This window comes from Xanthomonas sp. A1809 (assembly GCF_017746015.1).
In the GTDB taxonomy this organism is placed as follows: domain Bacteria; phylum Pseudomonadota; class Gammaproteobacteria; order Xanthomonadales; family Xanthomonadaceae; genus Xanthomonas; species Xanthomonas euvesicatoria.
In genome coordinates, this window is the sequence record NZ_JAGHWZ010000007.1 from 171887 (window position 1) to 228547 (window position 56661).

Here is a 56661-nt window from a genome sequence, read left to right on the forward strand (position 1 = left end):
CCCGAAGCGCTGGTGCCGGACATGATCGACGAGTTCCCGGCCTTGTTCGTGGCCGCGGCTGCCGCAAGCGGGCAGACCGTGGTGACCGGCGCCGCCGAACTGCGGGTCAAGGAGTCCGATCGCCTGGCGGCGATGGCCACCGGCCTGCGCACGCTTGGCGTGCAGGTCGACGAAACACCGGATGGCGCCACCATCCACGGGGGCAGCATCGGCAGCGGCGTGATCGAAAGTCATGGCGACCATCGCATTGCCATGGCGTTCGCCATCGCCGGCCAGCTGTCCACCGGTCAGGTGCAGGTGAACGATGTGGCGAATGTGGCGACTTCTTTCCCGGGCTTCGACACGCTGGCGCAGGGCGCCGGATTCGGGCTGGAAACCGCCGGGCGTCGGTGACGCGTTTTCCGTTGCAGGATGGCCCAGATCTCGCCGGGTCCGGAAAGACCATGTCTGTTTGCGAGTCAGGAGCGTGACGACGCGCCGCGACATCGCGAGCGTTGCCGTCCGTCAAGCGCCGCAGCGCTGAGCAAGTTCTCAACGCTGCGCGGTGAACTCCACCGGCACCTGCACGCTGCTCACCACCGCATGGCCGTCGCGCTTGGCGGGCTCGAAGCGCCACCGGCGCAAGCTTTCCATCGCCGCTGCATCCAGCCGAGGGTCATCACTTCCGCTCCGGTCGACGATGGTGACATCGCTCACCCGGCCCTGCACATCCAGCTGCAAACGTGCGGTGCGGCTGCCCTGGATGCCGGCACGCGCCACGGCGGCCGGGTAGCTCGGCATGGCATTGCCCGGCAGCGGCTTGGCTTCCACGCTGCTGACCGCTGGGCGAGCAGGCTGGTGCGCCACCATCGTCATCGCACGCGGGCCATCGGTCGTCGGCAGGATCTGCCGACTCGCTGCCGGCAGCGGCCGCGTATCGGTCGCCAGTGACTCGTCGCTGTGGCGTGCCCACCACCAGCTGGGTACCACGATGAGCAGCGCCACCAGCGTTGCCCACATCCAGGGCGAAGCGCCGTCGCTCGCTGCATTCTGCTGCCGCTCCATCGAGCGCCTGCCGTGCTGCGGCAGCGACGACGGGTGAGCGGATGAAGGATTTGAAGTGACGGACATGGCCGACCTCCTGGCGCATCTGAGGATGACGAGACCAGTCTGGTTGGCGCTACCTGAGGGGCAGCTAAGGCGGACGGCGAATGAAGCGCTCGAGCTTGCTGAAAGTTCAGCTTAGTCAAGCTGACATTGCGGCCCGGTTAAAACTGCATGCTGTTTGTGGCTGCGTGGCGTCAGCCAAGGCCTGCCCCGTCGCGCCCCCACATCGGCAAGGCAGTGACAAGCAACACGCGCGAAGGGTTAGCTGTACTTACTGCGCAGGCTTGAACTCGAACGGGATGTCCATGCTGCCGGCCACCGGCTGGCCATTGCGCTGCGCCGGGTGGAAGCGCCAGTGCCGCACGGCTTCCATGGCCGCACGGTCCAGGTCGCGCGAGCCGCTGCGCTGCACCAGGGTCACGCCACCGGGATTGCCGGCGGCATCCACGTCGACCCGCACCACCACATCGCCAGCATCGCCGCGACGCAGCGCAGCCGACGGGTAGCGAGGCGGCGGCATCTGGCCCTGGATCGGTACCGGGCGATCGCCGCCAGCGACCGGTGCGTTGACCGGCGCGGCGCTGCCAGCGGCACCTGGCGCGCCGGGTGCCGCATTTTCCGGCAGCGGCGTCGGCGCGGGCGGGGCGGGTGGCGCGGTGTCCACCAGGGTGGGGGTTTCGGCCGGCGGCTTGGCCTGCGGCATGTCGCTTGCGCCGTCCTGGGCGGGCAATGGCGCCGGCAGCGGCGCAATGGTGTCGTCGGTCTGCGCGCCTGCGGTCGGCTGCGCCGGCGAGGCTTTATAGAAGTCGTCCTTGCGGCCGGTGGCCCAGACCAGCAGGAACAACAGCAGGCCGGCAGCGAAGGCGATGCCGGCGATTTTCAGCGTGTGGCGGGGCAGACGCAGAACGATATGGCGATCGGACGCAGGACGGGGCGCGGACATAGGGCTCACCTGAAGAATCGTCGCAATTCTGGCATAGCCGTAGTGAATCGATCGCAGCAGGTGCCGGAACAGGCGATAATCTCGCGCTATTCCACTGACGCACCTATTCCGATGCTAGATCCGGCCCTGCTTCGCCAACACCCCGCCGACCTTGCCGAGCGCCTGCGCAGCACGCGCAGCTTCGCCCTGGACACTGCGGAACTGGAGTCGCTGGAGAGCGAGCGCAAGCGTATCCAGGTGCGCACGCAGGAACTGCAGAGTCAGCGCAATTCCAAATCCAAGGCGATCGGGCAGGCCAAGGCCAAGGGCGAAGATGTGGCCGCGCTGATGGCCGAAGTGGCCGGGTTCGGCGATGAACTCAAGGCGTCCGAAGAGGCGCTGGATGCGATTCGCGCCAAGCTCGAGGGTATCGCGCTTGGCCTGCCCAACCTGCCGGCCGAGGATGTGCCGCTTGGCAAGGACGAAAGCGAGAACGTGGAGCAATCGCGCTGGGGCACGCCGCGTCAATTCGATTTCGCCGTCAAGGACCATGTGGAACTGGGTGCGCCGCACGGTTGGCTGGATGGCGAGACGGCAGCCAAATTGTCGGGCGCGCGGTTCACCGTGCTGCGTGGCCCGGTCGCGCGTCTGCACCGTGCCTTGGCGCAATTCATGCTGGACCTGCATGTGGGCGAGCACGGTTACGAAGAAACCAACGTGCCGCTGCTGGTCAATGCCGATTCGATGCGTGGCACCGGTCAGCTGCCGAAATTCGAAGACGATTTGTTCCAGACCGAAGTGGGCGAGTCGCGCCGTTACCTGATCCCCACCTCCGAAGTGCCGCTGACCAATATCGTGCGCGATGAGATCATCGACGCCGAGCGTCTGCCACTGCGCATGACCGCGCATTCGATGTGTTTCCGCGCCGAAGCCGGCAGTGGTGGCCGCGATACGCGCGGCATGATCCGCCAGCACCAATTCGAAAAGGTGGAGCTGGTGACCGCCTGCGCGCCGGAAGACAGTGATGCCGAGCATCAGCGCATGACGCGCTGCGCCGAAGTGGTGCTGGAACAACTCGGCCTGCCGTATCGCAAGGTGCTGCTGTGCACCGGCGACATGGGGTTTTCCGCGATCAAGACCTACGATCTTGAGGTATGGCTGCCTTCGCAGAACACCTATCGCGAAATTTCGTCCTGTTCCAATTGCGGCGATTTCCAGGCGCGGCGCATGCAGGCGCGCTGGCGCAACCCGGTCAGCGGCAAGCCGGAGTTGCTGCACACGCTCAACGGCTCCGGCACTGCCGTGGGCCGCGCGATGATTGCGGTGATGGAGAACTACCAGAACGCCGATGGCTCGATCGATGTGCCGCAGGTGCTGCGTCCGTACATGGGCGGGCTCGAGCGGATCGGCTGAGTGCGGGTAAACAGGAGGACGGCGCTCACAACCAGGCGGCGCGGGCGGCGTTCGGCGCGCATATCGCTTCGGGCGCTGCGGTTGCCCGGTTAGATCGACACTTGTCAGACGCGTGCTCGCTACGCTTGGCAGCTTCCACACATGCGAGTGTCGAATGGAGTCTGCGATGTCTGGCGCACATGGTGCGAGGGCGTTTGAGCGCGAGCTTCTTTGCTATTGGAAATCGACACAAAAAAACGGGACCAGCGGTGGTCCCGTTTTTCGCTATGGCAACTCGCAGTCATGACGACCTTTCAACGCGTCAACCCGTCACGCCGCAGGCTTACGCGCTCACAGCAGCCTCTTCTTCCTCACCCAGCCCGGCCAGCGCCGAGGCCAGCGCATCGGCGCGATGCTGCGGCGAATACGCCACACCCTCTGCGCGCACGAAGCTGATGTCGTCGATGCCCAGGAAGCCCAACACCTGGCGCAGATACGGCTCCTGAAAATCGTTCGTCGGATCGGCATACAAGCCACCACGCGCGCTGGCGATGATGACGCGCTTGCCGCCGGCCAGGCCTTCCGGACCATTGGCGGTGTACTGGAAGGTGCGCCCGGCAACTGCAATGCGATCGATCCAGGCCTTGAGCGTGGAGGGGATGGCGAAGTTGTACATCGGTGCGCCAATCACGATGACATCGGCCTGCAGGAACTGCTGCATCACCGCTTCGGCGGCCGCGGCCTCTGCCGGGTCGGTCTGCGCCAGCGTCTGCGCGGTCAGATGCGGAATCGGGTCGCGGTCGAGGTCGCGATACGACACGTCCACCTCGGGATGGCGCCGGCGCTGCTGCTCCACGACGGCGGCGCTGAGCACGCGCGTGACGGAATTGGCGCCTAGCGCGCTGGAATCGAGGTGCAGCAGTTTCATGACGATGACCTGTGGCAAGCGGCAGCGCCGCGGAGGTGTGCAGCGTAGGTCGTTGCTCTGTTGGAATAAAGGTGGTTAAATATCACGTATCGTTCTATCCATGGATACCTGCGCCATGCACGACCTGAATGACCTGTATTACTTTGCGATGGTGGTGGATCACGGCGGCTTTGCCGCTGCCGAGCGTGCGCTTGGCATCCCCAAATCGCGCCTGAGCCGGCGCATCAGCCAGCTCGAGACCGACCTGGGTGTGCGCCTGTTGCAGCGCTCCACGCGCCGCTTCGCGGTGACCGACGTCGGCACCAGCGTGCACCGGCACGCGCAAACCATGCTTGCCGAGGCCCAGGCCGCGCGCGAGGTGGTGGATCGTCTCAGCGCCGAGCCGCGCGGTCTTGTACGTGTGAGCGTTCCTGTTTCGCTTGCGCAGATCCAGTTGCCCAAGTTGTTGCCGGAATTTTTGGCCAAGTATCCCAAGGTGCGGCTGCAGCTCAATATCAGCAATCGCCGCGTCGATGTCATCAACGAGGGCTACGACATTGCGCTGCGCGTGCGCTCGCGCCTGGACGACGACGGCAGCCTGGTGATGCGCAGCTTCGGCCAGGTGCAGGAACTGCTGGTTGCCAGCCCCAAATACCTGGATCGCGCCGGTCGCCCCAAGGACCCCAGCGAGCTGGCCAACCACACCACCATGAGCACGAGCGAAGACGAAGCGCATCAGCGCTGGGAGCTGCACGGCCCGAACGGCGAAATGCGCCGCGTCGATCTGCAGCCACGCCTGGCCGGCTTCGACTTCCCGCTGCTGCAGTCGATGGCGCGCGACGGCTTCGGCATCACCATGCTGCCGGAAACCGTGTGCGCCGAAGCGGTGCGCAGCGGCGAGCTGGAAGTGGTGCTGCCGCACTGGTCGCTGCCGCAGGGCATCTGCCATGCCGTGTTCGCCTCGCGTCGCGGCCTGCTGCCGGCGGTGCGGGTGTTCATCGACTTCCTGGCCGAACACCTGCCGCAGGAAATCGAACGCTCGCGCCTGGATTGCGGCGGCAATTGCGCCGAGTTGGCTGAAAAGCTCAAGCGTGCCGCCGGCACGGCGCCGCGCCTGGTGGTGGCCGAAGCGGGCTAAGCGTCCGTGACAAAGCTGGCCAAGGCTGGGTTGGCGGCCGAGGCTGGCCGGCACGTACGTTGGCAGTCCGCTAGCTGCTGCGCAGCCAGTGCGCTGCAGTGTTAGGCAGGTTGCCTGTGTACTCGGGCGTCTTCGCCGACCACGCGGGGTAGCGGCCGAGTACCATCAAGGGAGCGGCGCGCTGCGCCAGCTGACGGCGTTGGTGTCATTGAGCAAAACGCGCCTGGGCATGCGAGAATGCGCGCCCGGGAGCGATCCTGGGAGAACGGCCGCACAGATGTTCGTGCGGCCACAGACAGGGCCACCCGCGCAAGGCGAGTCGCCCGCGTGACATCCGGCGCCTTCGGCGGTCACGTGCAGCAGCATCGGAGAGATGGCCGAGCGGTTTAAGGCACCGGTCTTGAAAACCGGCGAAGGGTCAAACCTTCCGTGGGTTCGAATCCCACTCTCTCCGCCACACGTCGCTGCAAATCGCTCCGCGCCGTGACGCTTCCCCAACGCACACCGCCCGTCTCATCTTCTGTCCCGCACTCAGCGCGATGGTCCCCTGACGATCAATGTGTCATCGGGCTGATCGCTCAGCGACGCGGTCGACCGTGTCGTGCAGATGGTCGCGCTGCCGGCACACCGCTGCCACCGCATTCAGGACGATCTGGAGCGATCAGCCATCACCTTGCTACGGGAATTGCACGCGCTTAAAAAGCCGATGAGCCAGATCCGCGTGCGGGCAGAGGTCGCGTGCCCATCACTTGCTGTGGGCGCTGGCAGTGCTAGTGCTGTATTGCCACTCCGCCTAACTGCTGCTGCGATGCATGACACTTCTCCCCTGATCAACACCGACGCGCCTGGGCTGCAGGCCGCTGGCGATACGGCCGGGATGCTCTGGACAATCGGTCATTCCACCAGGACCTGGGAGGCGTTCGTCGCGTTGTTGAGCGCGCATCGGATTAAGGCAGTGGTGGATGTGCGGCGCTTTCCGGGCTCGCGTCGCTACCCTTGGTTTGCCAGCGACACGATGGCGCATGCACTGGACGCGGCGTCGGTGCGCTATCTGTGGCTGCCCGAGCTGGGTGGACGGCGCAAGGCGCAACCCGGGTCGCCCAATGGCGCGTGGCGCAACGCGGCGTTTCAGGGCTATGCCGACCATATGACCAGCGCCGACTTCGGCGCCGGGCTGGAGCAGGCGACCGCCATGGCACGTGAGCGGCGTACGGCGCTGATGTGCGCCGAAGCACTCTGGTGGCAATGCCATCGCCGCTTGATCGCGGATCTGTTGCTGCACCGGCGGTGGCAGGTGCTGCACATACTTGGCGAGACCGCGGTGCAGCCGCATCAGTTGAATGCCGATGCGCGCCCGGTTGGGCGCGATCTGATCTATCCGCCGCGACAGGTTGGTCTGTTTTCTGCCGAGTAGGCGCTTGCGGTAGGTCGAGCCCCAGACGATCGCCGCGACCGTCGCTTGTGCGTCGAACGCTATCGCGCGGACTCACAGCACCGTTGCGTTGACCTTGAAGACCTCCACTGCGCGGGTGAGTTGCGCGGAGTGCTGTTCCAACGCATGCGCGGCGGTGCTGGCGGCTTCGACCAGGCGCACATTGTGTTGGGTGGTCTCGTCCATCTGCGCGATGGTGTGATTGACCTGTTCGATACCGCCGGCTTGTTCCTGCGAGGCGGCGGAGATATGGGCCATGATGTCGGTGACGTGCTGGACGCTGGTGACGATTTCGCCCATGGTGGTGCCGGCGGTGTGCACGAGGGTGGAGCCGTCGGCGACGCGTTGTACGGAATCGTCGATGAGCCGCTTGATTTCTTTTGCCGCATCCGAGGAACGGTGCGAGAGCGTGCGCACTTCCGATGCAACAACAGCGAAGCCGCGGCCCTGTTCGCCGGCGCGTGCGGCCTCCACCGCGGCATTGAGGGCCAGGATATTGGTCTGGAAGGCGATGCCGTCGATGACCGAGATGATGTCGGCGATGCGTCTGGACGAGGCTTCGATGCCGGACATTTGTTCGATCACCTGGCCGACCACGTCGCGGCCTTCCGAGGCGATGGCGGCGGCGCCGCGTGCGAGCTGGTTGGCGCGGGTGGCATGTTCGGCATTCTGCTTGACGGTGGAGGTCAGCTCTTCCATCGAGGCAGCGGTTTCTTCGAGGCTGGCGGCCTGTTGTTCGCTGCGCTGCGCCAGCTGCTGATTGCCGCTGGCGATATCTTCTGCGACGAAGCTGATGCTGTTGGAGGTTGTCTGGATGCGGGTGACGATGTCGGTGAGGCGGTGCACGGTGCTGTTGGCATCGTCACGCATGGAGGCGAACACGCCGTGGAAGTTGCCGGACATGCGCACGGTGAGGTCGCCATCGGCGATCGCGCGCAGCAGCCCGGAGAAGCTGGCCAGGTTGGTATCGGAGGTGGCCATCATGGTGTTGAGGTTTTCCACCATCAGGCGAAAATCGTGCTCGAACGTTTCTGCCTTGCCGCGGAGTGCAAAGTCGCCTGCGCAGGCGGCCTGGGTCAGTTCCTGGATCTGCGCGTTGATGGCCTGCAGGTTGCGCTTGACCTGCTGCATGGTGGCGGTGATGGCGGATTTTTCGCCCGGGTACTGCTCGATGTCCTGGGTGAGATCGCCAATGGCGTAGCTGCCCATGACCTGGGTCATGCGCAACTGGGTCTGCACGTGGGCGTGTACGAGTGCGTTGGTGTCCTGCACCATGTCGCCATATTCGCCGGGAAAACCCTGTGGGTCGGTGCGGTAGCTGATTTCGCCGGCGTCGTGGCGCGCAGCCATGCTGCGTTGCGCCCAGATCACCTCCTGCAGGCGTCGCTGCATCTGCTGCATGGCGCGCAGCAGTTGCCCGGATTCGTCGTTGCCGGTCGCTGCGTCCTGGCTGCGCAGATCGCCGTCGTTGATGCGCTGGGCCAGGCGCAGCGACTGGCGCAGCGGCAGCACCACACTGCGCGTGAGCAGGAACGCGATGGTGGCGCCCAACAGCAGGGCGACGACGGTGGACATCACCATCAGCATCGCAAAGCCGCGCGCGGTGGCAACGGCCTGCCTGGCGGCTTGGCGGTTCTTGGCTTCCTGCAGGTCGATGAAGGCGTTGATGCTGGCCAGCCAGGCAATGAAGGCCGGGCGCGCTTGCTGCAGCAGGTGCTGTTCTGCCTGCGCCTTGTCGGCCGCATCGCGGAACGCGCGCACTTGCGCGATCAGCGGCAGGGTGCGCTGCTCGACGGATTTGATCTGCCGGAGAATGTCTTTCTCTTTTGCATCGGTCGAGCTGGCGATCATGTCGTCGAGCGGTTGCGCAGCGCGTGCGTAATCGGCAGCGAGCTTGTCGATCGATTGTTCGGCGGCGTGGCGCTCTGCGGGGTCGTCCATGAGTACGACGTCGCGCAGAGCGATCGCGCGGTCGTGGACGCTGCCACGGAAATTGATCGCGTAGCGTTGCTTGACGCTGTTGACCTCATTGATGGCGGTGAGTTGCTGGTCGATGCTGCGAACGCGTTGGATGCCCACCACGGTCAAGATCACCATCAAGACGATGATCGCGAGAAAGCCCAGGGCCAGGCGCTGTCCAATGCGCAGATTCGGGAAGAAATGCATAGGGGTTCGATCGGTGTTCCGACTGGCGGAAGAGCGGGGGGAGTCCCGGCAACGGCAGGGAGACGAATACGCACGCGACAGCGCAAGAGCCAGCGCAACGGCTGCCGCTCAAGTGGTGTCTCGACGTGTTCGTTAGCGACCTCTAGCAGTGGAACTGAAGACGTTGCGTCTGCCGGTTCAGGTGCTGGTGGGGCTGCTCAATGCGCCGAGACACTCGTCGTTCCTGCCTGCAACGCTGCCGCCGGCGGCTTACCGGCGCCTGCAACGGCGCTTAGGGATAACGCGAGAGATCCGGCGCCTTGATCGCCGGCGTCATCCACTTTGCAGCGAGGTTCTGCACGCTTGGCTGGCTGGCGAGTTTGAGTGCGCCATGCAGCAGGTGGATGCCGAGCCGGCTATGCGGGTTCATCAGGCGTGGGCCGATCTTCGGCACGCCCTGGGCCTGCTCGACCATCGGGCGCATGGCGGTGGCGTAGGCAGCGAAGGCCGCGTCCAGCGTGGCGGCCTGGGCGATTTCGTTGGCCAGCACATACGCGCCGGTCACTGCCAGGGTGGCGCCGATCCCGGCCAGTGGCGTCGCGCACCAGGCCGCATCGCCGGTAAGCACGGTGCGACCGCTATGCCAACGCTGCATGCGCACCTGGCGCAGGGCATCGAAGTAGAAGTCGTCGGTGCCATGCATGCCATCGAGCACGCGCGCCGCCTGCCACCCGGCGTCGGCAAAGCGCTCGTGCAGGTAGGTCTTCTGGGCGTCGATGTCCCAGTCTTGTTCGCCTTCGGGCGGTTTCTGCAGCGAGAGCATGGCGCGCGTGGTGCCGTGCCGGTCGGGTCGCAACGAGATGCTGCGCCCGCCGGTGGTGTGGTACCAGCGCCACAGCGGGTCGTCGTCGGCGCTGCGCGGGATGGTGAAGTAGGCGATGGTCAGATCCATCCAGCGCGGATCGTTTTCCCCCGGGAAGACCTGTTCGCGCGTCGAAGAGCCCACGCCTTCGGCGACGATCACCGCGTCGAAGCGTTCGCTGCAACCGCTTTCGAAGGTGACGGTTGCGGCATCGCTGCCGGCAGCGTCTTCGATGCTGGCGATGCGGTCGCCGAAGCGGTACGTCACATGGCCGCGCGCGGCATCGTAGAGCAGGCGGGCCAGATCGCCGCGCAAGATCTCCAGTTCGGCGGTCGGGCCATCGCCATCGATGTCTTCGGTCTTGAAGGTGGCGACGGCCTGGCCGTGCGCGTCGATCCAGGCGGTGCCTTCTTCGCCGGTTCCCTGGGCCAGCGCGGCCTGTTCCAGGCCCATGCGTTGCAGCACCTCACGGCCGACACCACGTACGTCGATGTTCTGGCCGCCATCGCGAAACCGGGTGGCGCGCTCCACCACGGTCACATCGAAGCCGCGATGGGCGAGTGTCCAGGCGGCAGTGTTGCCGGCGATGCTGGCGCCGGTGATGAGGATACGACGCGGCATTGCTGTCATCCTGGCAGGAAATATCAGGTGTGATATTACACGTCCTGGCCGTGACGCTCCATGTTCGCGATCAGCCGGTGCATCAATGCGACGGTCTGCTGCACCTCGTCGGCGGAAAAGCCTTCCAGCGCCACCGCGTTCATACCCAGCAGCGCACGCCCACCAAGTTCGGCAATCTTGCGCCCGCGGGCGGTGAGCGCCACCAGCGCGGCACGGCGATCCTGCGGGGTCGGGGTGCGCTTGATGAGCTTCAGTCCCTCCAGCTTGTCCAGCAGTGCCACCATGGCCGGCTGCTTCACGGCCGATGCGATGACCAGGTCACGCTGCAGCATCGGGCCTTTCCAGGACAGCAGCATGATCGGGCCAATCAGCGCCAGCGACACGCCGTGCGGCCGCAGTTCGGCGTCCACCAGGCGGTTGAAGACCCGCGCTGCATGGTTGGCCAGATACCCCGGCGCGATAGCAGCCTGCGGATGGATGAGTTCATTCTGATCAAGCATCTGTAAGACCGTGCGTTGCCCTGTGGCTATCGGGCAATGGTACGTCTCCTGCAGTGCGGCATGGCGCTCGTTGCCGCGTGGCACCGCGTGCACGCCCGGTGGCTTGGCTGCCGGGGCGATATCGCGATGCTGCGCGGCCCGAAGACGGCACGGCCCCATGTGCGCGGGCCGACGGCTGTACCGGCTGTGGCGCAGGCTGCGCGCTGCCGCAAACGCAGGAGCGCAAGCTGCCTGGTTCAGCCATCGCCTGCGGGCGTGGCTGGACGCCACCAGCCATAGGCCAGATGATGGGCGCGAGCGCGCGGCTCGGTCTTGCCGACGCGTCGTGCGCCTGCGGCGACCTGGTCTTTTCAACGGTTGGACATGATGTACGGATGGATGATGGAGATGCTCGCAGCAGGCGACCTCGCGGTCGTGCGCGGTGCGTGCTGGAGCGGCGACCTGCGTGTGGACGCAATGCAGGTACGCCCTCTATGAATGCGGGATTTCCGCACGGCAACAGCGTCATGGCGCAGGCGGTACGCAGCCACGACTGGGCGGCGAGCCCGCTGGGACCAACCGCTCAGTGGCCATCGCCGTTGCGCAATGCGGTCGATCTGATGCTGGGTTCGCCCGAAAGCATGTATGTGGTGTGGGGCGATGCGCTGACCTTTTTCTACAACGACGCCTACACGCCGATCCTGGGGCCGCGCCAGGCGCAGGCGCTGGGCGCGCCGCTGCGCGTGTTGTGGGCCGATGCCTGGGAGGCGGTGCGCGAGCCGATTGAAGCGGCGTTCGCAGGGCAGGCATCGCGCTTTGAGGAAGTGCCGATCGGCATGAACCGCTACGGCGTGCCGGAGCAGACCTGGTGGACGTTCTCGTTCTCTCCGATCTATCTGGACGATGGCCGGGTGGGCGGCGCGTTCTGCGTCACCAATGAAGTCACCGCGCGCAAGTTGGCGCAGGCGCGGCTGGCCGACGAACACGAGCGCCTGATCCGCTTGTTCGAGCAGGCGCCGATGTTCATGGCGTTCCTGAGCGGGCCGCAGCACCGGGTGGAGTTCGCCAACCCGTGTTATTCGCGCCTGATCGGCCACCGCGATGTGATCGGGCGGCCGTTGGCCGAGGCGCTGCCGGATGCGGTGGAACAGGGACATGTGCGTCGCCTGGACGAGGTGTACCGGTCCGGGCGCGCGTTTTCGGCCAATGCGCTGCCGTACAACGTGCAGGCGGTGCCCGGTGGTCCCGCCGAGCGACGCTTGCTGGATCTGGTCTATCAGCCGATCGCAGGCGCCGATGGCACCATCTCCGGCATCTTCGTGCAGGGCCTCGATATCACCGACCGCATCAGCCTGGAGCGCGCGGTGCGCGAGGCCGAAGTGCGCAACCGTCAAATCCTGGACAGCGTGATGGACTACGCCATCATCGCCACCGATATGCACGGGCGGGTGACGTCGTGGAACGAGGGTGCGCGGCGCATTCTGGGCTGGAGCGAGGTCGAGATGCTCGGGCAAACGCTGCAGCGCACCTTTACGCCGGAAGACGTCGAGCAGCGGCAGATGCTGATCGAGGCCGCTGCCGCGCTGGAAAGCGGCAGCGGCATGGACGAGCGCTGGCACGTGCGCAAATCCGGCGAGCGGTTCTGGGCCAATGGCTCGCTGATGGTGTTGCGCGAAGAAACCGGCGAGGCGATCGGGTTCGTCAAGGTGTTGCGCGACCGCACCGCCGAGCGGCTGGCCAGCGAAGCGCTGCAAAAGAGCGAGCGGCGCCTGGACGCACTGGTACGCGCGTCATCGCAATCGATTTTTTCCGCCAGTGCCCACTGGCGCGAATGGCGCCAATTGGTCGGCGACGGTGTGCTGAGCGATGCGGTGTCGGCCACGCCCGACTGGCAGGCGATGGTGCACCCGGACGACCGCGCGCGATTGGCGCAAGCGCTTGCGCAGGCGACTGCCACCAAGTCTGGTGTGGATGTGGAATACCGGGTGCTCGGCACGGATGGGCAGGTGGGCTGGACCTTGATGCGCGCGATTCCGTTGCTGGATGAGCGCGAACAGATCGCCGAATGGTTCGGCACCTCTGCCGACATCACCGACAAACGCGTGGCCGAAGAGCAGCTGCGGCAACTGACCGAGACGCTGGAAGAGCGCGTGCGCGAACGCAGCGCGGCGTTGTTGCTTGCCGAAGAGAAGCTGCGTCAGAGCCAGAAGATGGAAGCGGTGGGGCAGCTGACCGGCGGGCTGGCGCACGACTTCAACAATCTGCTCACCGCCATCAGTGTCGGCCTGGAGTTGCTGCAGACGCGCATCGAACAGGGCAAGTACGACCGGCTGGAGCGCTATGTGGAAATGGCGCAATCCAGCGCGGCGCGCGCCACTGCCTTGACCCAGCGGTTGCTGGCGTTTTCGCGCCGGCAGACGCTGGCGCCCACCGCGCTGGATGTGGAGGAGCTGGTGCGTGGCATGCACGACATCATTGCGCGCACGCTGGGGCCGTCGATCGCGCTGCAGCTGCGTCCGGCAGACCAAGCGTGGCAGGTGCTGGTGGACGCGCCGCAGCTGGAAAACGCGCTGCTCAATCTCTGCATCAACGCGCGCGATGCCATGCCCGATGGTGGGCAGCTCACCATCAGCCTGCACAACCGCGCGCTGGATGCCGCTGCCGCCCAGCAGCTGGAGCTGCCGCCTGGCGATTACGTGTGCCTGAGTGTGCAGGACACCGGTACCGGCATGACGGCCGAGGTCATGGCCAAGGTGTTCGAACCGTTTTTCACCACCAAGCCCATCGGCCAGGGCACCGGGTTGGGCCTGTCGATGATCTATGGGTTCACTCGACAGTCCGGCGGGCATGTGCGCATCGATTCGGAAGTGGGCGTGGGCACCACCATGGCCTTGTACCTGCCGCGCTTCACCGGCGTGCTGGCGCAAGACGACGTGGCACCTGCTGATGCGCCGCTGCAGCGCAATGCTGCGCACAGTCGCACCGTGTTGCTTGTGGAGGACGAAACCGCGATTCGTGTCTTGATCTCCGAAGTACTCACCGAAGCCGGCTACCGCGTGATCGAAACCGCCGAGGGCAGTGCGGCGGTGGAGCGCTTGCGCTCGCAAGAGCACATCGATGTGCTGGTGACCGACGTCGGCCTGACCGGCGGCCTCAATGGGCGACAGGTTGCCGACGCCGGGCGGCAATCGCGTCCTGCACTGCCGGTGCTGTTCGTCACCGGCTATGCGGCCAGCGCCGCGGTGGGCGCGGGCCAGCTCGACGATGGCATGGAAGTGTTGACCAAACCATTCCAGGCCATCGAGCTGGAGCGGCGGGTGGCGCAGTTGCTGGAGCGTCGCGCGCGCTAATCAGGTGCCGGTGCTGCTGCGAGCCGCTCGTTGCACCGGCATCGATCGCCTGAGACATGCGTATCGCAGCGAACGTGGCGCAAAGACGCAGCGGGCGCACGCGGTTGGGCCTGCCTAGAGCGCCGTCTGTACGATGCCCAGCAGATCGCGCAAGGAAAATGGCTTGGTCAAAAGACGCATGCCGGTATCCAGAAAGTCGGCACGTTTGGCGATTTCGCCTGCGTAGCCAGTCATGAAGATGATGGGCATTGCGGGGTAGAGCATGCGCGCCTGATCGGCAAGGTCGCGCCCGTTCATGCCGGGCAGGCAGATGTCCGACAGCAGCAGATCGAACGGGCATGCCCTGGTCAGTTGCGTCAGCGCGTGTTCGGCGTCTGCAGACGCCACCACGTGGTAGCCCTCGTCGCCAAGAATGTCTGCAGCCATCTCGCGGATTGCATCGTCGTCTTCGACCAACAGGATGCGTGCGTTGGGTAATGCGTGAGCCACTGCGGTCCTCGAGCGATCGCAATGCTGCGATGCTTCGAGATCCACGTTAGGCGCGCCTGCGTGACGGCGGCGTGCGATGCTGCAACACAATGCTTCACCGCTGTTGCCAACGCCATGCGCCACCCAGTCGGATGATCGAAAAACAGCGCAATTCTGCTGATTTGCGATACCTGCAGCAGCGATGCCGTGAATCGCGTCAAGCAAAGCAAGCTGATCAGTTCAGTCGCGCCCACCGGCCAATAACGCGCACGTGTTAAATTCAGCTCTATGAAGAACGTGACGCCGATGATCGCAAACCGCATCACCACTGGCAGCACCGGGCTCGACACTATCTTACGAGGTGGGCTGCCCGCCAACCGTTTGTACCTGCTTGAAGGCCAGCCTGGTGCGGGCAAAACGACGCTTGCACTGCAGTTCCTGCTGGATGCTGCGGCCAAGGGCGAGAGTTGCCTGTATGTGACCTTGTCGGAAACCATCGACGAGCTCACTGAAGTGGCTGCTTCGCACCATTGGTCGTTGGAGTCCCTGCATATCTTTGAGCTGGCATCAGCAGAGGCCTTCCTGGGCGAAGGGCGGCAGCAATCCATCCTGCATCCGTGGGAGATGGAGCTCGATGGCACCATCAAGCTCATCCAGGCCGAAGTGGACCGGGTGAAGCCGACGCGGGTGGTGTTCGATTCGTTGTCCGAGTTGCGCCTGCTCGCGCAGGATTCGCTGCGCTATCGGCGCCAGGTGCTGGCGCTCAAGCAGTATTTCGCGCCGCGCAACATCACGGTGTTTCTGGTGGACGATCTCACCGGCGAAAACGGCGAGCGGGATGCGCATTTGCACAGCCTGTGCCACGGGGTGATTTCGCTCGAGCGCACGACGCTGGAGTTCGGTGCGGCGCGGCGCCGCATGCAGGTGCGGAAATTGCGTGGCGTGGATTTCATCGCCGGCTATCACGACCTGGCCATCGTCACCGGCGGCATGCGTATCTATCCACGTTTGATCGCCTCCGACCACCACCGGCCATTTATCGGCGAACCGGTACCAAGCGGCGTGGAGCGTATCGATGCATTGCTGCACGGCGGCCCGTTGCGCGGGACCAGCACGCTGCTGACCGGGCCAGCCGGCTCGGGCAAGACCAATCTGGCCCTGCAGTTCGTGGTTGCCGCGTGCGAGCGCGGCGAGCATTGCTGCGTGCTGGAGTTCGACGAGCGCACCGGCACCTTGTTGAAGCGTGCCGAAGGCCTGAGCATGGATCTGCGCAAATATATGGACGCGGGTCTGCTGGAGCTGCATCAGATGGATCCGGCCGAAGTCACGCCGGGCGAATTCGCCTGGACGGTGCGTGGCAGCGTGGAGGAGCGCGCGTGCCGCATTCTGGTGATCGACAGCCTCAACGGGTATCTGGCGTCGATGCCGCAGGAAAAGCAGCTGATGTTGCAGATGCACGAGCTGTTGTCGTATCTCAACCAGAGCGGGGTGACCACGTTCCTGATCAACCCGCAGCAGGGGCTGGTCGGCAGCATGGCGACCAGTAGCACCCTCAATGTCTCCTACATGGCCGACACCGTCGTCTTGCTGCGCTTTTTCGAGGCGAAAGGACGCATCCGCAAGGCGTTGTCGGTGATCAAGAATCGCAGTGGCGCGCACGAAGATGCGATTCGCGAATTGCGCATCGGCAGCAGCGGTCTTCAACTGAGCGAGCCGCTGGAGAAATTCCACGGCGTGTTGACCGGTACGCCGCAGTTTGTCGGAGACGACGGCCCGTTGCTGGATCGTCCCCTTGAATATCTGTGACGCGGACGGCTCCATCGTCCATATCATCGCGCCGTTCGGCCGCGACGCGCAGAGCATTGCCAGCATCGTTGGCGAACGCGGGCTGACATGCCGGGTCCATGCCACGCTGGGCGCGCTGGCAGGCGACCTGCACGATGGCTCCGGCGTGGTGGTACTGACCGAAGAAGCCATCCGTGGCGACCTGCATGCGCTGTCGCACATCCTGCAAGGCCAGCAGGCCTGGTCGGACATTCCGTTCGTGTTGTTGCGTACGCCACGTGGCGCACACAACCGCCGGCAGGTGCGGCTGCCGGCCGACATGACCAACGTCATCGAGTTGGAGCGGCCGCTGAGCTCAGCTTCGTTGCTGAGCGCCATCTCCACCGCGTTGCGCGCACGGCAGAAGCAGTTCGTCATCCGCGACCAGCTGGCGCAGTTGGCCAAAAGCCGCGCTGCGCTGGCGCAGAGCGAGGCCGAACTGCGACGGGTCACCGATGCGCTGCCGGTGCTGATCGCCTTCATCGACAAGAACCTGATCTACCGCTTTGCCAATCGTTCGTACGAAGACTGGATTGGTGTGCCGCCTGCCGATGTGATCGGGAGGCCGCTGGTGGATGTGGTGGGGCCTGCGGTGGTCGAACAGCGCCGCGCCTGGATCGAGGCCGCATTGGCCGGGCAGACATTGACCATCGAGACCAGTTGGCCGCATGCCGATGGCCGGCGCCGCGATGCGGAAATCCGCTACATGCCGCGCTTTGATGCAGATGGCAAGGTGGATGGATTCCATGTGTTCGCCACCGATGTGACCACGCGTGCGCTGGCGCTGGAATCGATCCAGCAACAGGCCAACCTGCTGGAAGCCAAGGTGGCCGAACGGACCGCCGAGTTGCAGCAGCAGATGCTGGCGCGCGAATCCAGCGAAGCGGCACTGCGCCAGGCGCAGAAAATGGAAGCAGTGGGCCAGCTCACCGGCGGCATCGCACACGATTTTAACAACATGCTCACCGGCATCCTGTCTGCGCTGGATCTGGCGCGGCTGCGCATCGACCAGGGGCGTACCGAAGGGCTGGGTCGCTTTCTGGATGTGGCCTCTGCCTCGGCATTGCGTGCAGCTGCGCTCACCCAGCGCCTGCTGGCATTCTCGCGGCGTCAGTCGCTACAGGCGCGGGATCTGCAGTTGAACGATCTGGTGGTGTCGCTGCAGGAGTTGCTGGCGCGCACGTTGGGCGAATCGGTGCGCCTGGAGATCGATCTCAGTGCGGAACTGCCGCAGGCGTACGTTGACGAGAATCAGCTGGAAAGCGCACTGATCAACCTGGCCATCAACGCGCGCGATGCCATGCCCGACGGTGGGCAGCTGCGTATCGCAACCCGGCAGCTGCAGGTGGAAGATCAGCCGCTGGAACTCGGGCGTGGCATCGCCTTGGCGCCGGGGAATTACGTGGTGGTGTCGGTTGCAGACACCGGAACCGGCATGCCCGCTGACGTGCTTGAACGCGTGTTCGAGCCGTTCTACACCACCAAGCCGATCGGCCAGGGCACCGGCCTGGGCATGTCGATGATCTACGGCTTCATGCAGCAGTCCAACGGGCAGGTGTGGGTGGAGTCGCAGCCGGGCGCGGGCACCACCGTCAGCCTGTATCTGCCCGCCGGGGTTGCGGCGCAAACCGCGGTGCCGCAGACGCAGAGCGATGCGGTGCTGGCAGGGCAGGGCCAGCATGTGCTGGTGGTGGAAGACGACGAGCAGGTGCGGCTGCTGGTCACCGAACTGCTCAGCGAGCTGGGTTACCAGGCCGACGTGGTGGCCGACGCGGACGCGGCACTGCCGATTCTTGCCTCGCCACGGCGGATCGACCTGCTGGTCACCGATGTCGGCTTGCCGGGCCTCAACGGACGCCAGTTGGCCGAGATCGCGCGGCAGTCGCGGCGCGATCTGCCGGTGATCTTCATGACCGGCTACGCAGAAACGGCACGCGACCGTGGCGAATTTCTCGGCGAAGGCATGAGCATGATCGCCAAGCCATTTACGCTGGGCGAGTTCAGTGGAAAGCTGCACGATGTGCTGGGGCCTTCGGCCTGAGTGCAGCTAACGCGATGTAGCGAGCCGGTCGAACGTGGATGATGCAGGGGAGCGGCGTGTACGCGTGCTCGCTTTCGCTCTTGCGTGGCGATCTGTCTGCCTCGCGATTGCCCGGCCTTTTCGGTAGATGCGCTCCAGCTGGCACGCTGGCGCGAGAGGCTGCAATGCGATGACGTGCGTTCTGCCGCAACTGCACGGCACGATGCGTCGCACTTGAGTGCACGATGCGATGACGCGGAGTGTTTGCGCCAGGTGCCGCGTCTCGCGCGTGAACCGGCTGCTTGGCATTGCGTACGCGCTGTGCAATTGCGCTGCAGCCATCGCAATCAAGCCGCATCACGCAGGCTGCGTTGCTCAGCGCGTCCCACGCGCGGATTGCCGCGCGCTGGCCATCGATTCGGCCACCGCGATCTTGTCTGCCACCGCCTTCTGCATCGGCGATCCGGTTTCCAGCAAACTGTGCAGATGCCGCCAGTGCGCAGTGGCGGCGGCGAAGTCCTGCTGCTGAAAATCGCTGATGCCTAGCAACCAGAGCCCACGCTGGTTGTCCGGCTCGCGTGCGATCACCTGCTGCAGGCGTGTGCGCGATGCGGCGTCGATGGCAAAATCGGCGTGCGTGGCCATATCCGCCGCCACCCAGCCCACAATGGCGGCGCTGATGTCGGGAGCGATCTTGAGTACTTGTGCATACGCTTCGCGCGCCTCGGCGGGTCGGTCGTTCTGCTCGAATGTCTTGGCCTGCTGCATGAAGCGATCCAGCGCCTGCGCCTGCGCATCGGCAGGGGTGCTTGCCGCTTGCGCCTGCCCTGCATCCGCAGATGGTGGTAGCGAGGCGACTTGCGCTGGTTGCGCTGCATACACATGCGTGACGATCGCCTCCGGCGCGCCCACCAGCCGGTACAACCCGGCCGTGGCCAGCGGCAGGCCCAGTCCCAGCAGAATTGCCAAGCGGTAACGCGCACGACCGCTGCCGGTGGGGCGGCGCAGCAGCGGTACCAGCAACAGCAGCAAGGCCAGCCCCACCAGCACGGCGCTTGCGATATAAAAACCCGCCATCACCATTGGTCCTCCACTTGCGGCGCCACCGGCGTGCCGGCGCGCGCACGGGTGCGCACGGTGTGGATGACCACGCCGGCACCTGCAAGCAACATCAGCGCCGGCCCGAACCACAGCAGCCAAGTGCCGCGTGTGACCGGCGGGTCGTACAGCACGAAATCCGAATAGCGATCGACCATGTATTGCTTGATCTGCGCATCGCTCTTGCCGGCCTGCAGTTGCGCGAACACCTGATGCCGCAAATCGCGCGCCAGGCTTGCGTTGGAATCGGCCAGGTTTTCGTTCTGACATACCAGGCAGCGCAGTTGCGCGGTCAAGTGCTGGTAGCGCGCTTCTTCGCTGCGGTCCTTGAACGGCAGCGGATCCACGGCCTGCGCTGCCAACGAGGGCGCCAGCAGCATGCCAAGCAGCAACACCAGCAACAAACGCACACGGCGGCCTTGCGCGCGCCAATGCCAGCGCCAATGCCACCGTCGTGTGTGACGCGCCGCCATCACGGCGTACCCTTGGGCAGCGCGGCGATGGCCGGAAGCAACTCGTCGTCGATGGCATCCGGGGTCAGCACGCCGATGTGCTTGTAGCGGATCACGCCCTGCGCATCGATCAGGAACGTCTCCGGTGCGCCGTAGACACCGAAGTCGATGGCGGTCTGGCCGGCTTCATCGGCGATCACCACTGCATACGGGTTGCCGAGTCGCGCGAGCCAGGCGATGGCGTCGGCGGGCACGTCCTTGTAGTTGTAGCCGATCAGCGGCACGCCAAGCCGGCTGGCCTGGGCCATCAACACCGGGTGTTCGTGCACGCATTCGGCGCACCAGCTGCCGAACACATTCAACACGTAGGGTTTGCCCAGCAACTGGTCACGACCGACGCGTTGCGCCGGGTGGTCCAGCCGCGGCAACGAGAACGCCGGTGCCGGTTTGCCGATCAACGGCGACGGTACGTCGCGCGGATTGTGCTGCATGGTCCGCAGGATGCCGACGCCGAACAGCGCCGCCAGCAATACGAAGCCCAGCAAGGGCAGCAGACGATTCACGGGTGCGATTCCTGTGCGATGACGAGCGCTGGTTGCGCCGGAGAAGCGGCCAAGGGGTGTGCAGTCACCGGTGCACGAAAGCGGCGTGCGCAGGCGCTGACGAAGCCGCCGAGCATCATCAGCAGGCCACCGGCCCAGATCCAGCGAATGAAGGGCTTGTAGTACAGGCGCAGCGTCCAGTCGTTTTCGATGTGCTCATCGTCCAAGGGCTCGCCCAGCGCCACATACAGGTCGCGGGTGATGCCGGGATCGATGGCCGATTCGGTCTGGATCCGCTCGCTGCTGTACAGGCGTTTTTGCGGATGCAGTTGCGCGACCACCTGGCCGTTGCGGCTGACCTGCACGCTGCCTTGTTCGGCCTTCCAGTTCGGCCCATCCACCAACTGCACGCCATCGAAGCGGAAGCTGTAGCCGGCGATCTGCGCGCTCTGGCCGGGCGACAGCCGTACATCGCGTTCCACCGACAGGCTTTCGGAGACCAGCACGCCGGCAACGAACACCGCCACGCCCGCATGCGCGATCAGCATGCCGGCCATTTCCGCCGGGAAGCGCCGCCCGCGCGGCATGTCGCGCCAGCGTTTGACCACGTACAACGCGGTGCCCGCAGCCACCCATGCGGCCACACCCATGCCGGCGATCGCCTTGGCCTGGCCATCGGCAAACACACTGCCGACCAGGGCGCAGGCGATCGCGGCGATGCCTGCGCGTGTGCCGAGTGCTTTCAACGGTGCGGCTTCGGCCTTGCCCCAGCGCAGGTAGGGGCCGAACGGCAGCAACAGCACCACCGGCAACATCAACAACGGAAACAGCAGGCCGAAGTAGGGCGGCCCGACCGAGACCTTGCCCAGCGCAAACGCGTCGGCGATCAGCGGGAACAAGGTGCCCAGCAACACCATGGCCGCGGCCACGGTGAGCAGTAGGTTGCCGATGAGAATGCCGGTTTCGCGCGAGGCGGCGGCAAAGGGTTTGCCGCTGGCGATCTTGGGCGCGCGCAGTGCATACAACAGCAACGAGCCGCCGACGACGGCAACCAGAAAAATGAGGATGTACAGGCCACGGCGCGGATCGGCCGCAAACGCGTGCACCGAGGTCAGCACGCCCGAGCGCACCAGGAAGGTGCCCAGCAACGAGAGCGAAAACGCCAGGATCGACAGCAGGATGGTCCACGCGCGCAGGCTGCCGCGTTTTTCGGTGACCGCCTGGGAGTGGATCAACGCAGTGCCGACCAGCCAGGGCATGAAACTGGCGTTTTCCACCGGGTCCCAGAACCACCAGCCGCCCCAGCCCAGTTCCGCATAGGCCCACCAGCTGCCGGCGACGATGCCGGCGGTGAGGCAGGCCCAGGCCACATTGGTCCACGGCCGTGCCCAGCGCACCCAGGCCTGTTCCAGTTCGCCGCCGAGCAATGCCGCCACTGCGAATGCGAAGGCCACCGAAAACCCGACATAGCCGGTGTACAGCACCGGCGGGTGGAAGGTCATGCCGGGGTCCTGCAACACCGGATTGAGTTCGTTGCCATCCAGCGGAATCGGCGACAGCCGCCCGAACGGATTGGAGGTCAGCAGGATGAAGGCCAGAAAACCCACCGAAATCAGCCCCAAGATCGCCAGCACGCGGGCGGCGAAATGTTGCGGCAGGTGCCGGCTGAAGGCGGCCAGCAGCACCGTCCAGGTGGCGAGGATGGCGATCCACAACAGCAACGAGCCTTCGTGCGCGCCCCACACCGCCGCAACGCGGTAGTACCAGGGCAGGGCAATGTTGGCGTTGGCGGCGACGTAGCCCACCGAAAAATCCAGCGACAACAACGACCAGGCGAGCAGGCCGAACGCCATCCACACGAACACCGCCTGGCCCACCGCCGCAGGCCGCGCGACACCCATCAACGCGGTGTTGCCGCGCCACGCACCGATCAAGGGCAGTACGCCCTGGGCGAGCGATAACAGCAGTGCCAGGATCAGTGCGATCTGGCCAAGTTCAGGCGTCATGGGCGGATCGCAAGGCGAAACGGAAGGGAAGTCATGAGGTGCGTGGCAGCGACCGGAAGCGCATCAACGCGGCGCGGTCAGCGGCGTGGCGGTGGCGGGGAGTGGTTTTCCGGCATGGCCTTCGGCCATGGCGTCCTTCAGCTCTTTCGGCATGTAGGTCTCGTCGTGCTTGGCCAGCACTTCGTTGGCGACGAAGCGCCCGCCCTGCATGCGCCCGTTGGCGATGACCGACTGGTTGTCGCGAAACAGATCCGGAAGAATGCCGGTGTACTCCACCTGGGTGGCCGCGTTTTTATCGATGACGGTGAAGCTGACTTTCAGCGAATCACCGGCACGCTGGATCGAACCGGCCTTGACCATGCCACCGAGCCGGAATTGCTGGTAGCCGGCGGCTTCCCCCGCGCTGACCTGGCTTGGGGTGAACAGGTAGCTCATGTTCCGCTGCAAAGCGAACACGATGAGCGTGACGGCCAACGCGGCGGCGGTGAGTACACAGATCACCCACCACAGACGTTGTCTACGCGTGGCGTTCATGGCGCGTCGCGCTCCAGTGCCGGTGCCGGTTGATCGCGTGCACGACGCGGCACCTGCCGCTGCAACTGGCCGCGCAGTTCACGCGGCAAGCGGCGGCGACGCAGCCAGGGCGCTGCAAGATCGGCCAGCAGCACCAGCACGAATACTGCATAAGCGGTCCACACGTATTGGCCGTAGCCGCCCATCGCCAGGAAAGCGCTCATGCGCTGCGCTCCGTCAACACGATGCGGCGGACCCAGTCCTTGCCGCTTTCAAGCGCCAGCAAATCCACCCGCACGCGGCCGAACAGGCTCGCAACGTAATAGCACTTGGTTGCCAGCATCATGGTCAGCAGCGGCCACAGCATGTCTGCGCTCATCTTGGAGGGGCCGAGCAGGCGCACAGTGGAACCCTGGTGCAGCGTGTTCCACCACACCACCGAGTAATGCACGATGGGCAGATTCACCAGCCCCACCAGTGCGAGCAAGCCGGCGGCGCGCATTGCCTGGCGGCGGTCTTCCACGGCGTAATAGAGGCCCAGCACGCCCAGGTACAAAAACAGCAGCAGCAACTCGGAGGTGAGCCGCGCATCCCAGGTCCACCAGGTGCCCCACATCGGCTTGCCCCACAGCGCGCCGGTGCACAGGGTGATGAAGGTGAAGGCTGCGCCGATCGGTGCCGAGGCCATGGCGACCACTTCGGCCAGCTTGATGCGCCACACCAGCGCAATGAACGCCGAAACGCCCATTGCCGCGTAGATGAAAAGACTCATCCAGGCGCTGGGCACATGGATGAAGATGATGCGGTAGGCATCGTGTTGCTGGTAATCCGGCGGTGCCAGTACCAGGCCGCCGTAGACTGCGACCGCGCCGAGCAGCGCGGCCAGCCCCAGCGCCCACGGGCGCACGCTGCCGGCGACACGATAGAACGTCGGTGGCGAGCTGAGTTGATGCAGCCACAAGGGAATCCACTTGGCCATGCCGGTGCCGTCAGTTGGAGTGTTTGGCGTGAGGCGCCAGCGCCTGCACTGCGGCGCCGGCGTTGACCTGCAACTGCCCGTCGGAAACCTTGCTGGTGCGCTGCATGAGTTCGCGCAACGCCCTGGCATCCATCGACGGTTGCAGCGACAACAACAGCGCGGCCATGCCGCTGACATGTGCGGTGGCCATCGACGAGCCGGAGGTGAAGTCGTAGCGGCCGTTCGGTTGCGTGGTCAGGATGTCCTTGCCGGGCGCGCTGAGCACGCCCGGCATGGCCGGCGTTGCGCTGCTGCTGCGCACGACCAGCACGCCGGGTACGTCATTGGGAAAGCCATCCATGCGCCCGTTTGGTGGCATTGCCGCCACCACGATGCGGCCCTGTTGCACCAGCTGCTGCAGCATCTTGCTCAGCAGCGGATCGGCGGGGCCACCCAGGCTCAGGTTGATCACGCGCGCTGAGCTGTTGTCGATCGCCGCCAGCGCCTTGGCCAGGGTGAAGGTATTGCACCGTGCGGTGGCGCCGACCGTGGGCGCGTACCAGCACGCCTTGTAGATACTCAGCATGGCCTTGGGTGCCATGCCGACGATGCCCTGGTGATTGTTGCTGCCGGCGGCAATGATGCCGGCCACTTCGGTACCGTGCGGATCAGTGCTGGTCTTCACCGGTGTGTCGTCGACCAGATCGTGCACGTCGCGGATGCGCGCCTTCAGATCGGGGTGGTTGGTGTCCACGCCGGTATCGACGACCGCGATCACCACGCCGCGGCCCTCGGTCACGGTCTGTGCGCTGGCGGCATCGGTGTCGATGAAGCCGCGTTGCATGTCCACGTACGGGTCGTTGTAGCTGGACAGCGCGGTCGTCTTTTCCGACGCATCGGTGGAGAACACCGAAAAATCCTGCACCGGCTGCACCAGCTCCACGCCTTCGTCGTCGGCCAGCGCACTGACAAGTTCATCGCGCGAGACGCCCGGCGGCGGCTGCAGCACAGCGCAATACAGGCCCAGCGAGGTGATCGGCCAGGCCGAGACTTCGCGCAATTTGTAGCGCTGCTTGATGCTGTCCATGCGCGCGGCAGCCTTCTGGCCGGCACCGTAATAGCTGGATGCGTAGCCGATCAGGCTGGAGCCGGCGCGGGCTGGCGGCGCGGCGAGCGGGTTGGCCACCGCCAGCAGGATGTCGCGGCTGCCATCGGGCGTTTGCGCATCGGCCAGTGGCGGGGCGGTGCCGGCAACATCGGTCGCCGGCTCCTGGAGGGCTGCGGCCGCGTGCGCGTGGGAGGTCGCGCCCAGGCCGGTGAACGCGGCGATCAGGCCAATGGCGAGCAGGCGATTCATGGGGCCGAGACGATCTCCGCCAGCCGGATGCCCGGGGTGGCGCGTAGTTGCTGCACGGTCTGCTGCGGTTGGACCGGGGGCTGCGGTGCGGCAGGCACCACGGTGTAGGCGCCCATGTCGTTGGGGCCGCCGACCACCTGCAACTGCTGCGCATGCAGCAGCCGGTCCCAGTCGGCCACGGTCATCTTTGCGTCCGGCACCACGCGGATGGCGCCCTGCGGCACCGGCAGGGCCACCACGCTGCTGAGCGTGCGGTAGTCGTGCGATGGCGCGGGCGAGGCCAGCTTGACGCCCATCACGCCCAGCCCGATGGCCTGGACCAGCGCCGCGGCGGCCAGGGCGCGTACCGTCCAACTGCCGGAGCGGCGTGCGGCCGGCACGCGCGCAGGTGCGCTGTGCTGCTCCGGTGCATCCAGGCGGCCGAGCAGGCGTTGCAGACCGGCGTTCGGGTCCAGTTGCACTGTCGACGGCAGCGCCAGGGCCTGGCGCAGGCGGTTCTGCTGGGCGAATTCGGCGCTACATGAGGCGCACTTGGCCACGTGCGCGATCAGCCAGGTGTTTTCTTCCTCGGTGGCACTGTTCAGCAGCACCGCCGGCATCAATTCCCAGGCGTGCGAGCATTCCTTGCCAGGCGCGATGAAAAACGTCTTCATTGCATGGTCTCCGTGTAAGGGGCGCCGCCGGCCAGGCCGGGCAGCACATTGCGTAATTTGACCCGGGCGTGGAACAGCCGGGCTTTGATGGTGCCAACCGGGCACTGCATGATGTCGGCCACTTCCTCGAGCTTGTGGCCGACGCCGTAGACCAGTTCGACCACCAGGCGCTGGTCCGGCGACAACCGCTCCATGCCCTTGTCCAGCCAGTCGCGCAGTTCGCGGTCGTCGTTGTCGTCGGCGCTGGGGGCGTGGTCTTCCACCAGGGCGGTGTCGTCGATGGCTTCGCCGTCATGCTGGCGCAGGCATTTGAGTCCGCAGCGGTAGGCGATGCCCATGATCCAGGTGGAGACCTGCGAGTCGCCGCGGAAGTCGCCGGCCTTTTGCCAGGCGATCCAGAAGCAATCGTTGATGGCCTCTTCGATGATGTCCGGGCGGCGGGTCAGCCGCGACAGGAAGCGGCACAGCCGTCCGTGATAGCTGTGGTACATGCTGGCCAGCGCGTCGCGATCGCCCCCGGCCATGCGGCGCAACAGCATGCGGTCGGTGGCATCGCCCAGGGTGTCGGTGTCATTCATCGGTGCAGGCATGGCGGGTAACCCACGTCAGTGCGCGCAGGCAGGCAAAAGGTTGCGTGTTGATCAGAAGGTTCTGGCGACCGTGCCCAGCCACGGCATGTCGCCGGGGCCGCCCTGCATGCGCGGGGTATTGCCGCTGGTCAGGATACGCTCGGCTTTCAGTGTCCATCCGGCGCGGTTCCACTTCAGGCCCACCTGGCCGTACTGATAGCGGCCCGAGCGCGCTGCACCGTAGGCCATGGCCGGAAAGCGCGACGAACCGGCACCGAGCGACAGGCTGACATCGTTGCGCAGCGGGACGTTGGCGGTGATGTCGAACGCCACGTTCCACGGCGACCGGTCGGCCCGTGGGAAATTGAAGGTGGACAGCGAAAACGTCAGCAGGTCGCGGTAGGACCAGGCCAGGCTGGCTTCCTGGCGGTCGAAGGTGCGCGTGGCGCGGTCGGTCGGGTAGCCGTAGTAGAGCAGGCTGGCCTGCATCTGCCAGCGATCGTCCAGCATCCAGGCGCGCCCGACCTGGGCGGTGACCGCGACCGGATCACTCCAGGCGGGGGACTGCAGCGCCACCGAGGTGGAAACCGACCAGCCGGGGGCGGGCAGCCAGTAGCCTGCGGCCTGCACGGTGACCTTGTTGGGCGCGATCGAGATACCACGGTCGATCAGGCTGGAGGTCAGCGCCACTGCACCGCCGAAGTCCTTGGCCAGGGCGCTGCCGCAGGAGCCGGCTGCCAGAGCCAGCAGCAGCCACTGCACCAGCGTGCGGTGACTGCGTGGTGGGCGACGCCCCCGCGGTTGGCCTGGTTGCTGGGCGGATAAGGCCGGTTGCGCCTCGCACCGTGGGTGGCGTGCGGCACTGTCCAACAGTGCGCCCACGCAGAAGATCGCGCGGGCGCAGTGGCGTCGCGGTCGGGAGGGGAGCGGCTTGGAAGCTGGAGCGGTCGGCAATGGCGTGGGCGGGTGTCAAACAGGGACGCGATGGTGCCCCAGGGCGGCGAACGAGACCACCGCGGCGGCGGCGATTGCGTCCGTATACGCGAAGGCACCGCGTCGGGCAACGCGAATCCATCCGGGCCGGCCGGTCGCGGCCGCCTGCAACGCCTGGCTGTGCAGGCTGCCGACGGACAAGCTGCCACGGCTGGGCGATTGGCGCGCCATGCGTCCGCCCCCTCGGGCGACGACGCGCCATGCCGCAGTGGCCGCGCCTACTTCAGGGTGTTGAGGTAGGCGATCAGTGCGTCGAGCTCCTTCGGGTCGTCCAGGCCGTCGTACTTCATCTTGGTGCCCGGCAGCGCCTTGGACGAGGATTGCGACAGATAGGTCTTGAGCTGGGCCGGAGTCCAGGTCCACTTGCTGTTCTTGAGCGCATCGGAATAACCGCCGAAGTCTGCGACGGTACCGGCAGGGCGGCCTGCCACGCCGAACAGCGACGGACCTTTCTTGTTCTTGCCCGGTTTGACGCTGTGGCATTCACCGCATTCGGTGAGGAAGACGCCGGCGCCGTCGGCAGCGTAGGCCGAGGGCATGGTCAGTGCGCCCGCCAGCATCAGGCCGGCCAACGGGGCGCACAACACGGAGAGTTTGCGTGGTGGGTTCATGTGGATCCGTACAGGTGCGGGAGGGATCAGAAGGCCAGATTGACCGACAGGGTGAAGCTGTCGAGATCGCGCGGATTGGTGATCGGCGGGCCACGGAAGACGTTGGAGGTGCTGCCGTTGAACTTGTCGAAACGGAACCAGCCGGCGGACACGCGCAGGTTGGCCATCGAGGTGTAGGTGCCGTCCTTGCCGAACGGGGTCCAGTACAGCAGGATCAGATTGCTGGTGGTGTCCGGGATACCCACCGGCGAATAGCGCGCCGCATCGAACGAGCCGCTGTTGATCATGTGCGCGGCCAGCACGCCGTAGGTCTGCTTGAAGGCGTAGTTCATGCTGAGGGTCTGATCGCGCACGCTGCCCCGGTCCAGCGCCGGCATGGTCGGGTCGGTCGACATCAGCGGGCTGCCGTATTTGCGACGCTCGTAGATGTTGACGTAGGCCAGCGACAGCACGTGCTCGCGGGTGCCGAGGAACTGGTAGGTCAGGTCGTAGCCCAAATCGGTGAGGTCGTCGCTGGGCCCGGTGCGCAGCGGCTGGCGGCGGGTCGTGAGCGCGGTCAGGCCCACCGAGAAGAACTGGCGCTTCATGTCCTTCATGTAGGCAAGACGCGCATAGCTGGTGTCGCTGAGCTTGCCCGGGTCGCCGTTGACCGGCCAGCCGAGGCGGTCCTGCGCAGACGGCGACAGCGCGCTGTAGCTACCCACTTCGCCGTACCAATTGCGGTCATACAGGCCGTAGACGCTGGCGCCGATGACGCGGTTGGACAGCGCCGAGGAGCTGAGCATGGTGGAGGCGCCGCCATTGGAGGCAGGGGTAAGCGTGGAGGCGTTCGGCAACACATGCACCGGGTCGGAAATGCCCGGGTTGTTGTTGACGCTGACACCGATCATGGTGTCCTTGCCCGCCATCTGGAACGGCTTGCTGACAAAGCGCAGATCGACATCGTCCAGGCGCGTATCGAAGGTCGCATTGCCGCTGTTGTTGGAGCGGATCTTCGAGTAGCCGCCGATGTTGTCGTTGAGGCGGCCGCCCAGATACAGATCGGCTTCGCGCAGGCGCGAGGTGCTGTCGCCGCGGCTGGGGTTGTTGCGCGACCAGGTGAGCTGGCCGGACACCGGGATCTTGGTGCCCTCGCCATCGGTATCGGTAAAACCGCCGAGCTTGAAGCGCATGCCGTAGGGTGTGAGCGAGGGACCATAGGAGCCGACATGGCAATCGGCGCAGGACGAGCCGGTCTGGCGCGCGAACGAGGGAATCGCCTGCGCCTGCGTACTGGCCAGTAGCAACAAAGGGCCGGACACGCACAACAAGGACGTCAGGGAGGCGGTACGCGCGGCAGTGCGACGCGGAGCGGGCTGGGGCATGGGCATGGAAAGTCCTTGTTCGACGGTGCGGGAGGCAGCGGTGCGGGAACGGGCGAGGAAACGAATGACAGACGGCGGGGTGCGGCGGCTCATGCGCGCTTGCCCGGCAACACGCGGCGCAACAGGCCGTCGCGCAATACCAGGTGATGCCAGAGCGCGGCGCCGATATGCAGCAGCACCAGCGCCAGCAGCGCCCAGGCTGCGTTCAAGTGCCAGGTGCCCAGGGTGTCGCCGAGGTCGCCGTCCGGCGCGACCAACGCGGGCAAGGGGATGCCGAAGAAATACACCTGCTTGCCGTAGGCGCTGCTCAGCGACCAGCCCAGCAATGGCAGCGCGAGCATCAGGCCGTACATCGCCACATGCGTGGCACCGGCGGCCAGGCGCATCGGCAGGGATGCGGGTGGACCGGGCGGCAATCTGCGCAACCGCAGGCGCAACCCGATGCGCAACGCAAACAGCACCAGGACCAGCAAGCCAAAGTGGCGGTGGCCTTCCAGCAGCCACTGACGCAGTGCGCGGCCATCCAGCTCGGCACGCAGCAGGATCAGCGTGGCCGCCATGGCCAGGCACAGCACGGTGAGCCAGTGCAGCACGCGCATCGCCTTGGGCAAGGGCAGCACGCGCGCAGCTGTGGGCGCCTGTTCTGGCAGGGGCGCGGTGTCTGTGCCGTTGACGGGAGCGCTGGCGGGCGCAGGGGGGAAGGAACGCATCTGATCTGTCTTCCGGTGGTGGTCGTTGGTTCCGGCTGCGCGCTGCGCTGCCAGGCCTGGCTCCCCACGCCGGCCGAACGGCGGCCAGGTGAACGTGCACCGATGGGTGCGGCGATGTCGGAAAAAGGTTGCGTCGCCGTGGCACCTGGTTTGCACGTGCTGCACACCGAAGCGCTGCGATGCGGTCGGCTGCGCTTGCGCGCACAGCGCTTCGCATGGCCCCGAGCGCGCGCAACCTTTCGCGCAACCCGACGCACTCAGGCATGTCGCACTACGTGCAGTCAGCGGTTACGCCTCTCCGATCATGGCTATCGAACGCATCCAGTTGCATACCCACGGTGACGATCGCGGGCTGCTCATTTCATTGGAGCAGCAGCGCAATGTTCCGTTCGAGATCCGCCGTGTGTATTACCTGTTCGGCACGCGCCACGACGTGCACCGCGGCCAGCATGCGCACCGCCAGCTCAATCAATTCGCCGTGGCCTTGCACGGCTCGGTGACGATTCTGCTCGACGAAGGCAACGGCAATGGTCCTAGCGAAGTGGTGCTGGACGACCCGTCGCAAGGCCTGCTGCTCGGCCGCATGGTGTGGCGCGACCTGTACCGCTTCAGTGCCGACTGCGTGCTGATGGTGCTGGCCGACCAGTTTTACGACCCTGGCGATTACATCCTGGATTACGACCAGTTCGTGAGCGAAGTGCGCACTGGCGCCGCGCTGCAAGCCTGCAGGCTGGAAGCATGAGCGTACCGAGGCAACTGGTGATTGTCGGCGCAGGCGAGTTCGCGCAGATCGCGTGCGAGTACTTCCAGCACGACAGCCACTACACGGTGGTCGCCTTCAGTGTGGAACGCGATTTTCTGCTGCAGCCCACCGTGGCCGGCTTGCCGGTGGTGGCGTACGAAGAACTGGAACAACGCTATCCGCCGCAAGACTATGCGGTGTTCGTGGCGATTCCGGCAACGCAACTCAATCGCCTGCGCACCCGTTTGTTCCAGGATGTGGTGCTGCGCGGCTATCGCTGCGCGACGTACGTGAGCTCACGCGCGTTCGTCTGGCAGAACGCGCAGATCGGCGCCAACTGCTTCATCTTCGAGGGCAACGTCGTCCAGCCGTTCACCCGCATCGGCGACAACTGCGTGTTGTGGAGCGGCAACCATATCGGCCACCGCACGGTGGTGCAGGATCATGTGTTCATCGCTTCGCATGCGGTGATTTCCGGCTATTGCGAGATCGGGCAGGGCAGTTTCATCGGGGTCAACGCCACGCTCAGCGACAAGGTGCGGATCGCCGCGGACAACGTCATCGGTGCCGGCGCGCTGGTGACGCGACATACCGAAGCCGAGCGTGTGTACGTGGGTTCGCCGGCACGCGCGGTGGCGGGCAGATCCAGCTTCGATGTGGAGCTCTGAACGGTGTTCGCCTGGAACAAGCGCGGACTGGTGTTCGACGTCGCACGCCACGGGGTGGGCGGCTGGATGCACCATGCCGCACTGACGCCAACACCGCATCGCCTGTCTGCTCAGGTGCTGCGGGTGTACGCCGGCTTTCGCGATGCGCAGGGCGTGAGCCGGATCGGCTACGTGGATGTGCGCGCCGATGCGCCAACGCAGATCGTCGGCGTCAGCAAGCAGCCGGTGCTCGACATCGGCCGTGACGGTTGTTTCGACGACAGCGGCATGATCCTGGGCGATGTGGTGGCCGGGCCGGATGGGCTGTACCTGTTCTATGTCGGCTTCCAGCGCGTGGCCAAGGCCAAGTTCCTCGCCTTCACCGGTCTGGCGGTCTCCTGCGACGGGGGCGAGAGCTTCCAGCGTCGGCAGGAGACGCCGCTGCTCGATCGTGCCCCCGGTCGCAGCACGATTGCCGCAGTGCATTCGGCACGCTACGAAGAGGGCCGCTGGCGGTTGTGGTACGCGGTGGGCGATGACTGGGAAACGATCGGCGGCCAGCCATATCCGCGTTACCACATCCGCTACGCCCAGACCGACGACCTGCGTTGCATCCCCGCCGACGATGCTGTGTGCCTGCGTCCACGCGGCGACGAATACCGTATCGGGCGTCCGCGCGTGTACCGGCTTGGCGAGCGCTATCTGATGTATTTCACCCGTGGCGACCTTCAGGGCGGCTACTTTCCCGGCATCGCCTTCAGTGGCGATGGGGTGCACTGGGAACGCGACGACCGCCAGTTGGGGCTTGCATTGTCCGATGACGGCTGGGATGCGCAAACGCTGTGCTACCCCGCCTTGATTCAGCACGGCCAGCGCCTGTTGATGTTCTACAACGGCAACGCGATGGGGCAGGCAGGCTTCGGCCTGGCAGAGGCGGCGTTGCCGGTTGCGTTACAGGGCGACCATGTTTTCGGTTAGGTCTTACATGCCGGGCGATGCGTCCGCATGGGATGCCCTGGTGGCGTCATCGCGCAATGGCAATCTGCTGCATCGGCGTGACTATATGGACTATCACGCCGAGCGCTTTGTGGATGCGTCCCTGCTGGTCCAACGTAGGGACACGGTGGTGGCAGTACTCCCGGCCAATGTGCGGGGCAGTTGCGTCAGCAGCCACGCCGGGCTCACCTATGCCGGGCTGCTGTCGTCGATGGCGCTACGTGCCGGCGCCACCTTGCAGGTGTTCGAGCAGATTGCCGCGCACTACCGCGCGCTTGGCGTGCGCGAGGTCATCTACAAGCCGGTGCCGCATATCTTCCATGCGTACCCGGCCGAGGAAGAGCTCTACGCACTGCATCGGCTTGGCGCGCAGCTGTGCCGGCGCGACTTGTCGTCGGTGATTGCACTACGCGAGCGGCCTGCATTAAGCACCGAGCGGCGGCGTTCCATTGCCAAGGCGCGCAAGGCCGGCGTGCAGATCCAGCGCGGGACCCAGCTCGATGGATTCCATGCGCTGCTGACCCAGGTGCTGCAGCGGCATGGCGTGGCACCGACGCACCGGCTGGATGAGCTTCAACTGCTGCAACGCCGGTTCGCGCAGCAGATCGTGTTGCATGAAGCGCGCGCTGATGGACAACTGGTCGCAGCCGCATTGGTCTTCGACTTCGGCCGCTGCGTGCATACCCAATACCTGGCGGTCTCCGAACAGGGGCGCCAGCTGGATGCGTTGAGCCTGCTGCTGGCCGACCTGATTACCGATGTCTATGCGCAGCGCGAATATTTCAGTTTCGGTATCTCCACCGAACAGGGCGGGCAGGTGCTCAACGAAGGCCTGGTGGAACAAAAGGAACGCTTCGGCGCGCGCGCCGTGGTGCAGGATGTCTATCGATGGTTGATGTAATGGATGTGCCTTTCCTGGATTTGCGTGCAGTCAATGCGCGCTATGCGGATGAACTCAAACTCGCAGCGGCACGCGTGATCGATGCCGGCTGGTATGTGCTCGGTCAAGAGCTGGCCGCGTTCGAAGCCGAATTCGCCAGTTATTGCGGCACCACGCATGCAGTCGGCGTGGGCAATGGGCTGGATGCGTTGGCGTTGATCCTGCGCGGCTATCGTGAGCTGGGGGTCTTGCGCGAAGGCGACGAAATCATCGTGCCGGCCAACACCTTCATCGCGACATTCCTGGCGATCAGCCAGAACCATCTGGTGCTGGTGCCGGTCGAGCCGGACCCGGTCACTTTCAACATCGACCCGGCAAGGGTGGAGAAGGCGATCGGGCCACGCACGCGCGCCATCATGGCAGTGCACCTGTATGGGCAATTGGCCCAGATGCAGGCTCTACAGACCCTGGCCCATCGCTACGGCCTGCTGCTGATCGAGGATGCCGCGCAAGCGCACGGGGCACGCGCACAGGGGCGGCGCGCCGGTGCCTTCGGCGATGCGGCGGCATTTAGCTTTTTCCCGACCAAGAACCTGGGTGCACTGGGCGATGGCGGCGCAGTCACGACGTCGGATGCACGTCTGGCCGAGTGCATTCGCGCGCTGCGCAACTATGGCTCGGAAGTGAAGTATCACCATCTCTGCCAGGGGGTGAACTCGCGTCTGGATGAAATGCAGGCTGCTTTCCTGCGCGTCAAGCTGGGCTATCTGGAGGACGAAATCGCGCTGCGGCGTGCAGTGGCACAGCGGTATCTGCACGGCATCTGCAACCCGCTGATCGTGCTGCCTGCGCCGGTGGCAGAGCAGCAGCACGTCTGGCATCTGTTCGTGGTACGCAGCCCGCAGCGCGATGCCTTGCAGGCACATCTGTTGCGGCAGGGCATCCACACGCAGATTCATTATCCGGTGCCGCCGCATCGGCAGCCGGCATACGCCACCCTGGGCGAGGCGTGCCTGCCGCTGAGCGAACAGCTGCATCGGGAAGTACTGAGCCTGCCCATGGGGCCGGCGCTGGACGATGCAGCGGTTGCGCACGTGATCGCGGCCTGTCAATCGTTCGGCAGCGACACATGAATCTCGTGCGCAGCAGCGCCTACACCGGCGTTGCGACGCTGGCCAAGCTGCTGGCGGCGTTGGTGGTGGTCAAGCTGGTCGCCGTCTACGCCGGGCCGCAGGGCGTGGGCCGGCTTGGCCAGTTCCTCAACCTGATGTCGGTGCTGGCGGTATTGGCCGGTGGCGGCATCAGTGCCGGCGTCGTCAAGCATGTAGCGCAGTACCGCGACGATGCGCCCGCGTTGGCGCGCTTGCTGAGTGCGGCGCTCTTGTACGCATTCTGCGCGGCCTGCGTGATCGCGCTGCTGGCGATGGCGTTCAGTGGAGCCATTGCTGAGCGCCTGCTGGGCGATGCGAGCTACCGTCCGCTGATCTGCGTGTTGGCAATCGCGCAGCTGGGAATCGCATTGCTCAACTACATACTGGCGCTGATCAACGGCTTCATGGACGTGCGGCGGCTCGCCTTCGTGCAAGTGACAGGCGCCGTGCTGAGCGTTGCCTTGGTGGCGTGGCTTTCCAGCCAAGTGCAACTATACGGGGCGCTGCTGGCGCTGGTCCTGGGTCAGGTACTGTGGCTGCTGGCTGCTGTTCCGGCACTGCGGCGTAGCCCCTATTTTCAGCCTGCCATGTGGCGGATGCGCTTCGATGCGGAGATGACCCGTCGGCTGGCGGCATTTTCGCTGATGACGCTCACCTCGACACTGGTGCCGCAGCTGGCGACCATCCTGGTGCGCGATCATCTGGCGCTGCAATTCGGCTGGGGGCAAGTGGGCTACTGGCAGGCGGTGAGCCGGGTCTCCGATGCCTATCTGCTGTTCTTCACCACCGCCATCAACGTGTACTACCTGCCCAAATTGGCGTCGCTGCAAGGCGCTGCGGGGCTGGGCAGCGAGCTGCGCAGTGCATATCGCTATGTCATGCCGGCGGTGATCGTGGCGGCGCTGGGCGTGTATGTATGCCGCGATTGGGCGACCCGGCTGCTGTTTGATCCCCAATTCGCCGCGGCGGCGCCCTTGTACGGCCCGCAGCTGCTGGGCGATGTGATCAAGATCGCGGCGTTCGTGCTGTCGTATGTGATGGTGGCCAAGGCGATGACGCGGCTGTTCGTGATTTCCGAATGCGTGTTTGCAGCGAGCTATCTGGCGCTGGTGTACGTGTTCACCGCGCAGTTCGGGCTGATCGGCGCGATGTACGCGTTTGCAGCAAACTACGTGCTGTATCTGTTGTTCAACATCGTGGTGGTGCGGCGCTACCTGGAGCGGGCGGCATGAACGATCAGGCACCTGTATCGGCACGTGCACGCTGGCCGTTGGTGTCGGTGCTGATTCCGGCGTTCAACCATGAGTATTTCGTACAGCGCTGCCTGGACAGCGTCCTGGAAGATCCGTATCCATGCAAGGAAATCGTGATCATCGACGATGGCTCCAGCGATGCCACCGGCGAAAAGATCAGCCAATGGATCAGCGATCATGGGCATCGGCTACCGGTGCACTTCGTGCAACGCGAGAATCGGGGAGTTGCCGCCACGCTCAATGAACTGGCCTTGCGTGCGCGGGGAGAGTATCTGCGGCTTGGCGCAAGCGACGATTATCTGTTGCCCGGCGGGCTGGACGCGCAGGTGCGCTATCTGCGCGGACATCCGCAAAAACTTGCGGTGATCGGCGATGCCTGCGTGGTCGACGCGCATGGGCGACTGTTGCATGGCAGCGCCATGCGCGATCTGCATAAGGTCGACAAGGGCTTGTATCGCTGCGAATCCGGCATCCGGCATGCGGTGATACGGCGGTGGGCAGTCAGTGGAGCGGTGACGCTGCTGCGGCGCAGCGCCTTCGACGCGCGCAGCGGGTGGGACGAGTCGCTCCGAATCGAAGACTGGGATTTTTTCCTGCGCCTGGTTGCAGCCGATGCGCTGGCTTTCATCGATCTGCCGGTATGCGCCTACCGCTTGCATGGCAGCAACCTCAGCAAGACCGCAAAGGTGCCGGCACGCATCGCCAACCTGCGCGAATCACGGCAAGTGGCGTTGCGCTGCGCACCGTTATTCGAAGAGCCCGATCGCACACTGCTGCATGCGCAGGCGCGCTACATCGCTGCCAAGGTGGAATTCCTGCGGCGCCGGCCGCACCGGGTGGCTGTGCATCTGGTGGCCTACGCATGGTTGTCGCTGTCTGCCAGATGGCGTCCGAAACGTACTGCGCGTGCGGTGGAGCTTGCATGAGCACGCTGTTGCGCCGCCCGGCGACATATCTGGCCGTGCCGATGCTGCTCAGCTGCGCGCTGACGTGGCTGACCTATGCGCTACCCGATGGCTACCTGGAAGGCATCGTGCTGCTGGCGCTCGCGGCAGCGGCCACCTTCTCGCTCGATACGGTGCTACGCACGCAGGTGCCGTCGGTCGAGCGCTTTCGCCACTACCGTTACGCCGGTACCCGCGATGCATTCCTGGCGATGGTACTGGCCGCGGCGGTGACGGTGTTCTGCATCGCCGACCTGGTGCTGTTTCCGATTCCGTTGTTCAGCGATCCGGCGTCGTACGCCACCTTGAGCGCGTTGCGTGCGCACGTGCGGCACATCTCCAATATGTGCTGGATCCTGCCGCCGATCGCCCTGCTGTGCGTACGCCATCGTGGGCTGCGTGCGGCGATGGTGACGTTGGGATTCGTGTTTCCGATCGTGGTGATCGATCGCAACCGCATCTTCGCCGGCTTGTTCTCGTTCGTGCTGGTGATGCTGCTGCGGCGCGATCCGGCGCGTCGGCTGCCGTGGAAGACCATCGGCCTGCTCGTGCTGGCCGGCGGTGGCGTGTTTTCGATCCTTGGCGCGTTGCGCTCCGGTTCCCTGGCCACCGTGGCGTTGCCGTTCAGCGCGTTCTACCGTGCCATGCCGCAGGGCGTGCAATGGTTGCTGCTCTACATCAGCGCAGGGCCGTATAACTTCGGTGCGATGTTGGCCAAGGGCTACGTCAACGCCAGTTTCCTGATCAATCAACTGGTGCCGTTCAGTGGTTCGATTGCCACCGCCGGGACCAGCATTCCGCTGGATGCACCCAACATCAATGTGGGTACCGAGTTCTTTCCGTTCTTGATGGCGTGGGGCGCTGCCGGTGCCTTGCTTGCAATGTTGGCCCTGTACGCCGGGCTGGTCTGGAGCGTGCGCCGCCTCAATGGCTCGCTGTCGATCTTCCATGTGCTGATCTTCCTGCGTATGGCCTACGCCTGCCTGATGTCGCCCTTCGCGCCGCAGGCGTTCACATGGACCAACTTCGGCTTTATCGCACTGTGCCTGGTGCTGCATGCCTGCACGGTGCTGCTGCCCAATCGCCTGTCCGCACATCCGTCTGCCGCGTGAGCGGGCAGCACATCATTCATCGCCCCGTTGCAGAGCCACGCCCATGAATCAACACGACGAAATCTATCTGATCGACCTGTGGCGCATCCTGCGCCGGGAATGGCGCTGGGCAGTGGCAGCGCTGGTGGTGGTGCTGGGCCTGACCTTCGCCTTCACCCGCCTGGCCAAACCGCAATGGGAGGCAACCGCGTGGATCCAGGTTGGCGAAATCGGCCCGACTCCTGCTGGCCGCGACCCCAAGGTCGAACCGTTTCAGCGCGTGATCGATCGCATCAAAACGCGGCTGTTTCAGGATGCGGTGTTGCGTCAGGCGCAGGTGCCCCTCGATAGCCGCGCCGCGCAGCTGTATCGCGGCAGCCTGAAGCCGGACCCCGACCCATACGCCAATCTGATCGGTGTGACCATCCGGGCTGAATCGGCGCAGCAGGCGCGCACGCTGGCCACGGCCACCGTGACGCAACTGCAGATACTGCACGGTGACACCAATGCAGCTGCGCTCGATCTTGCGCGCGCCCGCCTGCAGGGTTTGAGCGAGGATCTGCGCGCGGCCACCAGCCATCGCGAGCAGCTGCAGCGGCAATTGCAGGCCGGGCAGGGAGGGGCTTCCGCCACGCCGACACAGGTGCTGGCGGGCGTGTTGCTCACCGACAGCAACACCACGATTCGCGCCTTGAAGAGCGAGCGCGACGACCTCGTCGCCCGGCTCACCGCGCGCTACACCTACCAGACCTCGCTGGCGTGGCCGCTGTACGTGCCCGACCGCCAGGCGTATCCAAACGCAATCACCGCCTGGGCGGCCGGCCTGCTGGCCGGCGCAGGGCTGGGCGTGCTGGCCGCGGTGCTGCGCAATGCGGTGCGTCGTCGTGCGCGGACTCCTGCACACGCCGGTGTGTGACGCTGCAGTGGTGCCTCGGCGCAGGCCGGGGAATGCGTTTTCGCATGCAGCAGGCGCCGGGTGATACGCGAGCGAAAGCGAGACCGTGCATCGCATACGGCGCGTTTGGCCAATGCATGCATCTTGGGTGTGATTGTCTGCGCCAGCTCGGCCACCATCCAGTGCGCTGCAACCAAACCGGCAACATCGCGCACTCACGGGTCTATCAAGCGATGCCGCATTGGTGGCGTTGCGACCGGAGAGTGTGTGGTGAAAACAATAGGACGGGTGTGGGAGGCTGCGCATGTCGTCACTCAGTGAGCATGCGGCGCGGGGCGGCACGGTCGCGCCGGAGCAACTGCTGGAAACGCAACGTGCCTTCGACAGCGTTGCTCCCGACTACGATGGTCCCCGCGGCAACAACGCGCTGATCCAGCGCATGCGCACCACGCTGTGGGACACCGTAGCGAGCGAGTTGCCGGTGGGGTCGCGGCTGGTCGATCTGGGCTGCGGTACCGGCCTGGATGCTGGCGAATTCGCGCGCCGCGGATATTCCGTGCTGGCCACCGACTGGTCGCCGGCCATGGTCGAGCGCACCCGCCATCGCGCTGCCACGCACGGCCTGCAAGAACGCCTCACCACCGCGCATGTCGGCATCCAGCAACTCGATCGGCTGGAAGGCAGCTTCGATGGCATGTACTCCAACTTCGGCCCGCTCAATTGCGCGCCCGATCTGCCGGCCGTTGCCGCACAGTGCGCGCGCCTGCTGCGCCCGGACGGCTGCTTGGTGTTTTCGGTGATCGGGCGGATCTGCCCGTGGGAAATCGGCCATTACGCCTTGCGTGGGCGCCTCAGGCGCGCGGCGGTGCGTGCCGCCAAAGGCGCAATTGCGGTGGGCATGAATGGGCACACCATCTGGACCTGGTACCACCTGCCGCGCGAGTTCTACCGTGCATTCGAAACGCACTTCGCCCTGGACAGCTACCGCGCCTTGAGCCTGTTCCTGCCGCCGCCGTATCTGGTGGAGTTTTGCGAACGCAATCCACGCCTGTCCGAGCGCCTGGGGCGCTGCGACGACCGGTGGGGCGGGCTGCCGCTGCTGCGCGACATGGGCGATCACTTTCTGATCGTGATGCGCAAGCGCTGAGTGGAGCAGTCGATGGCCATGGCCGATGTCTGCCTGCAAGGCGCACGTGCGATCACCCAGGCCGGTCCGTCGCGTGCCGCAGTGACGATCCGCGCGGGGCGCTTCGGCGGCACGCTGGGCACCGGCACCGTGCGCATGGATCTGCAAGGGCATGTGCTGGCGCCGGGCCTGATCAATGCGCACGAACATCTGCAGGTCAACTGCGTGCCGCCGCTGCCGCAGGCCGCGCCGTTTCGCAACAGCTACGCGTGGATCCAGGCATTTCAGGCGCATTTCCAGCATCCGGACGTGGCTGCCGCACTGCGTGTGCCCAAGGCAGTGCGGTTGCGCCATGGCGGTTTGAAGAACCTGTTGGCCGGCGTCACGTGCGTGGCCCAGCACGACCCATGGCACGCCACGCTGGACGAAGCGAATTTCCCGGTGAGCCTGCTGCGCGACTTCGGCTGGAGCTACGCATTGGGGTGGACAGGCTACGGCCCGCCCGTACAAAGCAGCTTTGCCGCGACCCTGCCAGCGCATCCCTGGATGATTCATCTGGCCGAAGGCACCGATGCGGTGGCGCGTGCCGAGCTCGATGAACTCGACCGGCTCGGCTGCCTGGCCGCCAACACGGTGTTGATCCACGGCGTAGGCATGGGTGAGCAGGATATCGAGCGCGTGATCGCGCGTGGCGCAGCCGTGGTGTGGTGTCCGTCCAGCAATCAGGCGCTGCTCGGCCGCACGCTCGATCCGTGGCGCTTGTGCATGGCCGGCCGGCTGGCGCTGGGCAACGATTCGCGCATCAGCGGCGCGCGCGACCTGCTGGAAGAACTGCAGGTCGCCAGCCGGAGCGGACTGGCACCGGACCAACTGCTTGGCATGGTCACCAGTGATTGTGCGCGTATCCTGCGCATGGCAACGCGTGGGCGGATCGCGCCTGGAGCCGCTGCAGATGTGTTGATCGTGCGCGACCGCGGCGGCGAACCTGCCAGCAGCATCATCGGTTGCACGCGCAGCGACTTGCGTGCGGTGATTCGCGATGGCAAGCCGCGCATCGCCGATCCGGATTTTGCGCCGTGGTTCGGCGCGGCCGGCATCCGGACCGTGCCGGTGTTGCTGGACGGACGGCCCAAATTGCTCGATGCCACGCTGGCCGACCCCGCGGTGCTGGCGCTCGAACCCGGTCTTCAGCGTTTAACGCAGGAGCAGCCGGCGCAGGCCGCCGCGCAGGTTACCCATGCGCCGGTTGCCAATGGAGCGCTTTCGTGAGCGCAGTGCCGGTGCTCGAGCCCGCTGCTGCCTACGCACTGTGGGCGCAGGCGTATCCACCGCACGCGCACAACCCGGTGATGCTGGCCGAAGAGCGCGCCATGCTCGCACTGATGCCATCCAGCCTGCAGGGCCAGCACGTGCTGGACGCCGGCTGTGGCAGCGGCCGCTACATGCTGCACGCACTGCACCGTGGGGCCCGGCAAGTGACCGGTGTCGACCTGTCGCCGCAGATGCTGCACCGTGCCGGTACCGAGCTCGCACAGGACTGGCCGGCCGCACGCATCGTTCTGCAACAAGGCAGCCTGGATCATCTGCCGTTGCCCGATACGGTGGCCGACCTGAGCGTGTGCGGTCTGGTGGTGGGGCACCTGCAACAGCTATGGCCGGCGCTGGAAGAACTGCATCGCGTCACCCGCGTCGGCGGCATCGTGCTGTGCAGCGACGTCCACCCGATCGGCCACGCGCTGGGCTGGCGGCGCGACTTCAAGGCCGATGGGCAGCACTACGCGGTCCGCCACACCCCGCATCTCTATAGCCACTGGCATTCGGCATGCACCGCACTCGGGTTCGCGATCGAAGCCGTGTCCGAGCCGATACTGGATCCCGCGGATATCCCGGCCGGGGCACGTTTCGACAAGATGGCGCTGCAGGTGCCGGTTGCGCTGGTGCTACGGCTGCGACGGGTCGCGTGAGCAAGATCTTGCACACCGCAGTGGCTGTCTGTGCGTGGGTTACTGCCCGTCAGCGGCACGCTGCGGTCGCAGCGGCAAGCAGCAGCGACGTTGCGTCGATCGCCATCCAGGCGCTGCCGGCCCTATGAGCCTGCACGTCGCACAGCTGAATCTGGTTCCCACGCCCGATGGCCTGAACGTGGAGCAGGTGTTCGCGCAATGGCCGACGTTGGCAGATATCGCCGAAGCTGTCGCCAGTGCTGGCGTGCAGGTGTCGGTGATCCAGGCCTCCGCCTTGAACACCAGGTTGCGCCACCAGGGCGTGGATTACCGCTTCGTCGATCTGCACCAGCGTGGCAGCGCAGTCCGCGCCGGTACGCTAGCCGCATTGCTGCACGAGATCGATGCCGATGTGCTGCATGTACATGGTCTGGAATTCGCCGGCGACGCGCGGCGTCTGGCGCGCCTGCTGCCGCAGCTGCCGATCCTGCTGCAGGATCATGCCAACCGGCCACCACGCTGGTGGGCCAGGCGCCTGTGGCGCGCACGCTACGCGGCCGCAGCCGGCATCGCGTTCACCTCGCTGGAGCTGGCGCGGCCGTTCGTGCGTGCGCGCCTGTTTCGCCGCAGCACGCAGCTGTATGCCATCCCCGAATCGAGCAGCCGCTTCACCCCAGGCGACCGATTGCAGGCACGCGAGCAGACGCGGGTGCACGGTGACCCTTGTGTGGTGTGGATCGGCCATTTCAGTCCAGCCAAGGACCCGCTCTGTGTGCTCGATGCAGTGGCCATGGCTGCGCCTCTGTTGCCCGGTGTGCGGTTGTGGTGCGTGTTCGACCAGGCGCCGCTGATAGCGCAGGTGCAGCAGCGCCTGCGCGCCGATCCACAGCTGGCCAGATGCGTCCACTTGCTCGGCAAGGTCGAGCACGCACGCGTGCAGGAGCTGCTGCGTGCGGCGGATTTGTTTGTTTCTGCCAGCCATGCAGAAAGTTGCGGTTATGCCGCACTGGAAGCCTATGCCTGCGGCTGCCTGCCGCTGCTGACGGCCATTGCGTCGTTTCGTGCGCTCAGCGATGACGGCGCAGTGGGCGAGTTGTGGCCGGTCGGCGATGCATCGGCATTGTCGGAACTGTTGCTGCGCGTCAGTCGGCAACGCCCCTCGCGCGCACAGGTGCGTGCCCATTTCGACGCGCGCCTGTCGTTTGCCGCAGTGGGCCGGCGCTGGGCGCAGGCTTATACGCACTTGCGCGCGACCACGCCGGAGCGCACCGCATGAAGCTGGCCTTGGTGGTGCCAGGTGGTGTGGATCGGAGCGGGGAAGTCCGCGTGATCCCGGTGTTCCTGACCTTGATCGAGTGGCTGGCACGCAACCATGACGTGCACGTGTTCGTGCTGCATCAAGAGCCGCAGCCGGGCATCTGGCGCCTGCGCGGTGCCACGGTGCACAACATCGGCGCGCGTCGGACGCGGCTGCGCGCAATTGCCGCCATCTGCGACGAGCACCGGCGCGAACCGTTCGCTGTGATTCAGGCGATTTTTTCCGGCTATTGCAGCTTGATCGCGGTCACTGCCGCCAAGCTGCTACGCCGTCCCAGCATGGTGCATATCGCCGGCGGCGAGTTGGTGGCCTTGCATCGCATCGATTACGGCGGCCGCCGCAGATGGCGAGGGCGTCTGCGCGAGGCGGTGATCCTGCGGCTTGCCGACCAGGTAACGGCTGCCAGCGCGCCCATCATCGCTTCGCTGCAGGCACTGGGCATTGCTGCGCAACGCGTACCGCTGGGCGTGGATCTGCGCGCCTGGCCGCCGGCAGCGCCGCGCGCCCGTACCGGGCCGACCGCGCGCCTGCTGCATGTGGCAAGCCTCAATCCGGTCAAGGATCAGGCCACCTTGTTGCAGGCAATGGCCGCACTCAAGCGCGCCGGCGTTGCCTTCACCCTGGACATAGTGGGCGTCGACACATTGGGCGGTGCCATGCAGCGCCTGGTGCAGCAGCTCGGCTTGCAGCAACAGGTGCGTTTTCTCGGCTTCAAGACCCAGCGCGAGTTGCGCCCGATCATGCTGTCGGCCGATCTGCTGGTGCTGTCCTCGCTGCACGAAGCCGGGCCGCTGGTGCTGCTGGAAGCTGCCGTTGCAGGGGTTCCTACGGTGGGAACTGCGGTGGGGCATCTGGTCGAGTGGGCTCCTGTCTGCGCATTGGCGGTGCCGCCGGGCGACTGGGCCGGAATGGCAGAGGCCATCCGCCAGGTGCTCGGCGATGACGAACTGCGCTTGCGCCTTGCCTGGGCGGCGCAGTGCCGCGCCGTCCGCGAAGATGCTGCATTGACCACGCGCCTGTTCGAGCAGTTGTATCGCCAGCTGTGCGAGCAGCGGCCGCTGCCTGAAGTGCGTTGATGTGCGCGGCAAGGCAGGGCGCTATCGTCGGTGATCTCGTGCGCTCGTGCCTTGAGCGAGGAGCGTGCTGGATATAAAACTCCTTGGCAGCTGACAAAACCACTGTGCAGCCGCCAGCCGGGTGCCACCGGTGCTCGGAATCGGCATGTGCCACGCGTACGCTGCGGTTCTGAGCGCGCCTTCCGCGCCCACCTGACCGCTGCTCGCTACGTTTTTGTTGCCGCGCTTAGCGCAGCCTCACGCCGGCTGCAGATAGCCATCCAGCGCCGCACGCACCACGTACAACATGTCCGTGCGCGGCACCGGTCTGGTCAGGCGCGTCACCAGGCGGCGCGCCTGGGTTTGGCGCACCCACGGCTGATCCTGCAGCCATAACTGGGTCTGCAGCATGTCCGCGCGCTCCTTGCGGCTTTCTGCCGAAGGCACCACACGGCTGTGCAGATACTGCCGCGCTTCGCCCAACGAGCGCGACCATTCGATGCCAGGCAGCGCCGATAGCCACAGGTTCGAGCACGATGCGGCAGTGAGCGTTTGCCGGGCTGCTCGCATGCGCAGCAGCGCAGGACAGTCAGCATGCAGGCGCGCCATCACCGCGGCCGGCACCACAGCGCGGTAATAGCGCTGCAGCAACAGCAGTGGCGGCAACGCCCACCATGGCGGCATGGCGCTGTCTTCCCACAATTGCTCCCAATCGCGCGGGCCCATGCGCGTTGCCAGCAAGGCAAGATCATGCAGATGCATCAGGCGAATGGTGCGGTGGCAGATGCCGCCTGCCGCATGCAGCAGCAAGTGACACATCAATGCGCCGATCGATGGATAGGGATTCAAGCCCGGTTGCGGCCGCTCCGGCCGGATTCGGTCAGTAATCTCCACGCTGCTCACCGGCAAACGTTCCTGGATGCGCGTGTGCAGCTCGATATTGATCGGCGCATCGCGGTGTTCGCCTAGCCCGGCCACTGCCTCGCCGTGCTGCGGCTTGAATACCTGGTGCTTCCACTGCTCGAAAGAAGCGACGTAGCCCAGTTCGCACAACAACGCCGCCGCTGCAGGCGCGTCGTCGGGTTCCACCAGCAGATCGATATCGGCCATCGGGCGGTCGCCAGGCAGATACACACCCAGTCGATGCAAAGCGGTTCCTTTCAATCCCACCAGCGCGACGCCCACGCTGCGGGCAGCGGTATCGATACGAGTCAGCAGCAGCGCGATGCGCCGATGGCGGTCTTCGACATGGCTGCGCTGTTCGCTCAGGAAGGCATTCCATTCGGCGTTCTGCCACAACGAGCGGCGCTGCAACAGCGGCGAAACGCCGTGCGCGGCCGCTGCCGCTGCCGCCAGCTGCCACTGCAGCCGGTCCCATTGCGGCAGTGCATCGCCTGGCTGGGCCAGCTCCAGAGCCAGCCGTTCGGTCGCCGTGTGCAGGCGGTGCTTGATGGTGCGAAGGGAGGGCTGCATGCGCGTGGTCCGGTCAGGCAAGGTGTCGATAGAAAAGTGTGGAAACGATCGCGCGCTAGCCCACCAGGACGGTGCTCAGGTGGCGTGGCTGACGCGCAGCACTGGGGGTCATCGGCTCGCTGCGGTGCCGGGCCTCACTGGCGATCAAGGCAGACCAGTGTGCTTCCAGTTGCTCCGACGCCTGCGCGAACGCATCGGCCGTGATCGTGGCACGCGCCTTTTGCAGATCGACCTGCCTGTGCAGCAGATCGCGGACGCTGCGATAGAACTCGGAGTCGTACGCGCCACGGAACATCATCGCCAGGTCGTCGCTATCCTGCCAGTGCGTCTTGCTGCCCAGCTGATTCTTTACTTCTTCGTAGAACTTGGTGCCGGGCAGGGGATACGACACGCTGACTCCGATGATGTCCGGATTGGCCTGCGTCACCAATGCGCGCGTGGCCAGGATGTCGTCGAGTTCCTCGCCCAGATAGCCCAGCTGGATGAAGAAACCCACGCGGATGCCCTGCGTGCCCAGGCGCTCACGTGCGGCGATGACCTCGCCGACCTGGGTGCCCTTGGTCATCTTGTCGAGAATGCGCTGGCTGCCGCTTTCCGCACCGATCCAGGCCTCCACGCAGCCGGCGCGCGCCAGCGCTGCGGCCATGCGTTCGCTGGCAAGGTCGGCACGGGTCTGGATGGTGAAGGGAACCGCGCCGTCGGCATCGCTCAATTGCTGCGCAAAGGTCTCCACCCAATCGATATGGAAGCCGAAGATGTCGTCGGCCATCCAGATATGGTCCGGCCGAAAGGTGCGTTTGAGGTGGATCATCTCTGCGGCCACCTCTTCGGCGCCGCGCCGCTTGTAGTGATTGCCCCAGATCGGCTTGGCGCACCAGTTGCAACGGAACGGGCAACCGCGCGAGGCGGCCATGTTCAAGCTGAAATGGCCATGCCGTTGTTGCCAGAAGCGCCGGTAGCGCGGCATATCCACCAGGTCCCATGCCGGCAGGCCGCTCAGCCGTGCGTCCGGTGGTTGCGCGCCGGGATGCACGCGCACTGCCGCAGGCTGGCTGGTGGCGATCTGCGCAACTCCCTCCAGCCAGTGGTCGGTGGTGATATCCGGCTTCGCTTCGATGCGCTCCAGCAACGAGATCAACGGGGCGATGCCTTCGCCGATCAACACCGCATGCGCGCCTGCGGCCAGGAACGCATCCGGGTTGTCGGACGCATCCGAGCCGGCCACCAGCACGCGGCAGCCGGCGGCACGGGCCTGCGCGATCATGCGGCAGGCGGCCTCGCGCATCCGGCTCAGGCACATCTTGGTGAGGAAGTTGAAGTTGTCTTCGTAGAAAACAACCAGATCCGGCTGCGCAGCGCGCAGTGCGGCGGTGTAGTCCTCCACATCGTTGGCCAGCATTGCATCGAACAGGCTCACTGCATGCCCACGCTCGCGCAGCAGCGCTGCGATCTGCAACGTCGCCAATGGCGGATACGGCTTGCCGCGCTCCCATTGCTTGGGGTCGTAACGCAGGAAATACGAATGACTGACCTGGATCTTTACCATCGGCACAAGGCTCTCGTTCTCTCGCCAGGCGGGCGCAGCAGCGGCGTGCGCAGACACCGGCATTCGGCTCGGCAGTAGGTGCGGATGCAGGCCGCTTTGGTTGCGTCGCGTTGCATGCGGGCAAGGCTGCGGCGAGGCAACCTTTCTGTAGGAAAGCGGCACCCATCGGCTGATTCAGTGCATCGGATGAAGGCATGCCGCAGTCGGCTGCATGGGCGCAACACACGCCGCTGAACGATGGCTCAGCCGCCATCGCAGCAGGGGCCGCAGTAGCGGCAGATCCGTTCGGCGAGCATCGCCCGCGGCGCTTGGGCGTGCGCCGGCAGATTCTCGGCGCGCTGTTTCATTTCCACAGCGATAGCCAAGCACTGCTGGCGCTGGTCGATGCCGCCTACGCGGGTTTGCCCGCGCATCGGCTGCCGGGCGCTCCGGAATTTCATGTCACATTGGACCTGCTGCCGCGTGCGCCGGGCCGCACCGATGCCGAGCCGCCGCCTGTGCGCACGCACGCCAGCGGCGGCCTGCTGTGCGGCGTCGTGGATGCGTGCAATTACCTGATGCTCTCGGTGCCACAGCGCCGCGCGATGCTGGTGGTGTCCGAGGACATGCTTGCCCGCGCGTATCACGTGCGTTACGAACTGATCGAATTCGCCGTATTCCTGCTGGCTGCGCGTGGCATTGGGCTGGTGCCGCTGCATGGCGCTTGTGTAGGTCGACGCGGACGCAGCGTGTTGCTGCTTGGCGCCAGCGGTGCGGGTAAATCGACCTTGGCCTTGCACAGCCTGTTGCATGGCCTGGACTTTGTCGCCGAAGACGGTGTCTTTGTGGCGCCCGATAGCCTGCTCACCACCGGTGTGGCCAATTTCCTGCATCTGCGTGCCGAAGCGCTGGGTCTGGTCGACGCGCCCACGCGCGCATGGATCAGCGCATCGCCGGTGATCCGGCGTCGCAGCGGCGTGGAAAAATTCGAGGTCGATCTTCGCCATCGCCACGCGCATCTCGCGCCCAAGCCGATGCGGTTGCATGCGGTCGTGATGGTGTCCAGGTCGCCGGCCATCGCATCGGCACAGCGCCTGGTCGCGGTGCCTGGCGAGCAAGTCGCCGCCTGCCTGGCCCACGATCAACCGTACGCCGCCGGTCAGCCCGGCTGGCAGCGCTTCGTCGAACAGGTGCGGCGCATCGGCATGTTCACCTTGCACCGTGGCACGCATCCGCAGGCATCGGTGGATGCGCTGCTGCAGCTGTTGCAATGAGTGGCCGTATGCAAGCGTCCTGGAACGCCACCGGTCCGCAGACCCGCATCGCGCACTGGCGCCTGCATGTTGCGCACGAATGAGCCGCTGGCGATGACCGCCATCCGGCGCATGCGCGTTGCATTGCACCAGTTCGCGAGCACGCTGGTGCCTGCAGACATGCCGATGATTGCGCTTTACGTCGCGTTGTCGCTGGCTGCCGCGTTGGCCGGCAGCGTGGTGGCGGTGTGCCTGCTGCCGCTGGTGCAGCCAGGCCACAGCGTGCAACTGGTGGGCTATCGCCTGGCCTTGCCGGGCGGGCTGGCGATGCAGGCGTGCCTGTTCATTGCGGTGAGCCTGCTGTTTGCCGTGTTGCGCTGGCAGAGCGCGCGACTGGCCGCGCAGTTGACCAGCCGCTATGCCATCGGTTTGCGCGCGCGCGTGCATGCGGCATTGATCGATGCGCCGTTGCCGACCCTGTCCGGGGCCAGCTCGGCAGAAATCGCCAACGTGCTCACGTACAACATCGAGATCGCCACGCAAGGCTTCGGCGCCGTGCTGCAGCTGCTGGTCGCGGCCATCACTGCGCTGGTGAGCGTGTGCATCGCAGTGCTGATTGCACCTGTGCTGTTGATCACCACCCCACTGCTGGCGGTGCTGGCAGGGTTGGGTTTGCGCTTCTCCAGCAGTCGCGCACAGGCACGCCTCAGTCGCGCGTATGTGGCCGACATGACGCAGCTCTTCTGGCTCAGCGAAGATTTTCCGCGTCGCTTGCGCCACGTACGCTCGTTTCAGCGCGAAGGCCTCGAAACCCGCCATTACGAGCGCATTTCGGCGCGACTGGGGCAGGGGTATGCGCAACAGCAAGCACTGGTTGCCGGCAGCCGCCTGCTGCTGGAACTTGCCGCGGTGGTCGCCATCGCCGGCATCCTGATGCTGGCCAATCGCTGGCAGGGGGGCGAGCGTGCTGCGCTGATCACCGTCAGTCTATTGCTTGGCCGTCTGCTGCCGTACCTGGTCACCACGCGGCAGAGCCTTCAGCAGTTGCGTTCGGCGTGGCCGGCGCTGCAGCTGTGGCGCCGCTATGTCGACCTGGGCGCTGCGCGGGTACACGTTCCGGAGCAAATGGCCGAACCACTCACGGCTGCGCTGCATATCGAACACATCGGGCTGGCGCCGCCACTGCCCCAATGCGCGATCGAATCGATATTGCTGGTACCAGGCCAGATGACCCTGGTGGTCGGTGCCTCCGGCGTGGGCAAGAGCAGTCTGATGGATGTGCTCTCCGGGCAGACGCCGCCGGCGCAGTTCGTGGCGCACATGGGCGGACGACGGCTGACATTCTCGGCATATCGACATCTGGTGCGACACAGCGCCTACATCGGCCAGGGCGTGCGGCCGTGGCAGCGCACGGTGCGCGACTGCCTGCAGTGGGTGCTGCCCGCAGCGTCCGACGCACGCATGTGGGAGGTGCTGGCCGATGTGGGCCTATGTCCGCGGCTGCAGCGCGATGCGCAAGGCCTAGACACGCCGATCAACGCGCAGGACGGGCGCCTCTCGGGCGGCGAATCGCAACGCCTGTTGCTGGCGCAGGTGCTGCTGCGTCGGCCGACCCTGGCCGTGTTGGACGAAGCAACCAGCGCGCTGGACGCCGATGCCGAACATCAGGTGCTGAGCACCTTGCGCGCGCGTTTGCCGGACACCGTGCTGGTGGTGGTTTCGCATCGCACCAGCTTGGCCGCCGTGGCCGATCGCATGGTGAACTTGGATGGTGCGCCTGTTCGGCGGGTGCATATCAGTTCGCCGGAAATTGCCACGCCGTACGATGTGCGCTAGGCCCGTCACACGCTGGCGGGTCGGTGGCTTTGCAAGTCGCTGACAGTACATAGCGCGCAATCATCGGGCTCAAGTCGAAGACACGCAGGCACCGGATGGGCCGGTCACGCGGCACACCGGCTGCGCACGCCAGGCGTGCGCCTGGTCACTGTGTCAGCCGTTTTATCCCGCAATCTCTTCCAGCGCCCGATTGCGCGTGCGCGGCCCGAACGCGGCAATCACGCTTGCCACGATCGACATGCTGAGCGCGATGAAGGCCAGCACCCCGTGGCTGCCAACCTGCGTCAGCAACCAGCCGATCAGCACGCTGCTCACCGCCGTGGAGAGGCGACTGAAGGAATAACAGAAGCCCACTGCTCGTGCACGCAAGCCGGTCGGGAACAGCTCCGCCTGATAGCCGTGATAGGCAAAGCTCATCCAGGCGTTGCAGAACGCGACCATCGCCCCGCACAGCACCATGCCGACTGCCTGATGCTGCAACGCGAACAGCCCACCGAACACAACAGCGCCCAGCGCCGATGCGGTGATCTGCCATTTGTTTTCCCAGCGCTGTGCAAAACGCAGCAACAGCAATGGCGCCAGCGGGTAGGCCAACGAGATCGCAAACGAGTACGCCAGGCTTTTGGTCACCCCGGCCCCGGTGCCCTGCGCCGAAATCAGCGCAGGCAACCAGTTGCCGAAACCGAAGAAGCCAATCGCCTGAAACACATGGAAGACCACCAACATCCCGATGCGCCCCCGATACGGCGCACGCCACAGCAGTGCGCTGGGCACTACACCGGCCGGCGCAGGTGTGGCCGCCTGCGGCGCGGGCAGTGGCGCACCCACATCGCGCGTGCAGCGCGCTTCCAGTTCGGTCACCACTGCATCGGCTTCTGCGTGCCGGCCGTGTGCGGCCAGCCAGCGCGCCGATTCCGGCAAGCGGCTGCGCAGCCACCAGATCGCCAGCGCAAACGCACCGCTGAGCAACACCACCCAACGCCAGCCGCTCACGCCCAGCGGCGCAGACGGCACCAACATCCACGCGGTCAGCGCGACCGTCGGAACCGCCAGAAATTGCACGAAAAATGCAAATGCGAACGCCGCGCTGCGCATGTGCCGCGGTACCAGTTCGGACAGATACGTATCGATGGTGACCAGTTCGATTCCCAACCCGATGCCGACCACACAGCGCAGCACGATCACACCGCTGGCAGTGCTCTGCAGACCCATCGCCACGGTCGCAGCGGTGTACCAGATCAAGGCGAAGGTAAACACCGGGCGACGCCCGAACCGGTCGGCAAACGGGCTCAATAGCGCGGCACCGACAAACAACCCAAGGAAGGTGGCCGCCGCGAATGCCGCTTGATCGGACATGCCGAACGCGCCATCGGCGCCGCTGGCAAAAATGCCGTCGCCAATCAGCCCGGGGCTGATGTAGGCGGTCTGGAACAGGTCATACAACTCGAAGAACCCGCCCAGCGCCAGCAACCCCACCAGCCGCCACAGCGTGGCGCTGGCGGGCAACCGGTCGATCCGGGCGGCGATCTGCGCGGAAGGCGAGGGCTGTTCGGGGGGCGCTAAAACACTCGGAGACATGGGCAGGCAGGCGCAGGTAGGGCGGTCTCATCATAGCCAGCGTCCAGATGGCGCAGCGGGCACACTTCGTCGCACGGTCAATGCGTTCGTCTGTGGCAAGAGGGCACTGGGCATCCAAGGTGCGCGCAGCCGACCAGGCAACAGCACTCTTCCTCACAATCGCGCCCGCACCGCCCTTGTCAGCAGCAAGCTCAACAACGCCGCTGTCGCGAGTGGAACCAAGCACGTGCACCTCATGCGTTGTCCGACTGCTGGAATGCTGTAATCCCTCACGGCACCAACAGGCCGCTGGCAATGCCGCCGGGCCAGCCCCATCTCTGGCATATCACTCTTTTCGGAGTCATTCGATGACCCCCATTTCCGTGCTCGATCTGGCGCCGGTCTGCGAAGGCAGCGACACCACCCACGCTTTCGCGAACATGCTCGATCTGGCCCAGCACGCCGAGCGTTGGGGCTATCAGCGCTACTGGCTGGCCGAACACCACAACATGCCAGGCATCGCCAGCGCCGCCACTGCCGTGCTGATCGGTCACGTCGCCGGCGGCACCAAGACCATCCGCGTGGGTGCCGGCGGCATCATGTTGCCCAACCACGCGCCGCTGCAGGTGGCCGAACAATTCGGCACGCTGGCCTCGTTGTATCCGCAGCGTATCGACCTGGGCCTGGGCCGTGCGCCGGGCACCGATCAGCCCACCGCACGCGCCTTGCGCCGCTATTTCGACAGCGCCGATCACTTTCCGCAGGACGTGGCCGAACTGATGCGCTATTTCGCGCCGGCGGTGCCGGGGCAGCTGGTGCAGGCCGTGCCCGGCGCCGGGCTGGAGGTGCCGGTGTGGCTGCTGGGGTCGAGTCTGTTCAGCGCACGCCTTGCCGCCGCGATGGGGTTGTCGTTCGCGTTCGCCTCGCATTTCGCCCCCGACGCGATGGACGACGCGGTGGCGATCTATCGCCGCGAATTCCGCCCGTCCGCACAGCTGGCCAAGCCACACGTGATGCTGGCCCTGAATGTGGTGGCGGCCGAGACGCAGGCGCAGGCACGCCGTCTGTTCACCACTCAGCAGCAGAGCTTCGTCAATCTGCGCCGCGGCAAGCCGGGCAAGATCCCGCCGCCCATCGACGATATCGACAGCTTCTGGCAGCCGCATGAACGTGCCGGGGTGGAGCGTGCACTGGCCTGCACGGTACTCGGCGATGCCGAGCAGATTGCGCGCGGCGTGGCAGAGTTCATCGAGCGTCACACGCCCGACGAGCTGTTGTTCACCGCCAACATCTACGACCACGCCGCGCGTCTGCGTTCCTTCGAAATTGCCGCGGCCGCGTGCCGCGAGCTGGACGTGACCTTGGCGTGATTCACGTCGCTTTGCGCGGCGATCGGCTGTGATGCGTGCACATCCATTGGGAAGACCAGCATGCAACTTCAGCAACGCAGCGAGAGCATTAAGCAGTTGGCCGAGTTGATCCGCGGGGTGGACATCGCGATGTTCACCACCGTCTCGGCCGACGGCAAACTGGTGAGCCGGCCGCTGGGCACGCAGGAAGTCGAGTTCGATGGCGACCTGTGGTTCGCCACCGCCGCCGACAGCCCGAAAGTGGCGGAAATCGCCGCTGATCCGCGCGTCAACGTGGCCTATGCGTCGGCCTCGAAGAACACGTATGTCTCGGTAGCCGGCACCGCACGCGTGGTCCACGACCGCGCCAAGATCGAAGAGCTGTGGTCGCCGGCAATGAAGGTGTTCTTCCCCGGCGGCAAGGACGACCCGAACCTGCGCTTGATCCATGTGCGCGCCGAATCGGCCGAATACTGGGACGGCCCCAGCGGGCTGCTCGGCAAGGCGCTGTATTTCGTGATGACGGCGGTCACCGACGATACCGGCAGCCTGTCGGACAACCGCGTGGTCGATCTGAAATAACTGCGTCGCAAGCGACGCGCCGGACGCGCTGCGCTCAGCGCCAGGCGTCCGGCCACCAATCGCGAATCAGATCCACCAGCTGGTCGGAGGTGACCCCGAACACGGCCACCGAGATCAGCGCAGCTGCCCAGCCCACCAGCATCAGCGCACCGTCGCGCTCGAGCAGGGCCAGCGCGAACAGCAGCAGGATCAGGCCGAAGATGTAGTTGGTGAAGGGGATCGGCAGCGTCAGCAGGATGCCGACCAGCACCAGGAGCAAGCCGGTGAGGAGCTGCGCCGGCATCCGGTCCAGCATGCCATGCAACCGCGGTTTGAGCAGGCGATCCAGGCGTTGCAGCGTCGGTCCCAGTTTGGCCACGAAGCGCTGGCTGGTCCGACGGCGCGGCCCGCGTTCGCCGATGAAGCGCGGTACCCACGGCTTGCGCAGGCAGCACATCATCTGCAGCCCGATCAGGATGGTCAGCGGTCCGCTGATGCCACCGGCGACGCCGGGAATCGGAATGAACGAGGGCAGGATCGCAAGAAACAGGAACACGCCGAAGGCGCTTTGCTGCAGGTCGGCCAAGATCTCGCGAACGCGCAACACCTGGTCCGGATCACCTTCGCTGAAGGCTGCCAGCAGGCTGCGGATGCCTTCGTTGCGGTAGCGCATCTGCTCGCTGGCATCATCGTGCGGTGCACCGCCGTCACCCGACGATGTCATCGCTGTCCTCGTCGCCCACCCGGCTCAGCAGCAACTTGTCCACGCGCGCACCGTCCAGGTCGACGATCTCGATGCGCCAGCCGGCCCAATCGAAGAACTCGCCGGCCTGCGGAATGCGCCCGAAATAGTAAATGCACAGGCCCGCAAGCGTGTGGTAATCGCCCTCGTCGGCGTCGGGCAGTTCGGCACCGAGGACTTCGCGCAATTCTTCCACCGGCAGCGACCCGTCGATCAACAGCGAGCCGTCCGCGCGCGTGACCACCAGCGCGTCCTCGTCGGTATTTTCCACCGCCTGCAGGCGGCCGACCACTGCGCCCATCAGGTCGCTGATGGTCACCAATCCGCGGATTTCGCCGTATTCGTCGACCACCAGCGCCATCGACTGCTGTTCTTCGCGAAAGATTTCCAGCAGCTTCATCGCGTGCGTGGATTCGGACACGAACAAAGTGTCGCGCAGCGCCTGGAACAGGTGCGCGCCGTGGCCGTCCATGCGCGTGACCAGCGATTTGACTTCCAGCACGCCGGCAATGTCCTGGTCGCTGCCGCGGTACACCGGGTAGCGCGAAAATTCGTGCTCGCGCATGACCTGCAGATTGCGTTCCGGCTCGGCGTTGGCGTCCAGCCAGGCGATGCGGTTGCGCGGGGTCATCAGGCTGTCGGCGGTACGATCGCCCAGCCGCATCACGCGATTCATCATGTCGCGCTCGTGCGCGTCGATCACCCCGGCCTCGTGGCTTTCGGCCACCAGCATGCGGATCTCTTCCTCGGTGACCGAGGCCGACTCGTCCTTGCCCATGCCCAGCATGCGCAGGACCAGGCGGGTGGAGCGCGCCAGCACCCACACCCCGGGCGCGGCGATCTTGGCCAGCCAGGCCATCGGCACCGCGACAACGCCTGCGATGTCTTCGGAATTGCGCAGCGCCAGCCGCTTGGGCACCAGCTCGCCGAAGATCAGCGTCAGGAACGTGATCAGCGCCACCGCCAGGGTGCTGCCGATCACCACCGAATACGGGCGCGGCTTGCCGACCAGTTCGAACGTGCCCGCCAAGGCCGGGAACACACCCTGCAGCCAGCTGGCGATGGCTTCGCCGATCGCCTCGCCGCCGAACACGCCGGTCAGGATGCCGATCAGGGTGATGCCGATCTGAACCGTGGACAGGAAGTTTTCGGGGCTTTCGGCCAGGGCCAGGGCCCGCGCGGCGCGCTTGCTGGAGCCGGCCATCTGCTTCAGGCGGCTCTTGCGCGAGGTCATCAACGACATCTCCGACATGGCGAAGAAGCCATTCAGCACGATCAGGGCGATGACGATCAAAAACTCAACCACGGGCGTCTTCCCCGGTTAGTGAAGGGGAGGGCGGGGGAGCACTGGGGCTACCGGCGGGCGCACAGGCCGGGCGGCAACACGGGGGGATAGGGTCGTCTTCCATAGGGTGCGCCCGAAGGCGCGGGGGCATGGTAGCAAACCACAGGGTGGTTCGAGCCGGGAAATGTCGATGTGAAGGCCGCTCCCGGCGCGAGATACCCAGAGAGGTCATGGAACGGTCATAATTCGCGTCTGGCGCCGTCTCTCCCTCGACGGCAGGAAGTTGTCCACCCATGTTCTCGTTGCAGACCATCTTCGGTTCCGGCAAGCAGTTCTATGCGCTTCTGAACGAAGCGGCGCAGGCCGCCTACGACAGCACCAGGGCGTTGCACGCCATGATGCGCGAGTCCGACCGCCAACCGGCGCTGGACGCCTTCAAGCTGGCCCGCCTGCGCGAACGCGCCGCCTCCGACAAGATCGGCCAGGCGCTGGTGGATAGCTTCATGACCCCGATCGAACGCGAAGACATCGAGGCGTTGGGCTCGGCGTTGTACAAGATTCCCAAGC

52 protein-coding genes, 1 tRNA gene, 1 other RNA gene and 1 pseudogene (2 of these 55 only partly in view) are annotated in these 56661 nt (G+C 65.6%); 28 read left to right on the forward strand and 27 right to left on the reverse strand.

What is annotated here, in order from left to right:
* Positions 1 to 393, forward strand: partial view of a 3-phosphoshikimate 1-carboxyvinyltransferase gene (gene aroA / locus J7396_RS11975; protein ID WP_071117826.1) — the 3' end only. 930 nt of this gene lie to the left of the window's left edge; only the last 393 of its 1323 coding nucleotides appear in the window; its start codon lies beyond the left edge, outside the window; the stop codon is at positions 391 to 393.
* A 138-nt stretch (positions 394 to 531) separates the two neighbouring features.
* Here the strand turns inward: aroA and J7396_RS11980 are convergent, their stop codons facing one another.
* Together J7396_RS11980 and J7396_RS11985 are read right to left on the reverse strand one after the other, a co-directional pair.
* The gene (locus J7396_RS11980) at positions 532 to 999 is read right to left on the reverse strand and encodes an energy transducer TonB (protein ID WP_039419093.1); all 468 of its coding nucleotides are present in this window, start codon (positions 997 to 999) and stop codon (positions 532 to 534) included.
* A gap of 358 nt (positions 1000 to 1357) precedes the next feature.
* Complete coding sequence (locus J7396_RS11985; RefSeq protein ID WP_209261497.1) at positions 1358 to 2029, reverse strand: energy transducer TonB; 672 nt, start codon at positions 2027 to 2029, stop codon at positions 1358 to 1360.
* Positions 2030 to 2140: 111 nt separating this feature from the next.
* Between J7396_RS11985 and serS the strand changes: the two genes are divergently transcribed.
* Complete coding sequence (gene serS / locus J7396_RS11990; RefSeq protein WP_209261498.1) at positions 2141 to 3421, forward strand: serine--tRNA ligase; 1281 nt, start codon at positions 2141 to 2143, stop codon at positions 3419 to 3421.
* 322 nt (positions 3422 to 3743) lie between these two features.
* On the opposite strand, the gene J7396_RS11995 is transcribed toward serS, so the two are convergent.
* Positions 3744 to 4328, reverse strand: coding sequence for an FMN-dependent NADH-azoreductase (locus J7396_RS11995; RefSeq protein WP_011347050.1), 585 nt, complete (start codon positions 4326 to 4328; stop codon positions 3744 to 3746).
* Between the two features lie 100 nt (positions 4329 to 4428).
* On the opposite strand from J7396_RS11995, the gene J7396_RS12000 reads away from it, so the two are divergent.
* From J7396_RS12000 to J7396_RS12010, 3 genes are all read left to right on the forward strand, one after another.
* Positions 4429 to 5445: a LysR family transcriptional regulator gene (locus J7396_RS12000; RefSeq protein WP_003485786.1), complete on the forward strand. Its 1017-nt coding sequence runs from the start codon at positions 4429 to 4431 to the stop codon at positions 5443 to 5445.
* Positions 5446 to 5812: 367 nt separating this feature from the next.
* A tRNA-Ser gene (locus J7396_RS12005) sits at positions 5813 to 5902 on the forward strand.
* Positions 5903 to 6253: 351 nt separating this feature from the next.
* Positions 6254 to 6859 carry a DUF488 domain-containing protein gene (locus J7396_RS12010; RefSeq protein ID WP_057681542.1) on the forward strand — a complete coding sequence of 202 codons (606 nt, stop codon included), beginning with the start codon at positions 6254 to 6256 and terminating at the stop codon, positions 6857 to 6859.
* A gap of 72 nt (positions 6860 to 6931) precedes the next feature.
* Here J7396_RS12010 and J7396_RS12015 read toward each other — a convergent pair whose 3' ends face one another.
* The 4 genes and pseudogenes from J7396_RS12015 to J7396_RS12030 all read right to left on the reverse strand — a co-directional run.
* Positions 6932 to 9043 (reverse strand): methyl-accepting chemotaxis protein, encoded by a 2112-nt coding sequence (locus J7396_RS12015; RefSeq protein ID WP_209261499.1) that lies wholly within the window; start codon positions 9041 to 9043, stop codon positions 6932 to 6934.
* A 271-nt stretch (positions 9044 to 9314) separates the two neighbouring features.
* A complete protein-coding gene (locus J7396_RS12020) occupies positions 9315 to 10505 on the reverse strand; it encodes an FAD-dependent monooxygenase (protein ID WP_014089931.1) in 1191 nt (396 codons plus the stop codon).
* Between the two features lie 35 nt (positions 10506 to 10540).
* Positions 10541 to 11005 (reverse strand): MarR family transcriptional regulator, encoded by a 465-nt coding sequence (locus tag J7396_RS12025; protein ID WP_057681618.1) that lies wholly within the window; start codon positions 11003 to 11005, stop codon positions 10541 to 10543.
* A gap of 42 nt (positions 11006 to 11047) precedes the next feature.
* Positions 11048 to 11217 (reverse strand): annotated as a pseudogene (locus J7396_RS12030) (MarR family transcriptional regulator); the annotation flags it as partial.
* A gap of 261 nt (positions 11218 to 11478) precedes the next feature.
* Between J7396_RS12030 and J7396_RS12035 the strand changes: the two are divergent.
* A complete protein-coding gene (locus tag J7396_RS12035; protein ID WP_057681540.1) occupies positions 11479 to 14334 on the forward strand; it encodes a PAS domain-containing protein in 2856 nt (951 codons plus the stop codon).
* A gap of 114 nt (positions 14335 to 14448) precedes the next feature.
* On the opposite strand, the gene J7396_RS12040 is transcribed toward J7396_RS12035, so the two are convergent.
* Entirely contained in the window at positions 14449 to 14793 is a 345-nt protein-coding gene (locus J7396_RS12040; RefSeq protein ID WP_136733874.1) for a response regulator, read from the reverse strand.
* Positions 14794 to 15090: 297 nt separating this feature from the next.
* Here J7396_RS12040 and J7396_RS12045 point away from each other — a divergent pair, with 297 nt between their 5' ends.
* Positions 15091 to 16608 carry an ATPase domain-containing protein gene (locus J7396_RS12045; RefSeq protein ID WP_031422225.1) on the forward strand — a complete coding sequence of 506 codons (1518 nt, stop codon included), beginning with the start codon at positions 15091 to 15093 and terminating at the stop codon, positions 16606 to 16608.
* Positions 16595 to 18667: an ATP-binding protein gene (locus tag J7396_RS12050; protein WP_209261500.1), complete on the forward strand. Its 2073-nt coding sequence runs from the start codon at positions 16595 to 16597 to the stop codon at positions 18665 to 18667. Before J7396_RS12045 ends, J7396_RS12050 begins: the two co-directional genes overlap by 14 nt.
* 354 nt (positions 18668 to 19021) lie before the next feature.
* On the opposite strand, the gene J7396_RS12055 is transcribed toward J7396_RS12050, so the two are convergent.
* The 14 genes from J7396_RS12055 to J7396_RS12120 form a co-directional block, all read right to left on the reverse strand.
* Positions 19022 to 19729, reverse strand: coding sequence for a C-type cytochrome biogenesis protein (locus J7396_RS12055; RefSeq protein WP_209261501.1), 708 nt, complete (start codon positions 19727 to 19729; stop codon positions 19022 to 19024).
* The gene (locus J7396_RS12060; protein WP_209261502.1) at positions 19723 to 20217 is read right to left on the reverse strand and encodes a cytochrome c-type biogenesis protein; all 495 of its coding nucleotides are present in this window, start codon (positions 20215 to 20217) and stop codon (positions 19723 to 19725) included. The genes J7396_RS12055 and J7396_RS12060 overlap by 7 nt, the downstream gene beginning before the upstream one ends.
* Positions 20217 to 20759, reverse strand: coding sequence for a DsbE family thiol:disulfide interchange protein (locus J7396_RS12065; protein WP_029819178.1), 543 nt, complete (start codon positions 20757 to 20759; stop codon positions 20217 to 20219). The genes J7396_RS12060 and J7396_RS12065 overlap by 1 nt, the downstream gene beginning before the upstream one ends.
* Positions 20756 to 22744 (reverse strand): heme lyase CcmF/NrfE family subunit, encoded by a 1989-nt coding sequence (locus J7396_RS12070; RefSeq protein ID WP_127171294.1) that lies wholly within the window; start codon positions 22742 to 22744, stop codon positions 20756 to 20758. Before J7396_RS12070 ends, J7396_RS12065 begins: the two co-directional genes overlap by 4 nt.
* A 63-nt stretch (positions 22745 to 22807) precedes the next feature.
* A complete protein-coding gene (gene ccmE / locus J7396_RS12075; protein WP_127171295.1) occupies positions 22808 to 23278 on the reverse strand; it encodes a cytochrome c maturation protein CcmE in 471 nt (156 codons plus the stop codon).
* Complete coding sequence (ccmD, locus tag J7396_RS12080) at positions 23275 to 23481, reverse strand: heme exporter protein CcmD (RefSeq protein WP_008574947.1); 207 nt, start codon at positions 23479 to 23481, stop codon at positions 23275 to 23277. The genes ccmE and ccmD overlap by 4 nt, the downstream gene beginning before the upstream one ends.
* Positions 23478 to 24236 (reverse strand): heme ABC transporter permease CcmC, encoded by a 759-nt coding sequence (gene ccmC / locus J7396_RS12085; protein ID WP_011347066.1) that lies wholly within the window; start codon positions 24234 to 24236, stop codon positions 23478 to 23480. The genes ccmD and ccmC overlap by 4 nt, the downstream gene beginning before the upstream one ends.
* Before the next feature lie 10 nt (positions 24237 to 24246).
* On the reverse strand, positions 24247 to 25572 hold the full coding sequence (locus J7396_RS12090; RefSeq protein ID WP_209261503.1) for a S8 family serine peptidase: 1326 nt from the start codon (positions 25570 to 25572) through the stop codon (positions 24247 to 24249).
* Positions 25569 to 26225 (reverse strand): zf-HC2 domain-containing protein, encoded by a 657-nt coding sequence (locus tag J7396_RS12095; protein ID WP_011347068.1) that lies wholly within the window; start codon positions 26223 to 26225, stop codon positions 25569 to 25571. Before J7396_RS12095 ends, J7396_RS12090 begins: the two co-directional genes overlap by 4 nt.
* Positions 26222 to 26815 (reverse strand): sigma-70 family RNA polymerase sigma factor, encoded by a 594-nt coding sequence (locus tag J7396_RS12100; protein WP_007964109.1) that lies wholly within the window; start codon positions 26813 to 26815, stop codon positions 26222 to 26224. The genes J7396_RS12095 and J7396_RS12100 overlap by 4 nt, the downstream gene beginning before the upstream one ends.
* Positions 26816 to 26866: 51 nt before the next feature.
* Positions 26867 to 27559: a hypothetical protein gene (locus J7396_RS12105; RefSeq protein ID WP_228729253.1), complete on the reverse strand. Its 693-nt coding sequence runs from the start codon at positions 27557 to 27559 to the stop codon at positions 26867 to 26869.
* A 446-nt stretch (positions 27560 to 28005) separates the two neighbouring features.
* Entirely contained in the window at positions 28006 to 28398 is a 393-nt protein-coding gene (locus J7396_RS12110) for a c-type cytochrome (protein WP_011347070.1), read from the reverse strand.
* Positions 28399 to 28424: 26 nt separating this feature from the next.
* Positions 28425 to 29768, reverse strand: coding sequence for a hypothetical protein (locus J7396_RS12115; protein WP_031422239.1), 1344 nt, complete (start codon positions 29766 to 29768; stop codon positions 28425 to 28427).
* Positions 29769 to 29851: 83 nt separating this feature from the next.
* Positions 29852 to 30472, reverse strand: a complete 621-nt coding sequence (locus tag J7396_RS12120) for a cytochrome b/b6 domain-containing protein (RefSeq protein ID WP_209261504.1) — start codon at positions 30470 to 30472, stop codon at positions 29852 to 29854.
* Between the two features lie 304 nt (positions 30473 to 30776).
* On the opposite strand from J7396_RS12120, the gene J7396_RS12125 reads away from it, so the two are divergent.
* The 15 genes from J7396_RS12125 to J7396_RS12195 all read left to right on the forward strand — a co-directional run bounded on the left by J7396_RS12125 (position 30777) and on the right by J7396_RS12195 (position 44756).
* Positions 30777 to 31214, forward strand: coding sequence for an FdtA/QdtA family cupin domain-containing protein (locus J7396_RS12125; RefSeq protein WP_008574961.1), 438 nt, complete (start codon positions 30777 to 30779; stop codon positions 31212 to 31214).
* Complete coding sequence (locus J7396_RS12130) at positions 31211 to 31882, forward strand: acetyltransferase (RefSeq protein WP_209261505.1); 672 nt, start codon at positions 31211 to 31213, stop codon at positions 31880 to 31882. Before J7396_RS12125 ends, J7396_RS12130 begins: the two co-directional genes overlap by 4 nt.
* A 3-nt stretch (positions 31883 to 31885) precedes the next feature.
* Positions 31886 to 32839: a hypothetical protein gene (locus J7396_RS12135; RefSeq protein ID WP_209261506.1), complete on the forward strand. Its 954-nt coding sequence runs from the start codon at positions 31886 to 31888 to the stop codon at positions 32837 to 32839.
* Positions 32840 to 32846: 7 nt separating this feature from the next.
* On the forward strand, positions 32847 to 33758 hold the full coding sequence (locus J7396_RS12140; RefSeq protein WP_057681532.1) for a GNAT family N-acetyltransferase: 912 nt from the start codon (positions 32847 to 32849) through the stop codon (positions 33756 to 33758).
* Positions 33746 to 34870, forward strand: coding sequence for a DegT/DnrJ/EryC1/StrS family aminotransferase (locus J7396_RS12145; protein ID WP_077708885.1), 1125 nt, complete (start codon positions 33746 to 33748; stop codon positions 34868 to 34870). Before J7396_RS12140 ends, J7396_RS12145 begins: the two co-directional genes overlap by 13 nt.
* Positions 34867 to 36120: an O-antigen translocase gene (locus J7396_RS12150; protein WP_209261507.1), complete on the forward strand. Its 1254-nt coding sequence runs from the start codon at positions 34867 to 34869 to the stop codon at positions 36118 to 36120. Before J7396_RS12145 ends, J7396_RS12150 begins: the two co-directional genes overlap by 4 nt.
* Positions 36117 to 37067 carry a glycosyltransferase gene (locus J7396_RS12155; protein WP_209261508.1) on the forward strand — a complete coding sequence of 317 codons (951 nt, stop codon included), beginning with the start codon at positions 36117 to 36119 and terminating at the stop codon, positions 37065 to 37067. Before J7396_RS12150 ends, J7396_RS12155 begins: the two co-directional genes overlap by 4 nt.
* Complete coding sequence (locus J7396_RS12160) at positions 37064 to 38197, forward strand: hypothetical protein (protein WP_209261509.1); 1134 nt, start codon at positions 37064 to 37066, stop codon at positions 38195 to 38197. The genes J7396_RS12155 and J7396_RS12160 overlap by 4 nt, the downstream gene beginning before the upstream one ends.
* Before the next feature lie 43 nt (positions 38198 to 38240).
* Positions 38241 to 39092, forward strand: a complete 852-nt coding sequence (locus J7396_RS12165; RefSeq protein WP_029819194.1) for a Wzz/FepE/Etk N-terminal domain-containing protein — start codon at positions 38241 to 38243, stop codon at positions 39090 to 39092.
* Between the two features lie 283 nt (positions 39093 to 39375).
* The gene (locus J7396_RS12170; protein ID WP_011347079.1) at positions 39376 to 40218 is read left to right on the forward strand and encodes a class I SAM-dependent methyltransferase; all 843 of its coding nucleotides are present in this window, start codon (positions 39376 to 39378) and stop codon (positions 40216 to 40218) included.
* A gap of 12 nt (positions 40219 to 40230) precedes the next feature.
* Entirely contained in the window at positions 40231 to 41466 is a 1236-nt protein-coding gene (locus tag J7396_RS12175) for an amidohydrolase family protein (protein ID WP_122273559.1), read from the forward strand.
* Positions 41463 to 42161: a class I SAM-dependent methyltransferase gene (locus tag J7396_RS12180; RefSeq protein ID WP_011347081.1), complete on the forward strand. Its 699-nt coding sequence runs from the start codon at positions 41463 to 41465 to the stop codon at positions 42159 to 42161. The genes J7396_RS12175 and J7396_RS12180 overlap by 4 nt, the downstream gene beginning before the upstream one ends.
* A gap of 124 nt (positions 42162 to 42285) precedes the next feature.
* Complete coding sequence (locus tag J7396_RS12185; protein WP_209261510.1) at positions 42286 to 43416, forward strand: glycosyltransferase family 4 protein; 1131 nt, start codon at positions 42286 to 42288, stop codon at positions 43414 to 43416.
* The gene (locus J7396_RS12190) at positions 43413 to 44534 is read left to right on the forward strand and encodes a glycosyltransferase family 4 protein (RefSeq protein WP_008574982.1); all 1122 of its coding nucleotides are present in this window, start codon (positions 43413 to 43415) and stop codon (positions 44532 to 44534) included. Before J7396_RS12185 ends, J7396_RS12190 begins: the two co-directional genes overlap by 4 nt.
* A gap of 145 nt (positions 44535 to 44679) precedes the next feature.
* A non-coding RNA gene (locus J7396_RS12195) (sX9 sRNA) lies at positions 44680 to 44756 on the forward strand.
* Between the two features lie 15 nt (positions 44757 to 44771).
* On the opposite strand, the gene J7396_RS12200 is transcribed toward J7396_RS12195, so the two are convergent.
* Positions 44772 to 45986 carry a nucleotidyltransferase family protein gene (locus tag J7396_RS12200; RefSeq protein WP_011347084.1) on the reverse strand — a complete coding sequence of 405 codons (1215 nt, stop codon included), beginning with the start codon at positions 45984 to 45986 and terminating at the stop codon, positions 44772 to 44774.
* Positions 45987 to 46041: 55 nt separating this feature from the next.
* Entirely contained in the window at positions 46042 to 47595 is a 1554-nt protein-coding gene (locus J7396_RS12205; protein WP_011347085.1) for a radical SAM protein, read from the reverse strand.
* 131 nt (positions 47596 to 47726) lie between these two features.
* Here J7396_RS12205 and J7396_RS12210 point away from each other — a divergent pair, with 131 nt between their 5' ends.
* Entirely contained in the window at positions 47727 to 48785 is a 1059-nt protein-coding gene (locus J7396_RS12210; protein ID WP_029819201.1) for a serine kinase, read from the forward strand.
* A gap of 93 nt (positions 48786 to 48878) precedes the next feature.
* On the forward strand, positions 48879 to 50600 hold the full coding sequence (locus J7396_RS12215; RefSeq protein WP_046935323.1) for an ABC transporter ATP-binding protein: 1722 nt from the start codon (positions 48879 to 48881) through the stop codon (positions 50598 to 50600).
* 162 nt (positions 50601 to 50762) lie between these two features.
* On the opposite strand, the gene J7396_RS12220 is transcribed toward J7396_RS12215, so the two are convergent.
* Entirely contained in the window at positions 50763 to 52178 is a 1416-nt protein-coding gene (locus J7396_RS12220; protein WP_046935324.1) for an MFS transporter, read from the reverse strand.
* A gap of 347 nt (positions 52179 to 52525) precedes the next feature.
* Between J7396_RS12220 and J7396_RS12225 the strand changes: the two genes are divergently transcribed.
* Positions 52526 to 53527, forward strand: a complete 1002-nt coding sequence (locus J7396_RS12225) for an LLM class flavin-dependent oxidoreductase (protein WP_008574989.1) — start codon at positions 52526 to 52528, stop codon at positions 53525 to 53527.
* Between the two features lie 60 nt (positions 53528 to 53587).
* Positions 53588 to 54088, forward strand: coding sequence for a pyridoxamine 5'-phosphate oxidase family protein (locus tag J7396_RS12230; RefSeq protein WP_046931967.1), 501 nt, complete (start codon positions 53588 to 53590; stop codon positions 54086 to 54088).
* A gap of 34 nt (positions 54089 to 54122) precedes the next feature.
* On the opposite strand, the gene J7396_RS12235 is transcribed toward J7396_RS12230, so the two are convergent.
* The gene (locus J7396_RS12235; protein WP_014089969.1) at positions 54123 to 54791 is read right to left on the reverse strand and encodes an exopolysaccharide biosynthesis protein; all 669 of its coding nucleotides are present in this window, start codon (positions 54789 to 54791) and stop codon (positions 54123 to 54125) included.
* On the reverse strand, positions 54775 to 56115 hold the full coding sequence (locus J7396_RS12240) for a hemolysin family protein (protein WP_008571220.1): 1341 nt from the start codon (positions 56113 to 56115) through the stop codon (positions 54775 to 54777). The genes J7396_RS12235 and J7396_RS12240 overlap by 17 nt, the downstream gene beginning before the upstream one ends.
* 272 nt (positions 56116 to 56387) lie before the next feature.
* On the opposite strand from J7396_RS12240, the gene J7396_RS12245 reads away from it, so the two are divergent.
* Positions 56388 to 56661 carry the 5' end (the start) of a DUF47 family protein gene (locus J7396_RS12245; RefSeq protein ID WP_008571222.1) on the forward strand. Its footprint extends 353 nt past the window's final position, so only the first 274 of its 627 coding nucleotides appear in the window; its start codon is at positions 56388 to 56390; its stop codon lies beyond the right edge, outside the window.

What these genes read in the sequence shown, in the direction of transcription:
- J7396_RS12205 (WP_011347085.1), bottom strand. Translation starts at nt 47,595, where the DNA reads ATGCCGGTGTCTGCGCACGCCGCTGCTGCGCCCGCCTGGCGAGAGAAC.
- J7396_RS12215 (WP_046935323.1), top strand. Translation starts at nt 48,879, where the DNA reads ATGACCGCCATCCGGCGCATGCGCGTTGCATTGCACCAGTTCGCGAGC.
- J7396_RS12130 (WP_209261505.1), top strand. Translation starts at nt 31,211, where the DNA reads ATGAGCGTACCGAGGCAACTGGTGATTGTCGGCGCAGGCGAGTTCGCG.
- J7396_RS12155 (WP_209261508.1), top strand. Translation starts at nt 36,117, where the DNA reads ATGAACGATCAGGCACCTGTATCGGCACGTGCACGCTGGCCGTTGGTG.
- J7396_RS12190 (WP_008574982.1), top strand. Translation starts at nt 43,413, where the DNA reads ATGAAGCTGGCCTTGGTGGTGCCAGGTGGTGTGGATCGGAGCGGGGAA.
- ccmE (WP_127171295.1), bottom strand. Translation starts at nt 23,278, where the DNA reads ATGAACGCCACGCGTAGACAACGTCTGTGGTGGGTGATCTGTGTACTC.
- J7396_RS12220 (WP_046935324.1), bottom strand. Translation starts at nt 52,178, where the DNA reads ATGTCTCCGAGTGTTTTAGCGCCCCCCGAACAGCCCTCGCCTTCCGCG.
- J7396_RS12145 (WP_077708885.1), top strand. Translation starts at nt 33,746, where the DNA reads ATGGTTGATGTAATGGATGTGCCTTTCCTGGATTTGCGTGCAGTCAAT.
- J7396_RS12150 (WP_209261507.1), top strand. Translation starts at nt 34,867, where the DNA reads ATGAATCTCGTGCGCAGCAGCGCCTACACCGGCGTTGCGACGCTGGCC.
- J7396_RS12020 (WP_014089931.1), bottom strand. Translation starts at nt 10,505, where the DNA reads ATGCCGCGTCGTATCCTCATCACCGGCGCCAGCATCGCCGGCAACACT.
- J7396_RS12090 (WP_209261503.1), bottom strand. Translation starts at nt 25,572, where the DNA reads ATGAATCGCCTGCTCGCCATTGGCCTGATCGCCGCGTTCACCGGCCTG.
- ccmD (WP_008574947.1), bottom strand. Translation starts at nt 23,481, where the DNA reads ATGAGCGCTTTCCTGGCGATGGGCGGCTACGGCCAATACGTGTGGACC.
- J7396_RS12035 (WP_057681540.1), top strand. Translation starts at nt 11,479, where the DNA reads ATGAATGCGGGATTTCCGCACGGCAACAGCGTCATGGCGCAGGCGGTA.
- J7396_RS12125 (WP_008574961.1), top strand. Translation starts at nt 30,777, where the DNA reads ATGGCTATCGAACGCATCCAGTTGCATACCCACGGTGACGATCGCGGG.
- J7396_RS11995 (WP_011347050.1), bottom strand. Translation starts at nt 4,328, where the DNA reads ATGAAACTGCTGCACCTCGATTCCAGCGCGCTAGGCGCCAATTCCGTC.
- J7396_RS12025 (WP_057681618.1), bottom strand. Translation starts at nt 11,005, where the DNA reads ATGCTTGATCAGAATGAACTCATCCATCCGCAGGCTGCTATCGCGCCG.
- serS (WP_209261498.1), top strand. Translation starts at nt 2,141, where the DNA reads ATGCTAGATCCGGCCCTGCTTCGCCAACACCCCGCCGACCTTGCCGAG.
- J7396_RS12210 (WP_029819201.1), top strand. Translation starts at nt 47,727, where the DNA reads ATGCCGCAGTCGGCTGCATGGGCGCAACACACGCCGCTGAACGATGGC.
- J7396_RS12055 (WP_209261501.1), bottom strand. Translation starts at nt 19,729, where the DNA reads ATGGTGATGGCGGGTTTTTATATCGCAAGCGCCGTGCTGGTGGGGCTG.
- J7396_RS12010 (WP_057681542.1), top strand. Translation starts at nt 6,254, where the DNA reads ATGCATGACACTTCTCCCCTGATCAACACCGACGCGCCTGGGCTGCAG.
- J7396_RS12225 (WP_008574989.1), top strand. Translation starts at nt 52,526, where the DNA reads ATGACCCCCATTTCCGTGCTCGATCTGGCGCCGGTCTGCGAAGGCAGC.
- J7396_RS12015 (WP_209261499.1), bottom strand. Translation starts at nt 9,043, where the DNA reads ATGCATTTCTTCCCGAATCTGCGCATTGGACAGCGCCTGGCCCTGGGC.
- J7396_RS11980 (WP_039419093.1), bottom strand. Translation starts at nt 999, where the DNA reads ATGTGGGCAACGCTGGTGGCGCTGCTCATCGTGGTACCCAGCTGGTGG.
- J7396_RS12115 (WP_031422239.1), bottom strand. Translation starts at nt 29,768, where the DNA reads ATGCCCATGCCCCAGCCCGCTCCGCGTCGCACTGCCGCGCGTACCGCC.
- J7396_RS12160 (WP_209261509.1), top strand. Translation starts at nt 37,064, where the DNA reads ATGAGCACGCTGTTGCGCCGCCCGGCGACATATCTGGCCGTGCCGATG.
- J7396_RS11985 (WP_209261497.1), bottom strand. Translation starts at nt 2,029, where the DNA reads ATGTCCGCGCCCCGTCCTGCGTCCGATCGCCATATCGTTCTGCGTCTG.
- J7396_RS12060 (WP_209261502.1), bottom strand. Translation starts at nt 20,217, where the DNA reads ATGGCGGCGCGTCACACACGACGGTGGCATTGGCGCTGGCATTGGCGC.
- J7396_RS12175 (WP_122273559.1), top strand. Translation starts at nt 40,231, where the DNA reads ATGGCCATGGCCGATGTCTGCCTGCAAGGCGCACGTGCGATCACCCAG.
- ccmC (WP_011347066.1), bottom strand. Translation starts at nt 24,236, where the DNA reads ATGGCCAAGTGGATTCCCTTGTGGCTGCATCAACTCAGCTCGCCACCG.
- J7396_RS12200 (WP_011347084.1), bottom strand. Translation starts at nt 45,986, where the DNA reads ATGCAGCCCTCCCTTCGCACCATCAAGCACCGCCTGCACACGGCGACC.
- J7396_RS12140 (WP_057681532.1), top strand. Translation starts at nt 32,847, where the DNA reads ATGCCGGGCGATGCGTCCGCATGGGATGCCCTGGTGGCGTCATCGCGC.
- J7396_RS12170 (WP_011347079.1), top strand. Translation starts at nt 39,376, where the DNA reads ATGTCGTCACTCAGTGAGCATGCGGCGCGGGGCGGCACGGTCGCGCCG.
- J7396_RS12000 (WP_003485786.1), top strand. Translation starts at nt 4,429, where the DNA reads ATGGATACCTGCGCCATGCACGACCTGAATGACCTGTATTACTTTGCG.
- J7396_RS12165 (WP_029819194.1), top strand. Translation starts at nt 38,241, where the DNA reads ATGAATCAACACGACGAAATCTATCTGATCGACCTGTGGCGCATCCTG.
- J7396_RS12235 (WP_014089969.1), bottom strand. Translation starts at nt 54,791, where the DNA reads ATGACATCGTCGGGTGACGGCGGTGCACCGCACGATGATGCCAGCGAG.
- J7396_RS12070 (WP_127171294.1), bottom strand. Translation starts at nt 22,744, where the DNA reads ATGACGCCTGAACTTGGCCAGATCGCACTGATCCTGGCACTGCTGTTA.
- J7396_RS12095 (WP_011347068.1), bottom strand. Translation starts at nt 26,225, where the DNA reads ATGAAGACGTTTTTCATCGCGCCTGGCAAGGAATGCTCGCACGCCTGG.
- J7396_RS12100 (WP_007964109.1), bottom strand. Translation starts at nt 26,815, where the DNA reads ATGCCTGCACCGATGAATGACACCGACACCCTGGGCGATGCCACCGAC.
- J7396_RS12045 (WP_031422225.1), top strand. Translation starts at nt 15,091, where the DNA reads ATGAAGAACGTGACGCCGATGATCGCAAACCGCATCACCACTGGCAGC.
- J7396_RS12185 (WP_209261510.1), top strand. Translation starts at nt 42,286, where the DNA reads ATGAGCCTGCACGTCGCACAGCTGAATCTGGTTCCCACGCCCGATGGC.
- J7396_RS12110 (WP_011347070.1), bottom strand. Translation starts at nt 28,398, where the DNA reads ATGAACCCACCACGCAAACTCTCCGTGTTGTGCGCCCCGTTGGCCGGC.
- J7396_RS12230 (WP_046931967.1), top strand. Translation starts at nt 53,588, where the DNA reads ATGCAACTTCAGCAACGCAGCGAGAGCATTAAGCAGTTGGCCGAGTTG.
- J7396_RS12120 (WP_209261504.1), bottom strand. Translation starts at nt 30,472, where the DNA reads ATGCGTTCCTTCCCCCCTGCGCCCGCCAGCGCTCCCGTCAACGGCACA.